Annotated in this window: 45 protein-coding genes and 2 pseudogenes (1 of these 47 running past the window's edge); 25 read left to right on the plus strand and 22 right to left on the minus strand. The window is 56.6% G+C overall.

All coding sequences use genetic code 11. The annotated features are described in order from the left end of the window. The 11 genes from ACTJJ1_RS17340 to hypA form a co-directional block, all read right to left on the minus strand. On the minus strand, window positions 1–920 hold a 920-nt coding region (locus tag ACTJJ1_RS17340), incomplete at its 3' end, for a DUF4214 domain-containing protein (protein ID WP_440834648.1). A gap of 145 nt (window positions 921–1,065) precedes the next feature. Continuing rightward, entirely contained in the window at window positions 1,066–1,641 is a 576-nt protein-coding gene (locus tag ACTJJ1_RS17345; protein ID WP_020453964.1) for a helix-turn-helix transcriptional regulator, read from the minus strand. A gap of 114 nt (window positions 1,642–1,755) precedes the next feature. Next, entirely contained in the window at window positions 1,756–2,139 is a 384-nt protein-coding gene (locus ACTJJ1_RS17350; protein WP_020453965.1) for a hypothetical protein, read from the minus strand. 917 nt (window positions 2,140–3,056) lie between these two features. Continuing rightward, window positions 3,057–4,469 (minus strand): pyridoxal phosphate-dependent decarboxylase family protein, encoded by a 1,413-nt coding sequence (locus ACTJJ1_RS17355; RefSeq protein WP_440834650.1) that lies wholly within the window; start codon window positions 4,467–4,469, stop codon window positions 3,057–3,059. Between the two features lie 127 nt (window positions 4,470–4,596). Next, complete coding sequence (locus ACTJJ1_RS17360) at window positions 4,597–5,538, minus strand: LysR family transcriptional regulator (RefSeq protein WP_440834652.1); 942 nt, start codon at window positions 5,536–5,538, stop codon at window positions 4,597–4,599. A 386-nt stretch (window positions 5,539–5,924) separates the two neighbouring features. After that, window positions 5,925–7,979 (minus strand): formate hydrogenlyase transcriptional activator FlhA, encoded by a 2,055-nt coding sequence (gene flhA, locus ACTJJ1_RS17365; protein WP_440834654.1) that lies wholly within the window; start codon window positions 7,977–7,979, stop codon window positions 5,925–5,927. A 113-nt stretch (window positions 7,980–8,092) separates the two neighbouring features. Next, window positions 8,093–9,109 carry a hydrogenase expression/formation protein HypE gene (gene hypE, locus ACTJJ1_RS17370; protein WP_004948110.1) on the minus strand — a complete coding sequence of 339 codons (1,017 nt, stop codon included), beginning with the start codon at window positions 9,107–9,109 and terminating at the stop codon, window positions 8,093–8,095. Then, a complete protein-coding gene (hypD, locus tag ACTJJ1_RS17375; RefSeq protein ID WP_440834827.1) occupies window positions 9,106–10,233 on the minus strand; it encodes a hydrogenase formation protein HypD in 1,128 nt (375 codons plus the stop codon). Before hypD ends, hypE begins: the two co-directional genes overlap by 4 nt. Beyond that, entirely contained in the window at window positions 10,220–10,516 is a 297-nt protein-coding gene (locus tag ACTJJ1_RS17380) for a HypC/HybG/HupF family hydrogenase formation chaperone (RefSeq protein WP_004948116.1), read from the minus strand. Before ACTJJ1_RS17380 ends, hypD begins: the two co-directional genes overlap by 14 nt. Next, a complete protein-coding gene (gene hypB / locus ACTJJ1_RS17385) occupies window positions 10,507–11,310 on the minus strand; it encodes a hydrogenase nickel incorporation protein HypB (RefSeq protein ID WP_006328061.1) in 804 nt (267 codons plus the stop codon). Before hypB ends, ACTJJ1_RS17380 begins: the two co-directional genes overlap by 10 nt. An 18-nt stretch (window positions 11,311–11,328) precedes the next feature. Then, the gene (hypA, locus tag ACTJJ1_RS17390) at window positions 11,329–11,673 is read right to left on the minus strand and encodes a hydrogenase maturation nickel metallochaperone HypA (RefSeq protein ID WP_004948123.1); all 345 of its coding nucleotides are present in this window, start codon (window positions 11,671–11,673) and stop codon (window positions 11,329–11,331) included. 252 nt (window positions 11,674–11,925) lie between these two features. Between hypA and hycA the strand changes: the two genes are divergently transcribed. The 19 genes from hycA to ACTJJ1_RS17485 all read left to right on the plus strand — a co-directional run bounded on the left by hycA (window position 11,926) and on the right by ACTJJ1_RS17485 (window position 31,817). Next, window positions 11,926–12,393, plus strand: a complete 468-nt coding sequence (gene hycA, locus ACTJJ1_RS17395) for a formate hydrogenlyase regulator HycA (protein ID WP_004948126.1) — start codon at window positions 11,926–11,928, stop codon at window positions 12,391–12,393. A gap of 89 nt (window positions 12,394–12,482) precedes the next feature. Next, entirely contained in the window at window positions 12,483–13,100 is a 618-nt protein-coding gene (locus ACTJJ1_RS17400) for a 4Fe-4S dicluster domain-containing protein (RefSeq protein WP_006328064.1), read from the plus strand. Beyond that, on the plus strand, window positions 13,097–14,971 hold the full coding sequence (locus ACTJJ1_RS17405) for a proton-conducting transporter transmembrane domain-containing protein (protein ID WP_440834658.1): 1,875 nt from the start codon (window positions 13,097–13,099) through the stop codon (window positions 14,969–14,971). Before ACTJJ1_RS17400 ends, ACTJJ1_RS17405 begins: the two co-directional genes overlap by 4 nt. Before the next feature lie 10 nt (window positions 14,972–14,981). Continuing rightward, window positions 14,982–15,917: a respiratory chain complex I subunit 1 family protein gene (locus ACTJJ1_RS17410; protein ID WP_440834660.1), complete on the plus strand. Its 936-nt coding sequence runs from the start codon at window positions 14,982–14,984 to the stop codon at window positions 15,915–15,917. Window positions 15,918–15,935: 18 nt separating this feature from the next. Continuing rightward, window positions 15,936–17,639: a hydrogenase large subunit gene (locus ACTJJ1_RS17415; RefSeq protein ID WP_440834662.1), complete on the plus strand. Its 1,704-nt coding sequence runs from the start codon at window positions 15,936–15,938 to the stop codon at window positions 17,637–17,639. Window positions 17,640–17,651: 12 nt separating this feature from the next. After that, entirely contained in the window at window positions 17,652–18,185 is a 534-nt protein-coding gene (locus ACTJJ1_RS17420; protein WP_004948142.1) for a formate hydrogenlyase complex iron-sulfur subunit, read from the plus strand. Continuing rightward, a complete protein-coding gene (locus ACTJJ1_RS17425; protein WP_004948145.1) occupies window positions 18,182–18,979 on the plus strand; it encodes an NADH-quinone oxidoreductase subunit B family protein in 798 nt (265 codons plus the stop codon). The genes ACTJJ1_RS17420 and ACTJJ1_RS17425 overlap by 4 nt, the downstream gene beginning before the upstream one ends. Continuing rightward, a complete protein-coding gene (locus tag ACTJJ1_RS17430) occupies window positions 18,976–19,389 on the plus strand; it encodes a formate hydrogenlyase maturation HycH family protein (protein WP_004948148.1) in 414 nt (137 codons plus the stop codon). Before ACTJJ1_RS17425 ends, ACTJJ1_RS17430 begins: the two co-directional genes overlap by 4 nt. Next, complete coding sequence (hycI, locus tag ACTJJ1_RS17435) at window positions 19,382–19,852, plus strand: hydrogenase maturation peptidase HycI (protein ID WP_440834665.1); 471 nt, start codon at window positions 19,382–19,384, stop codon at window positions 19,850–19,852. Before ACTJJ1_RS17430 ends, hycI begins: the two co-directional genes overlap by 8 nt. A 140-nt stretch (window positions 19,853–19,992) precedes the next feature. Next, window positions 19,993–20,535 carry an electron transport protein HydN gene (gene hydN, locus ACTJJ1_RS17440; protein WP_020439812.1) on the plus strand — a complete coding sequence of 181 codons (543 nt, stop codon included), beginning with the start codon at window positions 19,993–19,995 and terminating at the stop codon, window positions 20,533–20,535. Window positions 20,536–20,546: 11 nt separating this feature from the next. Beyond that, window positions 20,547–22,703 carry a formate dehydrogenase subunit alpha gene (gene fdhF, locus ACTJJ1_RS17445; protein WP_440834668.1) on the plus strand — a complete coding sequence of 719 codons (2,157 nt, stop codon included), beginning with the start codon at window positions 20,547–20,549 and terminating at the stop codon, window positions 22,701–22,703. A 54-nt stretch (window positions 22,704–22,757) separates the two neighbouring features. Beyond that, entirely contained in the window at window positions 22,758–25,076 is a 2,319-nt protein-coding gene (hypF, locus tag ACTJJ1_RS17450) for a carbamoyltransferase HypF (RefSeq protein WP_440834670.1), read from the plus strand. Beyond that, window positions 25,063–26,085, plus strand: coding sequence for a HoxN/HupN/NixA family nickel/cobalt transporter (locus tag ACTJJ1_RS17455; RefSeq protein WP_006328091.1), 1,023 nt, complete (start codon window positions 25,063–25,065; stop codon window positions 26,083–26,085). Before hypF ends, ACTJJ1_RS17455 begins: the two co-directional genes overlap by 14 nt. Window positions 26,086–26,930: 845 nt before the next feature. Continuing rightward, the gene (locus ACTJJ1_RS17460) at window positions 26,931–27,341 is read left to right on the plus strand and encodes a GNAT family N-acetyltransferase (protein WP_004948166.1); all 411 of its coding nucleotides are present in this window, start codon (window positions 26,931–26,933) and stop codon (window positions 27,339–27,341) included. A gap of 25 nt (window positions 27,342–27,366) precedes the next feature. Next, window positions 27,367–28,056, plus strand: a complete 690-nt coding sequence (locus tag ACTJJ1_RS17465; RefSeq protein ID WP_004948170.1) for a helix-turn-helix transcriptional regulator — start codon at window positions 27,367–27,369, stop codon at window positions 28,054–28,056. A 20-nt stretch (window positions 28,057–28,076) separates the two neighbouring features. Further along, window positions 28,077–29,378 (plus strand): cytosine permease, encoded by a 1,302-nt coding sequence (locus ACTJJ1_RS17470; RefSeq protein ID WP_004948173.1) that lies wholly within the window; start codon window positions 28,077–28,079, stop codon window positions 29,376–29,378. A gap of 59 nt (window positions 29,379–29,437) precedes the next feature. Further along, window positions 29,438–29,752: an NIPSNAP family protein gene (locus ACTJJ1_RS17475; protein ID WP_004948175.1), complete on the plus strand. Its 315-nt coding sequence runs from the start codon at window positions 29,438–29,440 to the stop codon at window positions 29,750–29,752. A gap of 568 nt (window positions 29,753–30,320) precedes the next feature. Further along, window positions 30,321–30,923: a helix-turn-helix domain-containing protein gene (locus ACTJJ1_RS17480; RefSeq protein ID WP_004948184.1), complete on the plus strand. Its 603-nt coding sequence runs from the start codon at window positions 30,321–30,323 to the stop codon at window positions 30,921–30,923. Beyond that, window positions 30,924–31,817, plus strand: coding sequence for a queuosine precursor transporter (locus ACTJJ1_RS17485; protein ID WP_004948187.1), 894 nt, complete (start codon window positions 30,924–30,926; stop codon window positions 31,815–31,817). 40 nt (window positions 31,818–31,857) lie between these two features. Here ACTJJ1_RS17485 and queC read toward each other — a convergent pair whose 3' ends face one another. After that, a complete protein-coding gene (gene queC / locus ACTJJ1_RS17490) occupies window positions 31,858–32,556 on the minus strand; it encodes a 7-cyano-7-deazaguanine synthase QueC (protein WP_004948190.1) in 699 nt (232 codons plus the stop codon). 148 nt (window positions 32,557–32,704) lie between these two features. Here queC and ACTJJ1_RS17495 point away from each other — a divergent pair, with 148 nt between their 5' ends. Further along, a complete protein-coding gene (locus tag ACTJJ1_RS17495; RefSeq protein WP_440834675.1) occupies window positions 32,705–34,852 on the plus strand; it encodes a phosphocholine-specific phospholipase C in 2,148 nt (715 codons plus the stop codon). Window positions 34,853–34,936: 84 nt separating this feature from the next. Here ACTJJ1_RS17495 and ACTJJ1_RS17500 read toward each other — a convergent pair. From ACTJJ1_RS17500 to ACTJJ1_RS17515, 4 genes and pseudogenes are all read right to left on the minus strand, one after another. Further along, window positions 34,937–35,512, minus strand: a pseudogene (locus tag ACTJJ1_RS17500) (Ail/Lom family outer membrane beta-barrel protein). Between the two features lie 183 nt (window positions 35,513–35,695). Then, entirely contained in the window at window positions 35,696–36,265 is a 570-nt protein-coding gene (locus tag ACTJJ1_RS17505; protein ID WP_020439817.1) for a hypothetical protein, read from the minus strand. A 119-nt stretch (window positions 36,266–36,384) separates the two neighbouring features. Beyond that, window positions 36,385–36,636, minus strand: coding sequence for a hypothetical protein (locus tag ACTJJ1_RS17510; RefSeq protein WP_020439818.1), 252 nt, complete (start codon window positions 36,634–36,636; stop codon window positions 36,385–36,387). Continuing rightward, a complete protein-coding gene (locus tag ACTJJ1_RS17515) occupies window positions 36,633–38,087 on the minus strand; it encodes a VENN motif pre-toxin domain-containing protein (protein WP_440834677.1) in 1,455 nt (484 codons plus the stop codon). Before ACTJJ1_RS17515 ends, ACTJJ1_RS17510 begins: the two co-directional genes overlap by 4 nt. Here ACTJJ1_RS17515 and ACTJJ1_RS17520 point away from each other — a divergent pair. Then, window positions 38,074–38,265, plus strand: a complete 192-nt coding sequence (locus ACTJJ1_RS17520) for a hypothetical protein (RefSeq protein WP_440834679.1) — start codon at window positions 38,074–38,076, stop codon at window positions 38,263–38,265. The two genes, ACTJJ1_RS17515 and ACTJJ1_RS17520, sit on opposite strands and share 14 nt — an antisense overlap. A gap of 40 nt (window positions 38,266–38,305) precedes the next feature. Here ACTJJ1_RS17520 and ACTJJ1_RS17525 read toward each other — a convergent pair whose 3' ends face one another. The 6 genes and pseudogenes from ACTJJ1_RS17525 to ACTJJ1_RS17550 all read right to left on the minus strand — a co-directional run bounded on the left by ACTJJ1_RS17525 (window position 38,306) and on the right by ACTJJ1_RS17550 (window position 52,719). Next, a complete protein-coding gene (locus tag ACTJJ1_RS17525) occupies window positions 38,306–38,674 on the minus strand; it encodes a DUF596 domain-containing protein (protein WP_440834681.1) in 369 nt (122 codons plus the stop codon). Then, window positions 38,671–40,488 (minus strand): annotated as a pseudogene (locus ACTJJ1_RS17530) (VENN motif pre-toxin domain-containing protein); the annotation flags it as partial. The pseudogene ACTJJ1_RS17530 and the gene ACTJJ1_RS17525, both read right to left, overlap by 4 nt. An 87-nt stretch (window positions 40,489–40,575) precedes the next feature. Then, window positions 40,576–40,848, minus strand: coding sequence for a hypothetical protein (locus tag ACTJJ1_RS17535; RefSeq protein WP_440834683.1), 273 nt, complete (start codon window positions 40,846–40,848; stop codon window positions 40,576–40,578). Continuing rightward, complete coding sequence (locus ACTJJ1_RS17540) at window positions 40,838–50,452, minus strand: hemagglutinin repeat-containing protein (protein WP_440834685.1); 9,615 nt, start codon at window positions 50,450–50,452, stop codon at window positions 40,838–40,840. The genes ACTJJ1_RS17535 and ACTJJ1_RS17540 overlap by 11 nt, the downstream gene beginning before the upstream one ends. Before the next feature lie 10 nt (window positions 50,453–50,462). Next, entirely contained in the window at window positions 50,463–50,993 is a 531-nt protein-coding gene (locus tag ACTJJ1_RS17545; protein WP_004948199.1) for a toxin-activating lysine-acyltransferase, read from the minus strand. Between the two features lie 10 nt (window positions 50,994–51,003). Continuing rightward, window positions 51,004–52,719, minus strand: a complete 1,716-nt coding sequence (locus tag ACTJJ1_RS17550; RefSeq protein WP_004948201.1) for a ShlB/FhaC/HecB family hemolysin secretion/activation protein — start codon at window positions 52,717–52,719, stop codon at window positions 51,004–51,006. Window positions 52,720–53,339: 620 nt separating this feature from the next. Here ACTJJ1_RS17550 and ACTJJ1_RS17555 point away from each other — a divergent pair. The 4 genes from ACTJJ1_RS17555 to ACTJJ1_RS17570 all read left to right on the plus strand — a co-directional run. Further along, complete coding sequence (locus tag ACTJJ1_RS17555) at window positions 53,340–54,269, plus strand: aminoimidazole riboside kinase (RefSeq protein ID WP_004948203.1); 930 nt, start codon at window positions 53,340–53,342, stop codon at window positions 54,267–54,269. Between the two features lie 190 nt (window positions 54,270–54,459). Continuing rightward, window positions 54,460–55,869, plus strand: coding sequence for a carbohydrate porin (locus tag ACTJJ1_RS17560; RefSeq protein WP_004948205.1), 1,410 nt, complete (start codon window positions 54,460–54,462; stop codon window positions 55,867–55,869). Between the two features lie 68 nt (window positions 55,870–55,937). Further along, on the plus strand, window positions 55,938–57,308 hold the full coding sequence (locus ACTJJ1_RS17565; RefSeq protein ID WP_004948206.1) for a sucrose-specific PTS transporter subunit IIBC: 1,371 nt from the start codon (window positions 55,938–55,940) through the stop codon (window positions 57,306–57,308). Then, window positions 57,308–57,671: the beginning of a sucrose-6-phosphate hydrolase gene (locus ACTJJ1_RS17570; RefSeq protein ID WP_037434022.1), read on the plus strand. Its footprint extends 1,046 nt past the window's final position; only the first 364 of its 1,410 coding nucleotides appear in the window; its start codon is at window positions 57,308–57,310; its stop codon lies off the right edge, out of view. The genes ACTJJ1_RS17565 and ACTJJ1_RS17570 overlap by 1 nt, the downstream gene beginning before the upstream one ends.

The following is a 57,671-nucleotide window of genomic DNA, read 5'->3' on the forward strand; positions in this document are numbered from 1 at the left end:
TTATAGGTGACGCCATAGGCTAACTGTTTGCTCCAGGTGTCCAGCCCCTGAGCATCAACGCCACGATCCGGCACCCCCAGATACAGGGCAGCGACCTGTTCCTGATAGGACAACGCAGGCAATTCACCGGAATTGTAAACATGGGTCGCATTAATAAACTGCGTCTGTGCAGCCGCATCGGTCGCAGTAACTACACCACGCAGCGTACTGATGATTTCCAGCAGAACATCGGCGCGGGTTGATGTGCCGGCAGCCAATTTGTTGACATAGTAGCTGGTTTCTACCGCCGAAGGGGCGCGCAGGTAAGCGTTGTTATACAGGAGAGAGACAAACTGTTGATCGTTGTACAGGGAGGCTGGCGCCTTCGCGTTGACGAAAGAGGTAGCCAACTGTACAAGAGTCTTGGTCCCGTTGGCGAGTTGCGTCCCGTAGGTGTTGATACTTGCAGCCACCTGAGTTGCGCCCACCACGTAGAATAAGGCTTCCACATCCGCAGCGTTCGCTTTTGCCGTTGATGACGCAGCAGAATACAATGCGGTATCGATTTGTGTTTCAAACGTCTGCTGTGCCGTGAGCGTGGCGCTATCGAACCCGCTGTAATACAACACGTCGGTGACCATTTTAGCCACGATGCTGTTAACGCTTGCGCCTGAACTCAACAACGACTGGATATAACTGGCGTCTGCTGTTGTTTTATAAATATTGCTGTAAACCTGGTTTAAGATAGCGGTATCTGTTTTTCCAGCATATTTCCCAGCCCCTTCGCTGCCGCTGAATAAAGCGGTGACAAAGGAATCTGCAGTGCGAGAGCCATTCTCGAGCTGTTTGCCAAAATACTCATAGCTAGTTTCATCCAGATTACGCCCTAAAACAGCATAAGCAAGCGCAACAGCTTCTTGTTGATAAATTAAACTGGCCATATAGATTACTTCCTTAATAAGGATATTGATATCAATGTATGTCAATGAACGCGCGAGTTCGAAGCTCACCCGTACCCGAACCCCGTTGCCATGGCAAAGGGGTTTAGATTTATTTGGTTATTAAAATTCGCGCTATTGCACGTTTTTAATAACTGAGCAGTTTGATGCTGTTATTGGCAATGTAGTTTTGATAGCCCACATAGGAAAAAGAACTGGCATGCCTTAACCCGATTTTGTTTAAAGAGTTACGACGGTGTGCATACACTGTTTTCAGTGAAATATTTAAGGCCTCTGATATCTGTTTAAAAGATTGACCTTTCATAATTGCCTCCATCACTTCTTTTTCACGTTGTGTCAATAGGTTGGTCTTATTTCCCTTGTGAAAACTCATGGTTTCAAAACTAGGCAACAGTAAGCTAATGGGGATTTTTTTTGACAGAAAACCACGCATCCAGCTCACTGAGGTATATTTTTTCACGGGTAGATCAATGAACAACATCACGTCCGCGCCGAGGTACGCAAGCCGCTCGAGAACCTTTTGCGTCCTAAGGTGCGAGCCCATGGTGACCAGGACAATATCGCCTTCATCGATTTCTTCACTTAATTCGGCAAGCCATGACCTTTCTGGCGGTATGTTATTTAATTTGTAGCCATTTATATGGAATATGGCTTCACATCCCAACGAAAAAAAACCGTCATCCGAGATAGAATGTATTTTCACTAGCCCGCCCTATGTTGAGAGTAAACGAGTTAGCCACAGGCAAATGGTATGTTAATAAAACAATAACCCGATGCACGGCGATAATTTGCCAAACCCTCAAAAAATCAACCTAATTTATTGTTTATTAAAATATAAAGGTTCAATAAGCTCCTCTCTTACCTTGTACGACTTACTGTCTTGGCGCACTATAAGATCACCAGGTACCCCAACAGAAATAAGGCGAGACTTTAATGCCTGCATGACCTGCCAAAGCCGCGGAGTTGAGGATTGAAGGCCATACTTATCCCAAACCTGAAACAGCAGATCATCCATGTCTATCGACACCTTCTCTCTATTATCAAGTAAGTACACTAGCAACCTATACATGGTCTCTCTTAAAACAATGCTATGCGCCCCAACCCCAGTCCGTTTTGCATTAATACTAACCAAACAGCCATTGTGCATATCAAACAAAATATCACCAGAAATTAAGTAACCAAAAATAATCTGACTCAACATGCAGTTCCTTCTAAAGCTCCTATTATAAAGTCCCTTTAACGCCTCCCTCCATCACAGGAATCATTCTGATGTTCTGATGAGCAACAGTGATTAACCGTCCTAATAGTAATGTATAAAATTCCTCCACAGATGGATATCAACTATAAAAACAAGATAAAACTCTACAATAAAAACAAAAAACAGTAATTAGTTTCAATTAATAACAAAAACAGAACACATAAAACCAATAAAAACAAAATTAACAACATAAATTAAAAATAAAAAAATAAAAATACAATAAACAAGTAAAACTGTTTATTTCATATTAATAGATTTAAATGCTGAATTTTAAATATATGGCGGAATTTTAATTTACTTTTGTAAAAAGATGATTTATATCAATGCATTGAGCACGCAAAAATCAGTAAACGCCCGGAGTTACAAGAGTTGCAATTTGTTACATGCATTGTCAATTTAAATGCACAAGATCTATTTTTTTAAATCAAATAATTAGAATAAAACACATGAAAAATATAATATCTTATATCTAAAAAAAATAATTATGGCCAACTTAAAATTTAGTTACCCATTCATTTACTTAAAAGAGAGGCTATCCATCCATGAAGAATTCCCGCTGTACCTAAGCGTAAGTTTCTTTTTCCATGAAGCAAGCTGAAGCCGACACACATGTAGGTGATCCGTGCCGAAAAAATGGGTGTCTCTGAAGTCACTTTTTTATAAATTTAAAAGGGCATTTTACAGGGTGAGTATAACGGCATTGCGGGAAGGATGTCCGAACATCCATTGGTTTCTGTCGATGGGGGATACTGAGGAAGAGTTAGAATGCCGGTGAGAAGAATATAACCATGCCAGAACACATTCATTTCTCGCCGTTGAAAAAATTGCCGGGTATCTTAGATATCCGGCAATAGGCTAAATCAAGAAATAACGGTTTGCTGCAATGCCTGCCATAGACTGGCGACATGCTCTTGTTCTGTCGGTATTGCACCAATGGAAACTCGCACCATCCAACGGTCATCCAGCGTTGCCGGTGTGACATACGCAAACCCAGAGCGATTTAATTTCTCAGCCCAAGCAAGCGTAAACGCATCGAGATCCGCAGCGTGCAAACCTGCGGGCTCGTATCTAATGCAAAGGGTTTGCAAGCTAACAGGGGCAAGTAATTTCCAGTTTGGCGCAGCCTTGATCGCCGTAGCTAACCACTGAGCATTATCCAGATCTCGCCTTAATCTTTTCTGGATTTTTTCTACGCCTTCGCTCCTCAATAGGAACCACAGTTTAAGAGCTCGGAATCTACGGCCCAATGGGATGCCCCAATCCCTCAGGTTTTTGACCTCGGAATCGACGCTAGTCTGCAAATACGTAGGATTGGTACTCATGACTCTGATCAGATGCTGCGCATCCTTGACATAATACAACGAACAATCGAACGCGACGCCAAGCCATTTATGCGCATTAATCACCAGTGAATCCGCCTGCTCAATACCCTCCCACATCCAACGATACTCAGGCAAAATCATTGCAGAGCCCGCCATAGCACAATCGACGTGCAACCAAAGACCGAATTTTTGTGTAATTTGGCTAATAGGCTTAATAGGGTCAATCGCTGTAGAAGTTGTAGTACCTACCGTTGCCACCACCGCACAGGGAGTAAAACCGCCGGCTTTGTCGGCGATGATCGCAGCCTCCAAAGCGGCCGGATCCAAACTGTAGTTCTTATCGGTTGGAACATAGCGAATATTATCTTTGCCAAAGCCGGCCAGAAGGGCTGCTTTATCGACACTGCTGTGGGCCTGAGCCGACGTATATACGATAAGCGGTGTCGCCTCAGCTTGAACCCCGCCCGCAGCCAGGGAATAGCGAGACGTTTTTTCACGCGCACTAATAAGCGATATCAGCGCGCTCGTAGACGCAGTATCCTGTATGACGCCGCTCCAACGGCTAGAAAGCCCCAAGAGTTCTCTCATCCAATCAACCGTCTTTTCTTCCAGCTCTGTGAGTGCAGGACTGGACTGCCAGGACAACCCCAAAACACCCAGCCCAGTACTGAGAAAATCCCCCAATATTGAAGGAAGAGCAGCGTTGGCGGGGAAATATCCATAAAAGCCAGGATGTTGCCAATGCGACAAACCGGGTAAGATCAAGGAATTAAAATCATCCATAATCCTTTCGAACGATTCTCCGCTGACTGGAGCATGAGCTGGAAGTTTCTTTAATACTTCTCCCGGCATAACTTGAGACATTACAGGTAGATCGGCAACTCCTGCGTGATAATCGGCAATAGTATCGATAAGCTGATGAGCACAGGCTCTAAACTCTTCTACGTTCATTCCGCTCTTCCTGTAAAAATCAAAGTTAGATCAAATAAAACATCTATCATTGAACATACGGGAAACATTATAACCTGTACATGCACCAACTATCATAGCTTCCATGTCAAAAATAAATACTCCAGTCTTACATATTACTCGAGTTATATTTCGTTATGCCAAAATTAGAGCCTGCCACTATTTCACGCACCACATTACGAAACCACTTATGTTCAGGCGCCATATGTGTTCTTTCATGCCAAATCATCCAATAACGATGACTTTCTTTAACAAAGTCAATCGAACACCACGTCACATTATATTTTCCAGCCATCATAATCGCGATGTGTTTTGGAATTGTCACCAATAAATTACTGCTCGAAACCACCTCCATAGCCGCACTAAAAAAAGGAACGGTGAGCGCGACCTGTCTATATATTCCATATTCTTTCAATTCACGATCAATAAAACTGTCTTTATCCCCCCCGCCTGAAACTCTTACATGCCGCCAAGATGCATAATCCTTAGCTTCCAGGGCCTTACCCGCTAGCACATGGTTCGCAGACATCACGCAAACAGGAACATCCTCACCGAGTATTCTTCCCCGCAATCCTGAGGGCGCTTCTTTTATCATGGTCGTTGCCAAGTCTAATTCGGCATTGGCTAAAAGCGGGTAATCATTTGGCTTCCAGGTAAAATACTCCACGGATACTTTTGGAGCGACTGTCTGCAAGTAATCAACCAGCTGTGGGAGCATATGCTCAGCAACATAATCAGAAGATGCAAATCTGAAGCAACGACTACACAGCAGCGGTTCAAACTCCGGTTTCTGTGATAACTCTTTTAATTCGTTTATTAATTTCTCCAATGGCAAAATGATCTCTTGGCCTCTCGGACTGAGAACATATTCCCGTCCATGCCTGACCAACAAAGGGTCACCGAAAGCCTCACGAAGTTGCGCTAACTGCCGGCTGACTTGCGGCTGGCTACTGTTAAGCTTTTCTGCAGCATGGCTGAGATTTCTGGTCGTCAGAACGGCATGTAAAACCTGCAACATATTAATACTGAGGGCTGCAAACTGAGTGCGCATTTCTTTATTCACCTTGAAATATATCATCAGTATAGCAATAAAAACCCCGGGTATTTCCAGCGTTCAGCGTCATTTAACCGCATTGGAAAAATCTGAATCAATCGCCACTGCAGCAATTGCTTACCTGCTCTATGACCTTTGGGGGGACGAGTAGGATCACCTACCGGGGTGGGGACTGTCCACAGTGTAGTGGATCATTGATCCACTACATTTGATGAGTGAAATTTAGGATTTTGTTATATAGACGGGAGCTATAAGCACATCCATTCTAATTATGGATATAAAAATAAAGACCAGAAGCCCCTTGGATTGCCTCATTAAAATTGGGGCTTTTTTTTGACGCTAATCGCAGGAACTGCAATATAAGTCATAGGGTTCGCGCAGACTCAAATACCCATTTTCTTCATCCGAGAAAGCAGAGTAGTACGTTTCAGCCCCAGCCGTTGCGCAGCGCCACGCGGCCCACCGACCACGCCGTTGGTTTCTTTCAACACCCGCACAATCCGTTGATATTCATCTTCACCCGCTCTTGCCGGCGGCGGCACTGCGATTGGCGCGATTGAAGGCTGCGCATATTGCAGCTCCGGCAGTTGCAGATTAAGCACCGTGCCCCGCGTCAGCAATATTGCCCGTTCAATGACGTTTTCCAGTTCGCGCACGTTGCCCGGCCACGGCATTTGGCTCAGCATGCGCAGCGTTTCGGCCGGAATGCTGTCGATGGTGCGTTTCATGCGCCGTGCAATCTTGTAGGTAAGAAATTTCACCAGTTGCGGAATGTCCTCAGGTCGCTCGCGCAGCGGCGGAATGAGTATCGGGAAGACATTGAGCCGGTAATAGAGGTCGCTGCGGAACTCGCGGTCGGCGACCATTTGCTGCAGATCGCGGTTGGTGGCGGCGATCAAACGCACGTCGACGGAAAGCAGCTTGTTGCCGCCAACCCGCTCAAACTCGCGCTCCTGAAGCACACGCAGCAATTTAGGCTGCGACTCGATCGGGATTTCCCCCACCTCGTCCAAAAACAGCGTGCCTTTGTCCGCCAGCTCGAAACGCCCCATACGCTGGGTGCTGGCACCGGTAAACGCGCCCTTTTCATGGCCGAACAGATCGCTTTCCAACAGCCCGGCCGGCATCACCGCGCAGTTCATCTTCACCATCCGCTGATCGCGGCGCTCGCTCAAATTGTGAATGGCGCGGGCAATCAACTCTTTTCCGGTGCCGGTTTCGCCGAGGATCAATACCGAACAGTCGCTTTTCGCTACCATTTCCACCTGTTGCAGCACCCTGGACATCACCGTACTGCGGCCCACGATCTCACTGAAATCCGGGTTGTTGTCATTAATCTGTTCGGTGAGATACAGATTTTCATGCACCAAACTCTCTTTCAAGCGGCTGATTTCCTGATAGGCCAACGCGTTATCGACCGCAATGGCGATACGCTCGGCGATCTGCTGCAACACCCGCAAGTTGGCGGCATTGAAGTTATCCGGCTGGCATTGCGCCAGCTTCAGCACGCCGAGGGTTTTCTGGCCGAAAATCAGCGGCAGCACGCACAGCGTCTGAATTTGCTCATGCCACAGATCAAACAGCTGCCGTTCATACTCGGCCAGCGGATCCGAGTGTTTCAGATTCAGCAGCAGCATTTCGCCGCTCTGCATCACCCTTTCCGACAGCGTGCCGGCCAGGGGTACGCTGTATTGCTGACGTTTAGCCACGTTATCTTTCAGATAATGGGTGGCGTAGATCGTCACGCGATCGTCGCGATCGCCCGGCAGCACAATGCTGATGGCATCGGTTTTGAAGAAGCGGTGGATCTCGCTGGAGATCTCGCCAATCAGATCGTCCAGATCCAGCTTGGACAGCACCGCATTGGTGACATCCACCAGCACGCGGAAATCATCGCGCTCATGGCGTAACTGGCTCTGCTGGCGCTCGGCGGTTTCGCGCAGTTGTACCTGCTCTACCGCCAGCGCCGTCAGCTCCATCAAGGGGATCAATGCGTCAAGCGCCGTATCGTCGAACGCGTTGCCGTCGTTACGCAACAATTCGCAACCGCCAAGCAGCTGCCCGCCGGTGCGCAGCGGCATCAGGCAATAATGGCTGAGCGGCGGATACAGCGCCAACATCGCCAACTGCGGGTAACGCTGGTGCAGATCGGCTCCGCACAGGCGCAACGGTTGCGCATTCTCGCGTAATAGCGCGATCGGCCCATTGGCCAGCAGCGTTTCATCCTGATAGTTCAGCGGCTGTCCGTGGCCATCGTGGCCGTGGAAGCCGACTCGCGCGCTGTTCGGGTGCGGCAACAGCAACGTCACATCGTCCGCCAACTGCCGGCGCCGAACGATCTGTTGCAGTTGGGTCAGCAAATCGCCATAGCCGCGCTGGCTGAACAACAAGCGGGCAATTTCCAACAGTTCCTGTTTTTCTATGCTTGCATTCGACATTGACCATCACTCTGCCGGTTAGGCATCCGGTTGCGGTAATTGAATTTTTTTATTTTTATGTGAGCTACGGCACAAAGTTTACTGCCGACCGGCGGCCGCTTCCCCCGATCGGATCAACAAATGCGAGGTAAAGGCTCGGCGTGCGGCAAATCGAGCAACCGGTTGATGCCATAAGCTCCGCGCAGCCGCACCTGCGTGGCGCCGTCGGTCACCCGGCCGATCACCGCCGCATCCGCGCCCAACGGGTGCCCCTGCAACGCAGCCAATACCGCAGGAACCGCCGCCTGCGCCACCGCCAGCACCAGCTTGCCTTCATTGGCGAAGTTAATCGCGTCCAGCCCCAGGAGTTCGCAAACGCCGCGCACCGCCGGTTTCACCGGCAGACGCTGCTCGTCGATGTCGATACCGAAACCGCAGGCAGCGGCGTATTCGTGCAGTATGGCGTTCACGCCGCCGCGGGTGGCGTCGCGCAATGCGTGTACGCCGTCAATCGCCCGCAATGGCGCAATCAACGGCGTTAGCACCGCACAATCGCTGGTGATGTCCATCGCCATACCAAGCTGTTCGCGCAGGTTGAGAATGGTGGCGCCGTGGTCGCCCAGGGTGCCGCTGACGATGATCGCGTCATCGGCTTGAATGCGCTGCGCCGACCACTCGATGTTCTGCGGGATCACGCCAATGCCGGCGGTGTTGATAAACAACTTGTCCGCCGCGCCGCGCTGCACCACTTTGGTATCGCCGGTCACGATCTGAATGCCGGCCTCGCGGGCGGTTGCCGCCATCGACTCCACCACCCGCGTCAATTCCGCTAGCGGCAGCCCTTCCTCCAGAATAAAGCCGCAGGACAGGTAGCGCGGCGTCGCCCCGCTGACCGCCAGATCGTTGGCGGTGCCGCATACCGCCAGCTTGCCGATATCGCCGCCGGGGAAAAACAGCGGATCTATGACGTAGCTGTCGGTGGTAAACGCCAACCGATCGCCCTGCCGCATTAACGACGCCAACGCGATGCGCGCCTGATCTTCACGCTGTTCCAACTGCGGGTTGGCGAAGGCAGGCAGGAAAAGCGATTCCAGCAGTTGCTGCATAGCTTTGCCGCCGCTGCCGTGTGCCAGGGTAATAACCGGATTCATGCCGCATTTTCCTCTGTTTCTCGACGATATTGATACCAGGCGGCGCAAGCGCCCTCGGAAGACACCATCAGCGCGCCAAAGGCGTTTTGCGGCGTGCAGACACCGCCGAACAGCGGGCAATCGCGCGGTTTGCAGCGGCCGGTCAGCACCGCGCCGCAGCAGGCACGCGGGTCATCTGCCGCCTGCTGAGGCTGGGGCTGAAAGCGGCGTTCGGCGTCAAAATCGGCATAGGCGGCGCTCAGGCCGATGCCGGAATCGGCAATGGTGCCCAATCCGCGCCATTCGCTGCTGCCGCCGATCGCAAACACCTCCGCCATCGCCTGCTGCGCCAGCAGGTTGCCGCTTTGCGGCACCACCCGGCGGTATTGGTTTTCGGTGCGGCTGCGCCCCTCGCAGAACTGGTCAATCAGCATCATTACGCCTTGCAGAATATCCAGCGGTTCAAAGCCGGTCACCACCAGGGGTTTATGGTGCTCGCCGCTGATAAAGCGGTAGGGTTCGGTGCCGATGATCATGCTGACATGGCCCGGCGCCAAGAAACCGTCAATGCGCACCTCCGGCTGTTGCAGCAGGCTGCGCAAGGTCGGGATCAGGCTGATGTGCTGGCAGAAGACGCTGAAATTCTGAATGCCTTCCAAACGCGCCTGTTGCAGCGTCACCGCAGTCACCGGCATGGTGGTTTCAAAACCGAGCGCGAAGAACACCACCTGCCGCTGCGGATTGGCGCGCGCCAGTTGCAGTGCGTCCAGCGGTGAATACACCACCCGCACATCGGCACCGCGTTCCCGCGCCTGCATCAATGAACCCTGCTTGCCCGGCACCCGCAGCGCGTCGCCAAAGGTGCAAAAAATCACCGAGGGGTTGGCGGCGATTTCATGGCAGGCGTCGATACGCTCCATCGGCAATACGCACACCGGGCAACCTGGCCCATGAATAAACTCCACCTGCGGCGGCAGCAGTTTATCCAGGCCAAAACGGAAAATGGCGTGCGTATGGCCGCCGCACACTTCCATCAGTTGCAATGGACGTTCGGCGCTGAACGGCAGCGTTGCCGCCCGCTGCGTAATGCGCTGCAGCAGGGATTTCACCAACTGCGGATCGCGGAATTCATCAACGTATTTCATCATCATTGCCTTCCCCCGCCATAAACAGCGCCACGTCGTTTTCCACTTCGCCCATCGCCTGTAACGCCGCCAGCATCTCAGCGGCTTCCCGTTCATCCAGCCGACTCAGGGCAAAACCGACGTGGATCAGCACCCAAGAGCCCAGCAGCGCCTCACGCGGCTGGCCGGCCTGGCACACCAACGCAATGTTGATTTCACGCCGGGCGCCGCACACCTCCGCCCACGCATGCTGCAAGTGCAGTGGGTCCAGCGCTACAACTCGCCCCGGAATGCCTATGCACATCGTTGCACCGCCAGCCAGTTCACCCACTGGTCCATGCCGTCGCCACGGGTGGCGGACAGCGTGATGATTTCAATCTGCGGGTTGACCCGCCGGGCATTGGCGATGCAGGCGTCGAGATCAAAATCCAGGTACGGCAGCAAATCGATCTTGTTCAGCAGCATCAGCCGCGCCGCCGCGAACATATGCGGATATTTCAGCGGCTTGTCCTCGCCTTCGGTCACCGACAACACCGCCACCTTGTGCCGTTCGCCGAGGTCAAACCCAGCCGGGCACACCAGGTTGCCGACGTTTTCGATAAACAGCAGGCTGTGGGGTTGCAGCGCCAGGCGGTGGGCTGCGTCATGCACCATCTGCGCGTCCAGATGGCACCCTTTGCCGGTATTGACCTGGATCGCCGCCACGCCGGTGGCGCGAATGCGTTCGGCGTCGTTGGTGGTTTGCTGATCGCCTTCTATCACCGCGCACGGCACGCTATCGCGCAGTCGCAGCAGGGTTTGCGTCAGCAAGGTGGTTTTGCCTGAGCCGGGGCTGGACACCAGATTCAGCGCCAGGATCTGTTGCGCGGCGAAATGTTCGCGATTGTGCGCCGCCAGGCGGTCATTCTTCGCCAGCACGTTGGTTTCGATTTCCAGCATGCGCCGCTGGCTGATGCCCGGCGCGTGGGTGCCGGCCGCGCCAAAGCCATAATGCAGATCGCCTTTCGGGTTCTGGCGCGGGCGGAACGGCACCCTGGTGGGCTGAACGTCACCTTCAATGGCCACTTCGCCCTCGGCGCAACCGCAAGTGCTACACATAAGCTTTCCCCTTTGTGGTTATTCAATTTCCAGGCGTTTTATTTGTATGCCGTCGTCGGCCTGCACCCGCAGGTTGTGGCCTTCGCAGTGCGGGCAGATACGCACCTGCGGCAACGGCAAGGCCACTTCACATTGGCAGTCATGGCACCAGCTCAGCGCCTGCTGTTGCTGTAAATGCAGCGTGCAACCTTCGGCCAGCGTGCCGCGGCACACCATGTCGAAACAGAAATGCAGCGCCTGTGCCTCGACGCAGGAATACGCACCCACCTCGAGCCACACGGCGGTAATTCGCCGCGCCTGCTGTTGCTGCGCATGCTGCTGCATAATCTCCAGCGCGTAATGGCAAAGCGTTATTTCGTGCATGCTGTCTCCGGTAACGGCAATAAAACGTCCAACTGAAAATACCTGTGCAAATACGGTGCCAGTCAGGCGCCGACACATTTGTCGAGTGTCGATGTCATCGACAGTAAAAGCCGTCATGCAGCGTTAACTCACGCGTCAAATAATTCACCGCGCCATTGAATTTAAAGTCATTAATTAAAACAAAACCAAGCTGGCACGATTTATGCCCTATTAGCGTTACCACAGGAAATGTCGACACAGCGGGTGACACAGATGAGCACAATAAATGAACTGACCAGCCAGGCCGATTATATCTCCGGCAAAAACAACCGGTTGATGACGCAATGGCAGCATTACCACAACACGCTGGTCAAAGCGGTAACCACCACAAAACAGAGTATTAATCATGAATTTATCTGCGGACAGGGTCAGGACATCCGCTTCACGCTGTTCAATCACTTCACCTTGCGCATTCAATTGAGCGACGGTTTTTACAGCCGCGATATCTGCTACAGCATTAATTTGGCCACGCCAAACGAAGAGGAAAATTTCGCCCCTTTCGCTCACGCCACGCTGGATGAAAGCGGCCTGATTGACGGCCAAATCAATAACCGTGACAAGCCCGCGGTGCTGGAGCATTACCTGAATAAAATCGCCGTTATTTACCAATGTTTATTTGATTCGTTGCATGGCGACTGCGCCATTCATGAAGAATTGAAAAAAATTATTCTGCCGGCCTGAATAACGCCGTTTTATTACTGACAGCGACTGTCGAAACGTCATTTTTACTGTCGATTTCGTCAAAAGTGACGAAACCGCAAGGAGTGTGCATGAACCGCTTTCTTATTGCGGATGCCAAATTATGCATGGGTTGCAATACCTGCATGGCCAGTTGCGCGACCGAACACCGCCTGGCCGGGTTGCAAGCCTTGCCGCGTTTACGGGTGATGCGCAATGCGCGCGATTCCGCGCCGGTGATGTGCCGCCAGTGCGAAGACGCGCCCTGCGCGCAGGTTTGCCCGGTGAACGCGATAACGCATCAGGATAACGCCATCGTGCTGAACGAAAGCCTGTGCGTCAGTTGCAAACTGTGCGGCATCGCCTGCCCCTTTGGCGCCATTGGTTTTGGCGGCAGCGTGCCGCTGGCCATTCCCGGCGATTGCCAGACCGCGCTGGCACCGCCGCCCCCCGCCTCCGCCCGCCCGGTCAGCGCGTTTCTCGATTGCCAACCGGGGGTCCGTGCGGTGGCGGTGAAATGCGATTTGTGCGCCTTCAGCCCTGACGGCCCGGCGTGCATTCGCACCTGCCCGACCAACGCTATCCGGCTGGTTGCCGATCACGACGTGCGACAGGCCAGCGAACGAAAACGCCGCAATGCAATGCAGGCGTTAGCCGCCGAGTTGCCGTTTGTCAGCCCTCCCGTCGCCCGCAAGGAGCCGAACCGATGATCACCGATTTTCTGCCCGACCCGCTGCTGTTGCTGACGCTGTCACTGAGCGGTTCTCTGCTGTTGGCCGCACTGTGCTGGCTGCTGGCGATATGGCCGCGTTTTTGCGCCGGCGTTTGCGGCATCGGCACGCTGCTGGTGTCGCTGGCCGCCACGGCGGCGGCCCTGCCCTGGCTGTTCACCACGCCTCATCCTGCCCGCCTGCCGTGGCTGCACTATGCGGTGGAGATCAGCGGCCTGAATGCGCTGTTGCTGCTGGTGACCGCGCTGAGCAACCTGTTCGTGGGGTTGTACCTTTGCCATTGGCTGACGACGCTCAACGATCATAACCGCACCCGGCAGGGCAGCCTGATGCTGTTGATGCCCGCGGCGCTGAGCGCGGCCGTGATGGCGGACAATGCGCTGGCGCTGGTGCTGCTGCTGGAGTTGGCGGCGCTGTGCGGTTACTTCCTGATTGTTCGGCGGCAAGACGCCAAGAGCCAGCAGGCCGGCCACAGCCAATTTCTGCTGATGCGCTTCGGTACGCTGCTGCTGGTCGCCGCTTTTGCGTTGATCTACAGCCAGACCCACAGTCTGCAATTCAGCACCCTGCGCGAGATAGCCTTGCCTTCGGCGCTGCGCAGCGGGGCATTTCTGCTGGCGCTGGCGGGGTTCGGCATTTACGCCGGCGTGATGCCGCTGCACGGCTGGGTGCCGCAAGCGCACAGTAGCGCGCCCGCCCCGGCGGCCTCGCTCTTTTCTTGCGCGCTGATGAAAGTCGGGCTGCTCGGCGTGATCAAAATCGGTATGGATCTGCTGGGCACACCGCCGCTGTGGTGGGGGTTGCTGGTGTTGCTGCTGGCGGCAGGCACCGCCTTTTTCGGCGGGCTGTATGCGCTGATGGAGCATGACCTGCGTCGGCTGCTGGCTTACCACACGCTGGAAAATATCGGCATCATCCTGCTCGGCATCGGCGGGGCAATGGTCGGCCTGGCGCTGCAATTGCCTGAACTGACCGCGCTGGCGCTGATGGGCGGCCTGTTTCATCTGTGCAATCACAGCCTGTTTAAATCGGCATTGCTGCTTGCCTCCGGCGCTGTCGAACAGCAAACCGGGCTGAAAGACATGGAAAAAATGGGCGGACTGGCGCGGCTGATGCCGTGGACCTGCATCGCATTGCTGATCGGGCTGGTGTCGATGGCGGCGCTGCCGCCGCTCAACGGTTTCGCCAGCGAGTGGTTGATTTATCAAGGCCTGTTCCAGTTCAGCGCCGCATCGGCCTTTGTCGGCCGGCTGCTTGGCCCGTTGCTGGCGGTGGCGTTGGCGATCACCGGCGCGTTGGCGGTGATGTGCGTCAGCAAAGTGTTTGGCGTGGTGTGCCTCAGTGCGCCGCGCTGTGAAGCCGCCGCCAACGCCCGGCCGGCGACGTGGCCGATGATGCTCAGCCATCTGCTGCCGGCCTTGCTGTGCCTGCTGTGCGGCATTGGCGCGCCGTGGCTGATCCCGCTGTTTGCCCGGCTGGCCGCCACCTTGACTCCGCAAGCGCCGCTCGGCGCACATCTGCTGGTTTCCCCGCCGCTGATCGCCATTTTGCTGTTGGCGATGCCGCTGCTGCCGTTGCTGATCGCTGCGGTTTATCGGGGGAAACGCCAGGCGCGCCGCACGGGCGGTGAAGCCTGGGCCTGCGGCTACGGTCACGAAGCCTCGATGGTGATCACCGCCACCGGCTTCGCTCAGCCGCTGCGGGTGATGTTCGCGCCGCTGTACGCCCTGCGCCATACCTTGCAACCGGCCGCATTACAGCGCTGGCTGCATCGCGCGCCCCTCAACGCATTTTGCCGTGGCGTCGCCGCCATCGAGCTGGCGGTGCTGCTGGTCGTGGCGCTGGCCTAAGGAGAACCTGATGACTTATCCCACTTTACTGATTGGCATCGTGCAGGCGTTGCTGCTGCTGGCCATCGCGCCGCTGTTTGCCGGCGTCAGCCGCCAGTTGCGCGCCCGCCTCCACAGCCGCCGCGGGCCGGGCGTGTTGCAGGAATACCGCGACATCGCCAAGTTGCTCAAACGCCAATCCCTCGCCCCCGTGGCAGCGGGAATCGCCTTCCGCGCCATGCCTTATCTGCTGACCGGCACACTGCTGGCCATTGCCTGCGCGCTGCCGATGCTGTTGCAGATCTCTGCGCTGCCGGCAATCGGCGATGTCATCACGCTGATTTATCTGTTCGCCGTGGTGCGCTTCGTGTTTGCCATCGCCGGGCTGGATACCGGCAGCCCCTTCACCGCCATTGGCGCCAGCCGCGAAGCGGTGCTGGGCATTCTGGTGGAGCCGATTCTGCTGCTTGGCCTGTGGGTGGCGGCGCTGGTCGCAGGCTCTACCCAGCTCAGCGCCATCAGCCAGTGCGTCGCGGATTGGCCGCTGTACGCCAGCGCGCCGCTGCTGTTGGCGTTGCTGGCCTGCGGTTTCGCCACCTTTATCGAAATGGGCAAATTGCCTTTCGACATGGCGGAAGCCGAACAGGAATTGCAGGAAGGCCCGTTGACCGAATACGCGGGCGCAGCGCTCGGCATGCTCAAGTGGGGCATCAACCTGAAGCAACTGGTGGTGCTGCAGCTGTTTATCGGCGTGTTCGTGCCCTGGGGCCAGGCCACGGCGTTGACCCTGCCCGCGCTGGCGGCGGCGCTGGCGTTATCGCTGTGCAAGCTGCTGCTGGCGGTGGTGGCCGTCGCCGTCGTGGAAAACAGCGTCGCACGGCTGCGCTTTTTAAAAACCGCTCGCACCACCTGGGCCGGCTTCGGCCTGGCATTTTTGGCGCTGGTTTCCTGGCTGGTCGTCAGCTAATTCACAAGTAGGAACATCATGATTACTGAACATCTGGGCCAAGATTATCTGACGGTGCTGCAACGACAATTCCCGGCAGCCGTGCTGGCGGCAGAATGGCAAACCGCCGATCAGCTCACGGTAACGGTGAAGCTGAATGCGCTGCCGGAGGTGGTGGAATGGCTGTATTACCAGCAGGGCGGCTGGCTTTCGGTGCTGTTCGGCAACGACGAACGCACGCTGTGCGGCAGCTATGCGCTGTATTACGTGCTGTCGATGGAGCAAGGGGTCAAATGCTGGATCACCGTGCGCGCCGAAGTCGACGCCCAAACGCTGGAGTTCCCGTCGGTAACGCCACGGGTGCCGGCGGCGGTGTGGGGCGAGCGCGAAGTGCGGGACATGTACGGTTTGCGCCCGGTGGGGTTGCCGGATGAACGGCGTCTGGTGCTGCCGGACGACTGGCCGGATGACCTTTACCCGCTGCGTAAAGACGCGATGGATTACCGCCAGCGGCCGGCGCCGACCACCGACGTCGAAACCTATCCCTTTGTCAGCGAAGCCGGCGCCAAGGCCAACGTGGTGCCGATTGGCCCGCTGCACATCACCTCGGATGAACCGGGCCATTTTCGCCTGTTCGTCGACGGTGAAGACATTATCGACGCCGATTACCGCCTGTTCTACGTCCATCGCGGTATGGAAAAGCTGGCGGAAACGCGCATGGGTTATAACGAAGTGACCTTCCTGTCCGACCGGGTTTGCGGCATCTGCGGCTTTACCCACAGCGTGGCGTACACCAGCTCGGTGGAGAACGCCATGGGCATTCAGGTGCCGGAACGGGCGCAAATGATCCGCTCGATCCTGCTGGAGGTGGAACGGCTGCACAGCCACCTGCTCAACCTCGGCCTGGCCTGCCACTTCGTCGGTTTCGACAGCGGCTTCATGCAGTTTTTCCGCGTGCGCGAGAAATCGATGAAGATGGCGGAAATTCTCACCGGCGCGCGCAAAACCTACGGCCTGAATCTGATCGGCGGCATTCGGCGCGACATATTGAAAGACGACATGCTGCAAACCCTGCGGCTGGCGGCAGAGATGCGCAGCGAGCTCAAGGATCTGGTGGATATTCTGCTCAGCACGCCGAATACCGAGCAGCGCAGCGTCGGCGTCGGCCGGCTTGATCCGCAGATCGCGCGCGATTACAGCAACGTCGGGCCGATGCTGCGCGGCAGCGGCCACCGCCGAGATACCCGTATCGATCATCCGTTCGCCGGTTACGCCAAGCTGCCGGTGGAACTGTGCGTCGAAACCGGCTGCGACGTGTATTCGCGCCTGAAGGTGCGCATTCACGAAGTGTTCAACTCGCTCGGCATCATCGAATTCGGCCTGCAAAGCCTGCCCGCCGGGCCGCTGGCGGTGGAAGGCTTTACCTATATGCCGCACAAGTTCGCGCTGGGCTTTGCCGAAGCGCCGCGCGGCGACGACATTCACTGGAGCATGACCGGCGACAATCAGAAACTGTTCCGCTGGCGCTGCCGCGCCGCCACCTACGCCAACTGGCCGACGCTGCGCTTTATGCTGCGCGGCAATACCGTTTCCGACGCCCCGCTGATCATCGGCAGCCTCGATCCCTGCTATTCCTGCACCGACCGCATGACCATCGTCGATATCCGCAAACGCAAGTCTATCGTGGTGCCGTACAAGGAAATTGAGCGCTACGGCATCGAGCGGAAAAACGCACCGTTTTAAGGGGACGACACCATGCTGAAACTGATTAAAAAAGTGCTGAAAACCGGCAACGCCACGGTGGCCTACCCGGCGCAGCCGCTGGCGGTGGACGCCAACTTTCGCGGCAAGCCGGAGTATAGCCCGCAGCAATGCATCGCCTGCGGCGCCTGCGCCAACGCCTGCCCGTCCAACGCGCTGACCATGGAAACCGATGTCGAAAACGGCGTCATTCGTTGGCAGTTCTTTTTGGGCCGCTGCATTTTCTGCGCCCGCTGCGAAGAAGTCTGCCCGACGACCGCCCTTCGCCTGTCGAACCAGTTCGAACTGGCGGTGTGGCGCAAAGAAGACCTGCTCGAAAGCGCCGATTTCGCCCTCTGCCACTGCCGCCAATGCGGCAAGGCTTATGCCCCGCAGAAGGAAATCGATTACGCCCTGGCGCTGCTCGAACTCGGCGAGCAGCGCCGCGAACAGTTCGAAACCTGCCCCGCCTGCAAGCAGCAACAAAGCCTGACCCAGGCCGACCGTATCGACGTCGGCCGCCATTTGACCCGGGAGGTCGCCCAATGAACCAGACGCTGATTGGCCCGCGTGACGCCAACGGGCAGCCGGTGCCGATAACTCTCGACGACAGCATCGCCCAGCTAAAAACCACCTTGCTGAAAGATATCCGCCGCTCCGCCTATGTCTATCGCGTTGACTGCGGCGGCTGCAACGGCTGCGAGATCGAGATTTTCGCTGCTATTTCGCCGCTGTTCGACGCCGAACGCTTCGGCATTAAAGTGGTGCCCTCGCCGCGCCATGCCGATATTTTGCTGTTCACCGGCGCGGTCACCCGTGCGATGCGCATCCCGGCGATCCGCGCCTGGCAGGCCTCACCGGATCCGAAAATCTGTATTTCCTACGGTGCCTGCGGCAACAGCGGCGGCATTTTCCACGACTTGTACTGCGTATGGGGCGGCACCGACCGCATCGTACCGGTTGACGTGTATATCCCCGGCTGCCCGCCGACGCCCGCCGCCACGATTTACGGCTTCGCCATGGCGCTCGGCCTGCTCGAACAGAAAATCCACCGCCAACAGCACGATGAAACCGAGGGCGAGGCCACCGCGCTGCTGCACCCGCAACTGCCGCAGCCGCTGCGCGTGGCGGTGGATCGCGAAGCGCGGCGCCTGGCCGGGTATCGCTACGGCCGGCAAATCGCCGATCACTTCCTGCAGCTGCTGGCCGCCACCGACGCGCAAACGGCAGAACAGCGCGTGGCGGCGTATTTGCAACGGCAAGACGACCCGCGCCTGACGGAGATCGTCGGTCATCTGTTGGCCCTTTATCAACGCGTACAGCACGGGGAGTTACGGCTATGAGCGCGGTCTGCCACGTGACGTTTTATTCCCTCAGCCGCAAGTTCGTGCAGGAAAAGAAAGCGCCGCCCAAGGCGCAGGAAGTGATCTATTACAGCCTGGCGATCGGCCATCACCTGGGGGTGATCGACTGTCTGGAGGCCAGGCTCGATTGCCCGCTGGCGGCATTTCGCGACTGGATTGCGCACCTGCCGGCCGAGGGTGCCGCCAGGCGCAAACTGGCCGGCGTCGAACGCTTTGGCGAAATCTGCATCGACAGCAGCCACACCCATTTGCTGGCCAGCGCGCTGAGCCGCGCCGCCGGGCAAATGACGCCGCAGCAACAAGACTGGAGCCAACGGTTAATCGCCCTGTTGCAGTCCATCGAAAACGAACCGGCGATTTATCTGATGGTCAGGAGGCACCATGGATAGCGTTTTGTTATGCGTCGGCAATTGCCTGATGGGCGACGACGGCGCCGGCCCGCTGCTGGCGGAACTGTGCCAGGCCGCCCCGCCCGCCGGCTGGACGGTGATCGACGGCGGCGCGGCACCGGAGAATGACATTCACGCCATTCGCCAACTGCGGCCGCAGCGGTTGGTGATCGTCGACGCCACCGACATGGGGCTGGCACCGGGCGAAATCCGGGTGATAGATCCGGCGGATATCGCCGACATGTTCATCATGACCACCCACAACATGCCGCTCAGCTTTCTGATCGACCAACTGCGCGCCGACATACCGGACATTACCTTCATCGGCATTCAACCGGAGGTGGTGGCATTTTACTACCCCATTGGCCCGGCGGTGCAGCAGGCGGTGAAAACCCTGCATCAGCGCCTGGGTCACTGGCAGGCCCACGGCGGCTATTCGACATTAACCGTGACGACGGCCTGACATCGTCATCGTCATTTTTGTCGGCTCGCTCGTCACAAAAAACATAACTTTTTGTTTTTATTGAAATTAGTGGATTGGCACGCTTTATGTATAGACCTTGTCATACCGCCACCGCCAACCCCGTAAACCAGGAGTTCCTGATGAACCGGTTCATCATCGCCGATCCGAAGAAATGTATCGGCTGCCGTACCTGCGAAATCGCCTGCGTCATGGCGCACAGCGCCACCCAGGACATTTCGGCGTTGACCGCCGCCACCTTCGCCCCACGGCTACACGTGATTAAAGGCGTTAACGTCAGTACCGCCGTGTTATGCCGCCAGTGTGAAGACGCGCCCTGCGCCAACGTCTGCCCCAACGGCGCCATCAGCCGCCAAAACGGCATGGTGCTGGTGATGCAGGAACGCTGCATCGGCTGCAAAACCTGCGTGGTGGCCTGCCCCTACGGCGCCATGGAGGTGATCACCCGCCCGGTGATCCGCCAGAACGGCGCGCAACTGACGGCCATCAGCGACAAAGCCGAAGCCCACAAATGCGATTTGTGCACCGGTCGCGCCGCCGGCCCGGCCTGTATGGAAACCTGCCCCACCAAAGCGCTGCACTGCGTTGACCGCAATTTGTTGCAGGAAATGAACGCCGAGAAACGCCGCCGTGCCGCGCTCGACAACCTGTCGTCTCTGTTTTAGGAGCTGAACCAATGAAAAAAATCACGACCGTCTGCCCTTACTGTGGCGCAGGCTGCAAAATGAAACTGGTGGTGGATAACGGTAAAATCCTTCGCGCAGAAGCCGCCGACGGCGCAACCAATCAGGGCGAACTGTGCCTGAAGGGCTACTACGGCTGGGACTTCCTCAACGATACCAAGTTGCTGACGCCGCGCCTGACGCAACCGCTGATCCGCCGTGAAAAAGGCGGCAAGTTTGAAGCGGTCAGTTGGGACGAAGCCATCCGCTACACCGCGCAGCGGCTGAAAGCCATCAAGCAGCAACACGGCGCACGCGCCATTATGCACACCGGCTCCTCACGCGGTACCGGCAACGAAACCAACTATGTGATGCAGAAGTTCGCCCGCGCGGTGATCGGCAACAATAACGTCGACTGCTGCGCCCGCGTCTGTCACGGCCCGTCGGTAGCCGGTTTGCAAGCCACGCTGGGCAACGGCGCGATGAGCAACTCGATCGGCGATATCGAAAACTCCAAATGTTTACTGATCATCGGCTACAACTGCGCCGACTCGCACCCGATCGTCGCCCGTCGGGTCCTGAAAGCCAAAGAGAAAGGCGCGCAAATCGTGGTCTGCGATCCGCGCCGTATTGAAACCGCGCGCATCGCCGATCAGCATCTGCAAATCAACAACGGCTGCAATATGGCGCTGGTTAACGCCTTCGGCCACGTGCTGATCGAAGAAAACCTGTATGACCGCGATTATGTGGCGAAATACACCGAAGGCTTCGACGCCTATCGCCAGCAAGTGGCCGATTACGCGCCGGAAACGGTGGAACAGCTGACCGGCGTCAGCGCCCAGCAAATCCGTCAGGCGATGCGCACCTACGCCAGCGCCCCTTCCGCCACCATCATGTGGGGCATGGGTGTCACCCAGTTCGGCCAGGCGGTGGATGTGGTCAAAGGGCTGGCCAGCCTGGCGCTGTTGACCGGCAACCTCGGGCGCGCCAACGTCGGCGTGGGCCCGGTGCGCGGCCAGAACAACGTCCAGGGCGCCTGCGACATGGGCGTGCTGCCAAACGAATTCCCCGGCTATCAATCCGTTACCGACCCCGCCGTCCGCGCCAAATTCGCCGCCGCCTGGGGCATTGACGCCGCCGGTATGGATCCGGATATCGGTTATCGCATCACCGAAGTGCCGCACCTGGTGCACGAAGGCAAAGTGAAAGCCTATTACATCATGGGGGAAGATCCGCTACAGACCGAAGCCGATCTCAGCCTGGTGCGCAGCGCGTTCGATGCGCTTGAGTTTATCGTGGTGCAAGACATCTTCATGACCAAAACCGCCGAACAAGCGGACGTGATCCTGCCATCCACCTCCTGGGGCGAGCACGGCGGCGTGTTCTCGTGCGCCGATCGCGGTTTCCAGCGTTTCGAAAAAGCCATCGAACCGCAGTACAACGTCAAGCGCGACTGGGAAATCATCAGCCTGCTGGCGACCGAACTGGGCTATCCGATGCATTACGAAGACAACCAGCAAATCTGGGATGAAATGCGCGAGCTGTGCCCGCTGTTTTACGGCGCGACCTACGAAAAAATGGGCGAACTCGGCCACGTCCAATGGCCCTGCACCACGCTCGACAGCCCAGGCACGCCGTATTTGTATCAGGGCAATCAATTCACCACCCCGTCCGGCAAGGGGCAGTTGTTCGCCACCACCTGGCGCGCCCCGGCCGAAGTGCCGGACGCCACTTATCCGCTGGTGCTGTGTACGGTGCGTGAGGTCGGCCACTACTCCTGCCGCTCGATGACCGGCAACTGCGCCGCCTTGCAAACCCTGGCGGACGAACCGGGCTTCGTGCAAATCAACCCGCAGGACGCCGCCGCCCTGGGCATTGGCGATCAGCAGCTGGTGTGGGTCGCCTCGCGGCGCGGCAAGGTGATCTCCCGCGCCAACTACAACGAACGCATTAACCTGGGCGCGGTGTACATGACCTATCAGTGGTGGATTGGCGCCTGCAATGAATTGACGCAGGAAAACCTCGATCCGATATCCAAAACGCCGGAAACCAAGTACTGCGCGGTCAAGCTCGAAGCGATTGGCGATCAAAACTGGGCGGAAAACTACGCCAGCCAAAGCTACAGCGACATGAAAGCCCGCCTGCGCAGGGCGGTGGAAGACGTGATGTGACCGTTAGCCAAACCGGGACGAACCTGTTCGTCCCCTACTTATTGGGTAGGTAAGATGTCCAAGTCACCGTCAGGATTATTGCTTCGCATCAGCGGCAAGGTGCAGGGGGTGGGATTCCGCCCCTTTGTCTGGCAACTGGCGCAGCGCCTCGGCCTGCGTGGCGAAGTCTGGAACGACAGCGCCGGGGTCGAAATTCGGCTGGTACAACCGGTGGATATCGATATATTCCTGCATATGCTGCAGCGCCAGGCGCCGGCGTTGGCCCAGATTGACAATATCGGCCTGCGCCCCTTCACCTGGTTGCAGCCGCCGCAGGACTTTGCCATTCGCCGCAGCCGGCAAAGCCAAATGGACACGCAAGTCATTCCCGACGCCGCAACCTGCCCCGACTGCCTGCGTGAAATGAACGATCCGCACGATCGCCGCTACCGCTATCCCTTCATTAACTGCACGCATTGCGGCCCGCGCTTCACCCTGATTCGCTATATGCCTTACGACCGCCCGGCGACCAGCATGGCGCCGTTCGCACTGTGCCCGCACTGCGCCTGGGAATACCACTCGCCACAGGACCGGCGCTTTCATGCCCAGCCGGTGGCCTGCAGCCAATGCGGGCCGCAGCTTTTCAGCTGCCACGCCGACGGCAAAGCCATCAACCTGGCGGATATGGCGCTGCAACAGGCGGCGGCGCTGTTATGCGCCGGCGAAATCGTCGCCATCAAGGGCATTGGCGGTTTCCATCTGGCCTGTGACGCCACCGATCAGCACGCGGTGATGCGCCTGCGCAACCGTAAACGGCGGCCGGGCAAACCCCTGGCGGTGATGTTGCCGGATGTCAGTTGGCTGGCGCGCTGCACCGGCAACCACTCGCTGGCGCAGCTGAGCGAAACGCTGCTTTCCCCGGCGGCGCCGATCGTCCTGGTACCGCAACGGCCCCACTCCGCGCTGTGCGATGCCGTTGCGCCGCATCTCGACGAAATCGGCGTAATGCTGCCGTCCAACCCCTTGCATCATCTCCTGATGCAAGCAGTGCGACGCCCGCTGGTGATGACCTCCGGCAACGCCGCCGGGCGCGCACCGGCGTTAACCAACGAACAGGCTCTGCAGGATCTGGCCGGCATTGCCGATCTGTGGCTGATGCATAACCGCGAGATCCTGCAACGTGCCGATGATTCGCTGTTGCGACAGCAACCGCAGGGCACCGAGATGCTACGCCGTTCTCGCGGTTACGCGCCGGATGCCCTGCCGCTGCCGCCCGGTTTCCCGGCTCAACCGCCGCTGCTGGCGGTCGGTGGCGACAATAAAAATACCTTCTGCCTGGTGCGCGGCGACAAAGCGATCCTCAGCCAGCATGTCGGCAATCTGGCGCAGGAAGACGTTCAACAACAGTGGCAACACGCTATCGCCCATTTCCTGACGCTGTATCACTGCCGGCCGCAGCGCATCGCCACCGATGCGCACCCGGGTTACGCCAGCCGCCGCTGGGCGCAATGTCAATCTGTGCCGTTGACCGAGGTGCTGCATCATCACGCGCATTTGGCGGCCTGCCTGGCGGAGCACCAGTGGCCGCTCGACGGCGGCGCGGTCATCGGGTTGGCTCTGGACGGCCTGGGATACGGCGAAAACGGCCAGCTGTGGGGCGGCGAATGCTTGCGGGTGGACTACCGCTACTGCCGCTCGCTCGGCGGTTTGCCGGCAGTGGCGCTGCCGGGCGGCGATCGCGCCGCGCAAGAGCCGTGGCGCAACCTGTTGGCGCACTGCGCGCGCTTTGTCGACGGTTGGCAACGGCTGCCGGAAACGCAGTTTTTGCTGCAACAACCGTGGCAACCGCTGCTGAAAGCGATCGACGCCGGCATCAACGCCCCGCCGGCGTCGTCGTGCGGTCGGTTGTTTGACGCCGCCGCCGCCGCGCTAGGCTGCGCGCCCTTGCAACTCAGTTGGGAAGGCGAAGCGGCCTGCCGGCTGGAGGCGCTGGCGCATCAGGCAACCCATTGCCGCCACCCGCTGCACCTGCCGCTCAAAGACAATGTGCTCGATCTCGCCGCCTTCTGGCCGCAATGGCTTGGCTGGCGCACACCGCCGGCCGAGCGCGCCTGGGCATTTCACGACGCGTTGGCGCAAGGGTTCGCCGCCCTGGCCCAGCGTTTCGCCGCGCAGTACGGCATCAAACAGGTGGCGCTGAGCGGCGGCGTGCTGCACAACCGCCTGCTGCGCCAACGGTTGATGCATCATCTGGCGCCGCTGCAGGTTCTGCTGCCACAACGCCTCCCCGCAGGCGACGGCGGGCTGGCATTCGGCCAGGCGATGGTCGCCTGTGCGCAACAATCCCCGCTTTCTTCTTCTCTTTCTGACAGGACGCAACATGAATTACCCTGAGTTCTTCCAAAAAAATACCCGCGCCTTCTGGCTGCTGTTGGCGTTGATCGCCGTTAACCTGCTGGCTTGGGCTGCGGCCTTTGCCGCATTTCATCAGCACCCGGCGCTGATGGCCGCCGCGCTGCTGGCTTACAGCTACGGCTTGCGCCACGCGGTGGATGCCGACCACATCGCCGCTATCGACAACGTGACGCGCAAATTGATGCAACAGGGCCAACGGCCGGTTTCCGTCGGCGCATTTTTCTCGCTCGGGCATTCGAGCATCGTGATTCTGGCCTGCGCGGCCATTGCCGCCACCTCTCTGGCGTTCGGCAGCCGCATCGGCTGGCTGCATGATTACGGCTCCACCCTCGGCACGCTGATTTCTTCGCTGTTCCTGCTGGCGATGGCGGTCCTCAACGGGCTGATTCTGCGCGATGTTTATCGCACCTTCCGCCGGGTGAAAAGGGGCGAAAAACTGACGGAGAGTGCCCTGGCGCACCAGCACGGTGGCCTGATGACGCGGCTGTTCCGCGTGACCTTCAATACCGTGAATAAAAGCTGGCATATGTATCTGGTGGGATTTTTGTTTGGGCTGGGGTTCGATACCGCCACCGAAGTTGGCCTGCTGGGCATTTCCGCCGCCGGGGCCGGCTCAGGCATGTCCGTCTGGTCGATCATGATCTTCCCGCTGCTGTTCGCCAGCGGTATGGCGTTGGTGGATTCGCTGGATAATTTCGTCATGATTGGCGCTTACGGCTGGGCGTTCAACCAACCGGTGCGCAAGCTGTATTACAACATGACCATCACCGCCACCAGCGTGGCGATTGCGGTGCTGATTGGCGGCCTGGAAGGATTGGGGCTGCTGGCTGAAAAACTGAACCTGCACGGCGCCCTTTGGGATGGCATCGCGCTGCTCAATGACAACATGGGCAGCGTCGGCTACGCCGCTATTGCGCTGTTTGTCTTGTTCTGGGTGCTGTCGGCGGTTAATTACCGGCGTAAAAACTATGACGCACTGGCGGTTTAATCACTGTTTATATCTTGATTGTCAGGCGTCTATTTTTGCGAATACAACGAGGTTATGCCCCAAATAATTGGAGTTGCATCTCGGCGACAAGGCCGTTCATCCCCGGGAGCTTAGTAAACTAAGTGACCGGGGTGCTCGTCTTCGCCTGTAAACTTGCCGGCAAAGCGAAAAAACCTCCTTTTTATCACGTCAAAGGAGGTGTTCCAGAGCAGAACCAATATCACGAAGCTTGCGATGACAAGCGGTGCACATCTTAATAAATAACCCCATATAATAAAAATGCAATATTGCGTTCTGATCATGCAGAAATTCACCTTTTAAAGAATACAATTATTTTTTAAAGATGATTTTCCGGGTATTTATATAAACGCAAATAATAAAAGTCATAAAGCGTATTGAAAGCGTAAGGAATGCGTAAATCTTATATTTATGGAAAATAATAAGGCCGATAAGCATAGGCGTGATTCTGTTGCGCGCCAACTGACGGCAGCAACGTCTGAACATTTAACGTTGAGCGGGATAATGTAAAACAACGGAAGATAGCGGCTCCCCTTTGGCAAGTTGGCTTGCTCTACCGGTGGAGCCTTGAACTGCAGATCGACGTTCCTGGTGAGGCCCTGGTGAGGCGCAATAGGAATAGGTTACTGAGGCAGGGCCTATCGCTATTTATGCGTGTATTACGCTATTGTTGGCCCTGTCACGTTCAATATAACCGCAGGTATGCCTAACGGGAACGGGTGAAAAGCACCCTTGTAATACATTATGAAAAATGATAGTTAAACTAGTTGGGCGGATTTCATTTAATTTCAACGCAAATTATTACTAAGGGAAAGTATATTACTGCCATGAATATCAATGTGACGGACCAGCCAAACCCACAGGACGAAGAGTACGTTATCGACAGCCTTTGGGCCCACAACGAAAATTATCAACCCGTAGACATCCACCCGCTGTTTCTGACCGTTACCGATGACGCCGGTAAAATCGTCGCCGGATTGGTGGCCAGAACCTGGTGGGGCGGCCTTGAAGTGCAATATCTCTGGGTCAGCGACGCTCATCGCAAAAGCGGTTATGGCCGCCAATTGATGGAAAAAGCGGAAGAAGAAGCCCGTAAACGAGGGTGCCACATGGCTTATGTCGATACGTTCGACTTCCAGGCCAGGGGCTTTTACGAAAAATTGGGTTATCAGGTCTACGGCAATTTAGGCGGCTATGCCAAAAAGCATACGCGTCATTACCTGGCGAAAGAAATTTAACCCAATTCTAATCGGTGAGGTCAGAATGGATTCGCCCGATAAAAATAATGAATTTTATTTGAAGGGTCTTATTGCCATGATGGAGCACTTGAGTGATCCCTGGGGCATTAAGGATCTGGAATCCCGTCATATCTATATGAACCATGCCGCCTACCTCTATACCAATACGCCGTTGAGTTTCGATATCGCCGGAAAACGGGACGACGAGTTTCCCGCCGACTGGGCCGACTGCGCAGACGACTTTATAGAACACGACAAGATGACAGAAATGTCGCGGGATCGGGTTGCCGTAATAGAAACGCATTATTGGTACGGAAAAGACAGCCTGACACCCTTTATCAGCGAAAAACTGCCCATTTACAATGATAAGAAACAGGTATTCGGGGTGATGTGGAATGCCAAACCGCTTAACACGCTATCCCCGCTAAAATACATCAACCAGCAAAAACCCAGCGTGCTGACCACGGAAGTGAACAGCAGTATATTCACCCAAGCCGAGCTCGACGTTATATTTTTAATGCTGCAAAGGCTGTCGGTGAAAGAGATCGCCAAAATATATAACATCAGCACTAAAACGATAGAAAATAGAATATATAACATCTATCAGAAATCTGACGTCCATACACAGCAGCAGTTCGAGGAGTTCTGCAAATATGCGCGTCTGGACAGCTATATTCCCGATCGCCTGATAGCAAAAGGCATCCAGTTTATCTGAACAGCAAGGAATACCTTATCGTGATCAAGATTGAAGACTACCCGTTAACGCGGGTACCGCAGGATAAAAGAGTCTCCTTTTTAAGCGTGGCCATCGTGCATATGGGCATGCTGACCGCGCTGGACCAGTTTATGCTTGGGGCGGTGCTCGGCCACTCCATGACGCTGTTCGATGCGTTCATCGCCATTTTCATCGGCAGCCTGATCTTTGGCGTAGTGACCTACGGCCTTGGGCTGGCGGGCATGCGCGAAGGGATCTCCGGCAGCCTGCTGGCCCGCTGGTGCGGTTTCGGTCGCTTGGGCTCGGTGTTGATCGGGGTGGTGGTGGCCATTAGCCTGCTGGGCTGGTTTGGCATACAAAACGCCATCTTCGCCAAATCGCTGGATTTCGCCCTGGGCAATAAACTGGGCTTTGGCCTGGCCGCCGGCCTGTCCGGCACCCTGTTGACGATTCTGGTGGCGTTTGGCTTCAAGGCATTGCGCATTGCCGCCCGAATTGCGGTGCCGATGTTCATCATGCTGGTGGCCTATATTTCCATCACCGTTCTCTCCGGCCATAACCTGCAGGAGATCATCCAGTTGGTGCCGCCGGGAGAGCCGCTGACCATCAGCGCCGGCATCACCATCGTGGTCGGCGGCGCCATCGTGGCGAGCCTGATGACCCCCGATCTGACCCGTTATTCCAAAAACGGCAAGCATGTGTTTGGCGTGACCATTTTCACCATCGTCGCCGGTGAGTTCGTGGTCAATGGCCTGGCGATCCTGATCGCCAAAACGCTCGGTACGGCGGATGTGGTGACCATCATGTCTCAGGCCGCCGGCGGTGCAGGCCTGCTGGTCGTGGTGTTCTCCACCTTGAGGGTTAACGATCTCAACCTGTATTCGTCCTCGCTCGGCATCGTCAACGCCGTCGAAGGCATGACCGGCAAAAGGCTCAAGTACACCGCCACCACGCTGGTGATCGGCGTGCTGGGCACCACGCTTTCCGTGCTGGGGATCCTGGACCGCTTCGTCGATTTCCTGACGGTGCTGGGTGTGGTGTTCCCGCCGATTATCGGCATCATGCTGGTGGATTATTATCTGCTGCGCACCCACCGCAAAATTCTGGATGAGAGCCGACAGGCAGGCAAATTGCCCGACCAAACGCCAACCATTGGCTGGGCGGCGATTATCGCCAGTATTGTGGGCGGCATCGTTGGGTTGGTTACCGAGTGGGGGGTGCCAACAATCAATTCACTGTTGGTCGCCAGTCTCTTATATTGGGTAGCCAAATTGGCGCTAGGCCGTTATCAGAAGCCGGTGCCCTCACAAAAACTGACGTAATCCGGTCTGCCCGAATCATACCAACACTCCCCGCTTGCGGGGAGTGAGGAGAACCCCGAATGATCACCTGTACCCTAAGATATGTTTTAGACCCGTATAAAATCGCCGAATTTGAGCAATACGCCCGTTTATGGATCCCCTTGGTCAATCGCATGGGCGGCACGCACCACGGCTATTTTTTGCCGTCGGAAGGCGCCAATAACATTGCGCTGGCGTTATTCAGTTTTCCCAGCCTGGCCGCCTACGAGGAATACCGCATAAAAATGGCCGCGGATGCAGAGTGTTGCGCTGCCTATGAGTTGGAAAAACGCAATCGCAGCATCATCAGTTATGAACGGAGCTTTATGCGTCCGGTTCTTTCTGGACAGGACTGAACGAAGAGAAAAATAAGGCGGGGTTCGGCTTTAATGGCCTGAGGCAATAAAATAGATATCGGTCGGCTGGGCAGCCGACTGGCATCTGGAGTTACGGTAGGTTTAAAACTGCGGTTTTAAAGCTGGAGACGAGATTGGAATTCCCTGGTGTCAGTTGCTAAAACATCCTTTACTACTCAGAAAACGGAAAACGCCTCCCCTCTGAGTTTTTTATTATAGAAGCCGTTAATGACCGTTTTTTAACTGTTTTGATCATCAAGAAACACTTCAGTATGGGCGAACATTAGCCCACCAAAACCACTCTGGTCAACATAAAAGTGGACATAAAAGTCACTTTTGTGTCCACTTTTATGAAAATTAAACATAACATATTGATTTTAATGTTATTACTTACATCTCCCATCTCGTTGTTCATGACAAAAAAATCAATAACGTGAATGTGTTAATGCCAAGCCATCTAATTTAAAAGAGTAATCAGGCGCTTAGCGCCGTAATGGATGCGCCCGTTGTAGACAATGTCGGTACTTACGATATAGTAATGCCCGCGACAATATTGTAAGGAATGCTTATGAAGACCACCAACGCTCAGCGCAAAATCAACATCATTAAAAATATTGAATATCTGATGCGTACCCGGGGCGAAACCAAGGCATCCTTCTCTAACCGCACCGGCCTGACGCGCACTACCCTTTATAAAATTTTGGACGGCCGGGTCAACAATGTGCAACAGGCCACCGTTAACCGGATCTCAGATTTCTTTGGCGTTTCCTGCGAAGAGATCGAGGACTATGATCTGGAAAAACTGGAGCGGCTCAACGAAACACTTTCCACCGAGGGGAATAAAAACCCTTCCGCTATCCCCGTCATTCCCCAGTCCCGATATTTATCGGTGGCGGCCTGGAAGGTCGGGCAGTTGGTCACAGCCTTCCCTTTGACTTATTTCTTCGGCGACGAGTCAAATATGGTAGCAATGAAAATAGAAACCGAAATAAAAGGTTCATTTATCCCAGGCGAGGTCATTATTATAAAACGCCCGCCGGTGCTGGTTTGCGATTCGCCTTTATTGTATCACTCGGGAAAAAATGGCTTCTTTGTGGTTAACGGCAAAGAAGATAACGGCATGGAGGATACCGTGCGATTTCTGGGTTATATCGTTGGAGAAAGGCTATAAATGGAATCTAATCAAAAATTCAAACTGCTGGGTTTTACCCATCACGGCACCATTGCCGCCAATGTTATGGTGCTGGCCACGGGCAAAACCATCACCCTCGGGCTGAAAGAGCTGGCGGACAGCGAAATCTCGGAGGATTTGAGCCGGCACGAGCTTCAGGCGCTTTACAGAAAGCTCTACAGCGATGACAAGGTTAAGACCGCTTACGAGCTGAGCGATCGCAACGAACGTTCATGGCAGGCTTATCTGCTGATCAGCGTTGCCCTCAGCGTGATCTACATCTTCTCGACCATCTGCGGCGTAAAACCCATTCATATTCCGGTGCTGGACATTATCACGCCGCCCGGCGTTTTCATTTATCCGCTCACCTTCTTGCTGGTAGATATTCTGAATGAGTTTTACGGCCTGCGTCTGGCACGCAGAACCATTGTCATCTCGTTTATCGCCAACCTGCTGTTCGTGCTTGGGCTATGGGGCACCGCGTTAATTCCGAACCTGCCAGGTTGGGAGTTCGGCGCCACCTATTCCGGCATGGTGAGCAGTATCGTTTCTGTCCTGCTGGCCTCTTCCCTGGCCTATTTTATTTCAGAAAATATCAACTCCTATCTGCTGTGCAAGATCAAGGCGCTGACCAATTCCAAATACCTGTTCCTGCGGGTCATTACCAGCACCGTGGTCGCCTCTGCCTTTGACAGTATTATTTTCTGCTCCATTGCCTTCTATGGCGTGCTGGGTTGGGACATTATCAAAGAGATGATTCTCGCGCAGTTCCTGATCAAGGTGGTCTATTCCATTATTGGCGTCGGCCCGATCTATCTGGCGAGAAGCATATTCCGCAACTATATTAACCGGCCTTCCAGCACACCGGTGGCCGTCAACGACGCGATGGTTTAAAACCACAAAATACTCAGGGAGCCTTTCGCTCCCTGTTTTTTTATGCCAGTTGGGTTTTACGCTTCATGCGGGCAGCCACACCCACCTTATCGTTCTGGTAAGCCGCCAGGCCTTCGGCGCGCAGATGGCAAGCCGTGCATTCGCCGCATCCCTCGCCTTTAACGCCGTTATAGCAGGTCAGCGTATCGCTGCGCACGCGCTCAAGCTGCCGATAATAATCGGCCAGCGCCCAGATCTCCGCCTTATCCAACCACATCAGCGGCGTTTCAAAACGAATATCCCTGGCCAGACCGAGCGCCACGCCGTGGTGCAGCGCTTTGACAAACTCGTCGCGGCAATCCGGGTAGCCGGAGAAGTCGGTTTCGCATACCCCGGTGATCACCGCTTGCGCCTCAACCTGATAGGCGTAAATAGACGCCAGCGTCAGGAACAGAATATTGCGCCCCGGCACGAAAGTGCTCGGCAAACCACCCGGCTGCGTGCCGTTAAACGCCGGAACCGGAATGTTGTCGCGCGTCAGGCTGCTGATCGCCAGTTCGTTCAGCATGGTAACGTCCAACACCTTGTGGCCCTTGACGCCAAGCGCCACCGCCAACTCGCGCGCCACCTCGATCTCCGCCCGATGTCGCTGACCATAATCGAAAGTAATGCAGTGCACTTCATCATACTGCTCTAACGCCTGAACCAGGCAAGTGGTGGAATCCTGACCACCGCTAAATACCACAACTGCTCTCTTCATTGCATATCCCTTATGCCCATACTTATTAGCGATCAAAAGCATAGACCAATCGACGCGAAAAGCCTCCTGTAATCTGCCGGTGATTTTTGGTCATTACACTCGTTAACCGCTATCTTCAAACCACACCGCTAAAGGGAGTTAACGACGCATGCCCCATTTTTCACGCAGACAGTTACTGCAGGCTGCCGCCATCGGATCGGCATTTTCACTGTTACCCGCCTCGATTCGCAAAGCGCTGGCCATACCGGCCAATAACCGCACCGGCACGATAAAGGATGTCGAGCATGTGGTGATCCTGATGCAGGAAAACCGCGCCTTCGACCACTACTTCGGCACCCTGCCCGGCGTGCGCGGCTTTAGCGATCGCATCACCATTCCTCTGCCGGAAGGCCGCCACGTCTGGCAACAGCAGGGTGCCGAGCGCTTGGTGTTGCCTTACCATCTGGACAGCAAACGCGGCAACGCCCAGCGCGTCGAGGGCACGCCGCATTCCTGGGTGGATGAGCAGTCGGCCTGGGACCATGGCCGGATGAATAACTGGCCCACTTATAAAACGCCGACCTCGATGGGCTATTACCGCCGTCACGAGCTGCCGTTCCAGTTTGCCCTGGCGGAAACCTTTACCCTGTGCGACGCCTATCATTGCTCAATCCACGCGGGCACCAATACCAACCGCCTGTTCCACTGGACCGGCACCAACGGCCCGTCGGCGGCCAACGTCGCCGTGGTGGTCAACGAGTGGGACAGCCCCGGCCCGGTCGACGTCGGCTATGACTGGAAAACCTATCCGGAACGGCTGGAGGAGAGCGGCGTCAGCTGGAAGGTTTACCAATTCCTGCCGGATAACTTCACCGATAACCCGCTGGCGGGCTTTCGCCAGTACCGCGCCGCCAGCGTTAAAGTGGGCAACCCGGCGCAACCGCCGAAAGACTTCACCGCCTTTGTGCCCTACCGCGACGAGTTGAACGACAGCGCGCCGTTGTACAAAGGCAACGGCAATACCCTGCCGGCCGCCGACGGCAACGATCTGGAAGCGATGCTGGCCGGTTTTCGCGCCGACGTGCAGCAAGGCAAACTGCCGCAGGTAAGCTGGATAATCGCCCCGGCGGCCTACTCGGAGCACCCCGGGCCTTCCAGCCCGGTTCAGGGTGGCTGGTTTACCCAGGAGATCCTGAATGCGCTGACCGACAACCCCGAGGTATGGAGCAAAACCGTGTTGCTGGTGAATTACGACGAAAACGACGGTTTCTTCGATCACATGCCTTCCCCTTCGGCGCCTTCGCTGCGGGAAGACGGCAGCTTCGCCGGCAAATCTACGGTGCCGTTCGAAACCGAGATATTCCAGCATGTCGCCCCGCCCGGCTCGCAGGAGCAACCGCCGCCGGATGGCCGCATCTATGGCCCCGGGCCACGCGTGCCGATGCTGATCCTGTCGCCCTGGAGCCGCGGCGGCTGGGTCAATTCTCAGGTATTCGACCACACCTCGGTACTGCAATTTCTGGAAAAACGTTTTCAGGTGCATGAACCTAACATCAGCGCCTGGCGCCGCACGGTATGCGGCGATCTCACCTCGGCATTCAACTTTGTCGATCCCAACGGGGAAACCTTGCCCAAGCTGCCGACCACCACCCGCCACGGCGCCGACCGTCTGCGCATGCGCCAGGAACAGCTGCCGCAGGTGCCGTTGCCGCCGCTTGGCAACCAGCAGTTACCGCATCAGCAGCGGCTGGCTCGCCCTTCCCGGGCGCTGCCTTACCAGTTGCATGTCGAAGCCAGCGCCTATCCCGAACAAAAACGGCTGACGCTCAATCTGTTGAATACCGGTGAGCAGGGCGCGGTGTTTCACGTTTACGACCAGCGGCATCTGGACCAGATCCCGCGTCGTTACACCGTCGAGGCCGGTAAGGCGGTCAGCGATGACTGGCAAACGGCGGACGAGTACCACCTCTGGCTGCTGGGGCCTAACGGCTTCCACCGCGAGCTGCGCGGCACCCTGCAACTGCCGCAGCCGGAAGTGCGTTTGGTTCCACATGACGGCAGCCTGGAACTGGCGCTCAATAACCCCGGCGACCAGGTAGTAACCATCACTATCGCCCGCTGCCCTTATACGCAAAACGGCCCGTGGCGCATTGAACTGCCGCCGGGCGAAAACCATCGGCAGACCTTCGATACCCTGTCCAGCGGTGGCTGGTACGATCTGGTGCTAGAGAGTGCACACGACTGGCAGCGGCGGCTGGCGGGCCGCCTGGAAAACGGCCGGGATAGCGTCAGCGATCCGCTGATGGGCAAAGCCTGAGATATTTGTGGCGGGCGGTTTATCGAAAATAGGGGTAACGGTTGTCGGCCTGCCGCAATGGGGAGGCCGACAGCGTTCAACTCATCAGAAACGATAACCAACGCCGATATTGAAGCCGTTGATCGAGAAGTTCCTGCCGTTGACATCCAATCTGGAGCCTTCGTAGCCGACATCAAACGCCAGATTCTCCATCGGGTTTACCTGGAAACCGACGCCGTACATAAAGGACGTTTTCTTCTGGCTGCCTCTCTCTTCGCCCATATACTCGTAAGTGTTGTAGGCGTAGTTATTCCAGGATGACGTGTAATCGACCTTATTATAATTCAAACCCAAAAGACCATAGACGCTGATATATTGGTTAATACGGTACGCCGGGCCAACCGACAAGGAGTAATATTTGACTTCCGCATGGTTATCGATCCTGTCGCGATATATGTAGTAAGATTCGCTCTTATCACCGCTCATATAAGTAAAGGAGCTGATCACGCTGATCGGTTAATCCCACTCGTAACGGTATTTGAGGTTAACGCCGTTGATATTTTTGAAATTCTGCACCTTGCTTTGCGCATAACCGGCGGTGAGGGTGCTTTGCCCGGCATGGGCCGCAGCGCTGAGGCCCAGAGTGGAAATAACCATGCTGGCGATAACTAACTTCTTCATCGAATCATCCTTAATAGTAAGTAGAACAAACGTAGTGCTAACTCATGTGTGCCCATGAGTTATTGATGGTATGAATATTTTATTGGAATTTATAAACCCAACAGCTAATAGACAAGAACAAATAATAACTGACTTGATATAAAAATAAATCAGTCGAACTCGTAAGTTGCGAACCATCACGCATTAATAGTAATTTCTGCCGCCCAGTAACCCGGTCTTGTAATGGCACTCTTTATCTTCTTTCCCCCAAAATCTTGTCGCATGGTTACCCGCGGTTAAATCAATAATGCTTACATACGCATTGACTGGGTAAATATCATAGTCGTGACCGACCTCAGGAATGAAGCTGGAGGAGCGGGTGGCGATAGTTTGATTGTATTGCGATCTAAACGTCTCTTCTTTATAGGTGATGCTGACATGTTGATTCGCTTTGATTTTATACTCTATCGCATCCATGCCCTGCATTTCAGGCGACGGCGGCAGCATACCCGGCAATTTTTTATTGTAGGTAGACTTTATACCGATAACGTTAACCCCGGCGGTTAACGTCCTGGCGTCGACAAGTTTGTAACACTCCCCTGATTTTTCATAAACCTCCAGCGTTAACGGCGGCAGGTAGTTTTTCACTCTGATCCTGGCGGAATCTGTACCCGCATAATCTTCCATAGATTTTGTTAAGCTCACTGAACAGCCAGAGACAGCGCCGACAGAGAGGGTAACAGTCAGTATTTTTATCAATCGTTTTACAAGCATGATTAATCTCAATATTTAAACTAAAAATTTATTTTAAGTTGGGCTGAATAAAATCACCATTCAAAACACGGCATTCAGCCCGACTAAGAATTAAAAAAACCAACACAACACCTTAATCATTATACCTTTTTGTCTTTACACGACCGATACCAATCTAAAAGCTTAAATAAAATAGCCGCCAACGATATTGCACTTCCGCCGACAAAGCCGAAAAACACAGCTCTTAAGACCTGATCAAAAGGAAATTTAAACTCCCCACTAGTGAAAAATGACACAGTTGAAATAACCGCACCAATTAATAGCAAGAAGGCAATGCAAAATACCCAACTATAGATAAATAGCTTGATGTATTTAATAAGCGATCCCATCATTTTTTACTCCCCTTTTCATCAACAGGCTTTGAAACATCCTTTATAAAGCCGCTAGTAAACTCGGACGACATACCGCCGATGAAATCATACACATACCCTGGAACCTTATCGTCCCCAAGGATCTTAGTAACGCCTACAGGCGCATACTTACCAAATCCACCCCCGACAAGAGCACCGCCTGCTGCAGCACCAACCGACACAGGATCAGCTCCATCAGTAAAGAGAGTGCCTCCCATTGCAATACCGATATTTGCTGGGATACCTCTTCCTGGAGCCAAACCTCCCGTTACTGCCGCCGCTGTAGTGCCCCAATAATCATAAGTTTTGTTTTCATTTCCCGGTTGATTCATGTCGTACCATTGATATGCTGCATTCGCTCCGCCGCTCAATATAGAGCTGACAGCTACCTTACCTATGGATGCCGCAGGTCCCAGATAAATAGCCCCTGCTATCAGCACACCATCTTTATAGCCATTAACAATCACTTTGGCGATATTCGCACCTTCAGGTAAATCTCCTTTCGCATACTTATTCAACGCAGAACTGATTTCTGCCGAGCTTTTACCCTCTTTCACCATTTGTTCTGCCAAAGTAGAGGCTCCCTGACCGTAGCTCATCATCCCTGGCGGCAAGCTAAACTGGTCATTGTTCTCGGAGGTATTCTTACCCGATTGCCCGCCAGCTACCGCCCCCGCCGTATCACCGCTAGCCAGACCGCCGGCCAAACCACCTGCAAGCGTAGCCAATGCAGAAACCGTCTGGCGCTGCTCTTCACTCATTTTGCTGAAGTCGCTGGTGCCGAACATGGCCTCGGCAATCGCTTTGGTACCCAATGCCGCAGTCGCCGCGCCCGCTGCTCCTGCCGCTACCGACTTGCCTTGCAACTCGGCCAGCGCGCCAGCCACCACCGCATGCGCGATAACACGGCTTTCCTCATTCGGTGCCAGAAGGTGTATTTGTTCCGCCAGATACGGTGCCGCCCCACCGGCAATCGCCGCTTTCAGGTCGCCACCGGCCAGCCCTTGCACCGCAGCGACCGCCGCCTGCATCCCCTGCTGCACCTTACCGCCCGTGCCATAACCCGACTCGCTAAACGCCTGGTTATACGCCGTCTGGTAAATCTGCGCGTTGATATCGTCCTCGGTGATGACCTTGCCCGGTTTCTCTTTCGCCAGTTTGGCCGCAGCAGTCTGGCGATCGGCGTCCGTGACATTATTCATCTTCTCTTTTGCGGCTTTGGTCGCGGCGATCGAACCCTCGGTCCGCGCTATGTCCATCGCCTGATTGCCGATCTCGCCGATCAGCTGCGCCTGTTGCAGCCGTTTCTGCTCTTTCTCCTTGTCGAAGATCGGGCTTAACGTCTGGTTGGCGTGCTCGACGTCGCGGCTCAGATCGCTGACGTTCTGCGTCTGTTTGTCCTGATCGCGAATGACGAGGGTGCCGTCGCTCACCACCGCTGGTCTGACAGAATTTCATTTCAGCAGACCATGCATCTATCTGCTTACTGCTCAGATAGTTATTCTCGACAACCGCAAGAAGGTGGCCCTGTGGCCGAAGGATTTTCCGGACCAGCTGAACGATATCGGCGATGCGCCGGTGTTCAAGCGCCGTGACGGATGGAGCTGGTAACGGCTGATAAAAGGATCCCGGCTCGGTAGCCGGGATTATTTCAAGTCCATAGCTCTCCACCATCAGGTGTTAGCCAAACGACCCCAACAGGTGCCTTAACTAAAAACCACATTCCATATTCATCTAAATCATCATCCTCATCTTCATATGGGTAAGCAGGCCAGGCCTCTTGCAACATTTTTATTTGTTGCTCAACAGGATCAGTCAAAAACACGCCATTCGTAGCTAGTTTAATTTTTTTATCATTCAATAAGTTACCCAAAATAACAAAAAATATTTTTTTCCTGAAAGAGTAGTTATCAGGCAACTCAGAACATTCAACACTGATATGTTGCCATATAGCCCCCAAAGACAATCCATAAGAACTTTCGGCAACAGATGTATATATCTCATTGATATTTTTAATCATTTAAATTTAATCTCCATCCTTCTTCCACCATTTATAGATGGAGTCATTAAATCTATGGTCCATTTAGCACCAGTTTGTTGTGCTGACGTTGAAAAGTCTCTCAATGTCAAAGTGCTACCAGCAGAAGGTCCTTCTGTGACTTTTATCGAATACACCGTACCTTTACCAGGAACCACCTTCGCTGATGGCATATTCTCTGCCCCCGAAAGTTGCTTAAAGTAAGTCATAACATCAGCGTCAGTAGCTCCTTTAAATACAGGAGCACCTAAACTTAACTGTGGATCTGCAACCATTGTTTTCCCATTAATATTTAACTGGAAGTCCTTCGGATGTACTGCCGGATTATTAAACTGAGTGGCAAGGTCATCAATTTTTTTCACTGCTTGCTGCTGTAATATCGCCCCAGATGGTTTTCCACTTAAATCAGAACTATTTTTCGCATTTTGCCCGATTCTTTCTAATGCTTCTTTTTCAGCTGATAATTTCCCAGCATTCATAGCTGCCGACTCAGCCTTACCCGCAACCTTAGCTGCAACCTTCTCCGTCAGTACCACACCGCCCTTGGCCAGCCCAGCACCACCGGCAGCCAAAGATGCAATATCAGTCAGTAGTTTACCACCCTCTACCCCTGCATTGAATGATCCGCTGGCTCCCGCCTTCTGATACTCAGCTGTCAGTTTATCTATTCTGTCTATATACGATTGTTTTACTGCGCCACTCACATTACTCAATACGCCATCACCGTCGAATAAGGCAGAGATTGAATGCCATGTGTCCACTGGACTTAAGCCCATTTTCACAATGCCTTCTACCGTTTCGTACAGTGAAGCAGGCACCCCAGCAACCATCCCCGCCGCAAAGCTACCATCTTGGCCCGCATCTATCGCAGTCCATTTAGCCTGAGTACCCGCTTTACAGACCAGCGTGCCACACTCTGCCAACTCTTTATCTTTTTGAATTTTTTGGGCATCACTCAGATAATTGTTCTCAACCGCGTTCTTGCCGCTTTGCGCCCCCGCTACCGCATCCCCGGTGCCATCACCCACCAGCCCGCCTGCCAGTCCTGCCGCCAGCGTCCCCAGCGCGCTAAGCGTCTGTTTTTGGTCTTCCGTCAGGTTTTCAGGTTTCACATCCGGGTAAAGCTCACCCGCAATGTAGCGCGCCATCAGTTCTCCGCTGGCCGCACCGGCGGCTCCCGCCAGGGCGCTGTTACCGCTGGCTTTGGCCGCTACCGCACCCCACACCGCATGCGCCATCGCGTTCGCAGCAACGTTGGTACTGCCATCCGCGTTGGTCGTCATCGCCTTGATGACCCCAGCCGCATAAGGGCTCAGCCCCCCGGCCATCGCCTGCGCAAGATTGTTGCCCGCCAACCCCTGAATCGCCGCCGTGGCCGCCTGCATGCCCTGCTGGACGCTGCTGCCGGTGCCCCACTGCTTCTGCGTCGCTTTGTAGCTGTCTGTCGCGTGCAGCTTCTCGTTGTAGGCTTTCCACTGCTCTTTCGTGGCATCCTTACCCGGCTCTTTGATCCCGTTTTTCTCAAGCTCTGCCTTGCCTGCATTGATGGAGCGGATATCCCCCTCGGTCCGCGCTATGTCCATCGCCTGATTGCCGATCTCGCCGATCAGCTGCGCCTGTTGCAGCCGTTTCTGCTCTTTCTCCTTGTCGAAGATCGGGCTTAACGTCTGGTTGGCGTGCTCGACGTCGCGGCTCAGATCGCTGACGTTCTGCGTCTGTTTGCCCTGATCGCGAATAACAATGGTGCCGTCGCTCACCGCAGCGTGGGTGGTGGAGCTGTCGTGCCCGCTGTTGTTAGTTAAAATATGGATTCAACAAAAACATCTTAAGCATCCTTCTCAAGATGATATGCTCTTCCTTGTGTCATTACGTCTATTTATTTCTTAAGATTCCGGAGGCTCATCAGAGGATGATTTTTTATTGGCGTCATGCTCATCTATCTTAGCAAAAATCCATGAACCAACACCGACAGCAACGCCGACAATACCACTAACTACCAGAGAATCTTTCAAAGATTGCTGAGTAAAACGCAACTCACCAAACTTTAATAAACTAATCCCCCCTTTCACCAGTAAAATAAATACAAAAAAACACAAAAAGCAATAAATTACGCCAATAAATAATGTCTTTACTTTAACCTTGGTTTTATTTTCCATTTTTATCACCATCCCCATTTATCGTTTTTTTCAACTCATTGCTAATAACTTCACCACCCATGGTGCCGAAGATATCGCTAACCATACCGGCTGATGGCCCTAATACAGGTTTAAGCACCGTCGGAGCATAAGTTCCGATGGCACCACCGAACGCAGAGCCAGCAGCACTGCCCGATAAAGCGCCAGGATCAACCCCATCAGTAAAGATCGTTCCACCAATTGCAATACCGATATTGGCTGGGATACCTCTTCCTGGAGCCAAACCTCCCGTTACTGCCGCCGCTGTAGTGCCCCAATAATCATAAGTTTTGTTTTCATTTCCCGGTTGATTCATGTCGTACCATTGATATGCTGCATTCGCTCCGCCGCTCAATATAGAGCTGACAGCTACCTTACCTATGGATGCCGCAGGTCCCAGATAAATAGCCCCTGCTATCAGCACACCATCTTTATAGCCATTAACAATCACTTTGGCGATATTCGCACCTTCAGGTAAATCTCCTTTCGCATACTTATTCAACGCAGAACTGATTTCTGCCGAGCTTTTACCTTCTTTCACCATTTGTTCTGCCAAAGTAGAGGCTCCCTGACCGTAGCTCATCATCCCTGGCGGCAAGCTAAACTGGTCATTGTTCTCGGAGGTATTCTTACCCGATTGCCCGCCAGCTACCGCGCCGGCCGTATCACCGCTCACCAGACCGCCGGCCAAACCACCTGCAAGCGTAGCCAATGCAGAAACCGTCTGGCGCTGCTCTTCACTCATTTTGCTGAAATCACTGGTGCCGAACATGACCTCGGCAATCGCTTTGGTACCCAATGCCGCAGTCGCCGCGCCCGCTGCTCCTGCCGCTGCCGACTTGCCTTGCAACTCGGCCAGTGCGCCAGCCACCACCGCATGCGCGATAACACGGCTTTCCTCATTCGGTGCCAGAAGGTGTATTTGTTCCGCCAGATACGGTGCCGCCCCACCGGCAATCGCCGCTTTCAGGTCGCCACCGGCCAGCCCTTGCACCGCAGCGACCGCCGCCTGCATCCCCTGCTGCACCTTACCGCCCGTGCCATAACCCGACTCGCTAAACGCCTGGTTATACGCCGTCTGGTAAATCTGCGCGTTGATATCGTCCTCGGTGATGACCTTGCCCGGTTTCTCTTTCGCCAGTTTGGCCGCAGCAGCCTGGCGATCGGCGTCCGTGACGTTATTCATCTTCTCTTTCGCGGCTTTGGTCGCGGCGATCGAACCCTCGGTCCGCGCTATGTCCATCGCCTGATTGCCGATCTCGCCGATCAGCTGCGCCTGTTGCAGCCGTTTCTGCTCTTTCTCCTTGTCGAAGATCGGGCTTAACGTCTGGTTGGCGTGCTCGACGTCGCGGCTCAGATCGCTGACGTTCTGCGTCTGTTTGGCCTGATCGCGAATGACGATAGTGCCGTCGCTCACCGCAGCGTGGGTGGTGGAGCTGTCGTGCCCGCTGTTGTTGGCCCCCACCAGCAGGCCGTTGGCCATATTACCGGCGAACTGGCTGCCGATGCTGCCGCCGGAGCTGATACCCACGCTCTGGTGTTCTACCTCGAAGTCCGCCTGATTGTGGATGTCCTTGAAGCCCAGCGTGCCGGTGTCGAGTTTGTTTTTATCCGCCGTGGCGGTGCTGCCAATCACCGCGCCGTTAAGCTGGGTGTGCTCGCCCACCGTCACGTCAAAACCGCCCTTGCCGGCAAAGATGCCCGTCTGCTCCTGCACGCTGTCGTAGTTGCTGTGCATTTTGTCTTTGCTCAGGCTGATGCTGCCCGAGCCGGTCATGGAGCCAAAGGTAAAGCTGCCGCCCGCGCTGGCGTTCTGCTGTTTGGAATCGTAACGGTCGCTGTCCTGCTGGCTCTCCAGCAACAGGTTGCGGCCCACGTCGGCTTTGACCGATTCGCCGGTGACCTGCGCACCGATCAGATTGGTGTCGCGCCCGCTGGTGATGTTGACCTGATTACCGGCATTGACCGTGGTTTCGGTGTAGCTGGTGCCGTTGCCTTTCTCGTTACCCTTGCCTTTGTTGACGCTGGCCGAAACGCTCAGCCCGATACCGCCGGAGCCGACGCCGATGCCTACGCCCAACGTGCCGCCCTGGCTCTCGTTCTTGCCGTCCAGATACTGGGTATTTTTGGCGGAAAGCAGGTTCACGTCGCGGTTGGCGTTCAGGGTGACATCCTTGCCCGCCTGCAACTGGCTGCCCTGCACCAGAATGTCGCCGTCCTGGCCCTTCACGCCGTTCCCGCTGGCGGTAATGCTCAGGTTGTTGCCCGCCGTCAGGCTGCTGCCCTGGGCGGTGCTCTGCCCGCTGTTCTGGGTAGAGGTGGAAGACTGGGTGCCGTAGGAAATGCTGATCCCCACCATGTTGTTATTGGCCGGGTCGGCGCCCTGCGCCTGCGCCAACCGTGCCGCCTGTACCGCCTGCACGCCGCTCAGCGCCGCTTTGGTGCCCTGCAAGGCTGCCAGGCGGCTGTCGTCGGTGGATTTTGCCTGTTGCGAGGTTTCCACGGCGGTGTTCAGCGCGCTGCCGACGGTGCCGGAAAGCGCCAGCGTCAGCCCGGATTTTTTCTGCTCGACCTTGTGGGTCTGGCTGTTTTCATCCTGCGCCTGCGTCACTGACACATTCTTGCCGCTCAGCGCCATGTCCTTGCCGGCCACCAGCTCGGAGCCGGTCACTGCCAGATTGTTGCCCGCACCCAGCGTGACGTTGCCGTTCACGCTGCCGACGGTGCTGCCCTGGTTGGTCACCCCCTGCGAGGTGTCGGTGGTTTTCAGGCTTTCGGTGCCGTAGCTGATGCCGATGCCGCCGCTGCTCATCAGGCCGGATTTTTTCTCCTGCTTGAGGTGCAGCTCGCTGTTGCGCTCGGTGGCGCCGGTAACGGTCAGATCATGGCCCGCCAGCAGCTTCACGTCCTGGGTGCCAGCCACGCTGCTGCCCTGCACGCGCAGATCGTTGCCCGCCAGCACCTTGATGCTGTCGCCGCTCAGGGTGCTGCTCTGCAGGGTCTGGCGATCCAGGGTATCGCGGGTGGTGGTGGTGGTTTTCGACATCAGGCCGTTGCCGCCGGTCACCTTGTGGCGCTCGTCCAGATCCTGGGTGTTTTCGCCGTTGAGGATGTTGACGTCATGGCCGGCATTCAGGTTCAGCGCCTCGCCGGCGGAAATCGTCGCCGCATGCGCAGTGATATCGTTGCCCGCATTGAGGGTCACCGCGCCTTTGCCGACCACTTCGCTACCCACCTGCTGGCTGTTGCCCTGTTTCAGACTGTTGTCGCCGTTCCAGATCAGGTTGTCGCGGCTGGCGGTGGTCACCGCGTTCAGGTTGAGATCGCGCCCGGCGCTCAGCAGCGTTTGGCCGTTCTCACCGCTGTTGACCACCTGCGCCGCATCCAGTTTGATGTCGCGCCCGGCCTGCAGCATCAGCTTGCCGTCGGCGCCCTGCACGTACATGCCCGCCACGCTGTCGATATTGGTGCGCTCGAAGCTGTTGGCACCGTTCACGCTTTGCGCCGCCCGGGTGGTGCTGATGGCGTTGATGTCGCGCCCGGCGCTGGCCAGCAGCGAGTTGTTGCCCTGGATCACGCCGCCGATATTATTGATATCGGTGCGAGCGGTCAGGCCGACGTCGGCCCCCTGAATGCTGCCCGCCATATTGGTGATGTTGGCGGCGCTCAGCTTCACCACTTCGCGCCCGGCGATATGGCCGCTGTTAAACAGGCTGTCGCCGAGGTTGAGGTTAAGATTGCGCCCGGCGATCAGCGCGCCGGAGCCGTCCAGATCGCCCGGTTGCATGCGGGCATACACCTGCGGCACCAGTACGTTTTGCTGGCTGCCGTCCGGCAGCGTGACCTTGGCATTCACCAGCCAGACGATGTCTTTGGTCAACAGCCCCATTTGTTCCGGCGTCAGCGCCACGCCGACCTTCAGGTTATATTGCCGGCTGAAGGCCAGCCCCTGATCCATCAGCGCCTTGAACTGCTCTTCGTCGTTGTTGTACCCGTCCAGATAACGCTGGCCGGTCAGGTTGATCACCTGCTCGCGGATCAGCCGCTGCTCGTAGTAGCCATCCCCCAGGCGTTTCAGCACGTTGTCCTGGTTGTTGGTGGCTTTCGCGATCATGTAATCCGAGCCCAGCCAGGATTTTTGGTTGGTGAAGCGCGGATCGGTTTCCACCAGATACTGGCCGCCCGGCGCCGGATTGGTTTTGAACAGGCTGTTGTCCGGCAGGCGGGTGTCCGGCCCGACGATGCGCACTACGCTGCTCGCCGCGTCGCCCTGCAGGGCGTTCACTTTGTTGGCCACTTCAAACTGCTGGCCCGGTTGCAGGGCCGCCGCCTGAATCACCGGCAGTTCACCGCCGCCGATGGTCTGCATCCCGGCAGAAATATCGCTGCCGGTGACCCCTGCATTCACCCCGCCGGCCTGGCCGATGGTGGCGTCTGTGCCTTGCGGCGTCAGCGGTGCAATGGCTATCGGGTTACCCGCCACCTGCCCGTGGTCGATCAGCTGGCTCGGTTTCAACGCGATGGTCTGGATGGTGGTCGGCGGCGTATAGGCCGTGGTGTTATGCCCCTGTTTGTCAGTGCCTTTTTTCTTGATGCGGTAGTAGCTGGTCACGTCCCCGACGTCGGTGGTCAGCCGCTGGCCCGCCACCGCCACGTTATCCACGCTACCGGCGTTAATCGCCAGCGTGCCGCCGGCCACCACCTGGCTCTTGTCGTTCAGCAAATGCCCTGCGTTGATCGCCATATCGCCACCGGCGATGATTTTGGCCGGATCGCTTTCCTTAATCTGGGTTTCCTGCACCGTCCGGTCATAGTCGTACTGATTAAATCTGTCGTTGCCGTGCCCGGTTTTACCTGGGGTGTTCAGGTTCAGCAGCGAGTCTGACGAATTGCGGTCAACGAAGACGCCTTGTTCCCCCGCCTTCCAGCGCACCGGATCGCCGGACTGCTGATACTCGGTGACTTTTTCGTTGGAAACGGTGACCAACTCGGTACTGAAACGATCGTTGATGTTGTTGATCAGCGCGGCGGACAGCGCCATGTTGCCCGCAGACTCAATGGTCGAACTGTGGTTGTTAAGGGTGCCTGCCTGGCCGCTTGCCAGGTGGTTGCCGTCAAGCTGGCCGCCAATCGCCATATCGCCACCGCTGTAAATCAGCCCGTGATCGTAGTTGTTCAGCGTCTGGGTGCCGATATCCACCCGCTCGCGCCCGGCCAGCGTAGCGGCGGTGCCGTTCTCCGCCAGGTTGTTGAAGGTCGCGGTCTGCACGCCGATGGCGTCGCCATAAATACGGCCGGTGCCGATGTTGTTCAGCGTGTTGGCCGTCAGCAGGGTGTGCTTGCCGTCGATCAGGCCGTAGTTGGTCAGGGTGCCGTTCACCGTCAGCCAATCCTGCCCGGCATTGATCTCGCCGCTGGCGGCGTTAAACAGGTTATTGGCGTGCAGATCCAGCTTCGCTCCCGCCAGCAGCTTGCCGCTGTTGGTGACATCGCCCGGCGTGGTGAAGTTGAAATTGCCGTTGGCGATCATCTCGCCGCTGTTATTGATGCCCTGAGCGCTGACCAGATTGATATCGCCCAGCGACAACAGCTGCCCGTCACCGCCGATCGCATTGGCGTTAATCTCCAGCAGCTTGCCGGCTTTGAGCGTGCCGCCGGTGTTCAGCAGGTTGAGCGCCGAGCCCTTCAATTGCAGGTTGTCGGCCGCAGCCAACTGGCCGCCGCTGTTATCCAGGGTGCCATCGTTGGTGATGGCCAACTGCCGGTCAGCCAAAATGCTGCCGCCACGATTGCTCAGCGTGCCGGTGTTCAGAGTCACCGTCTGGCCTTCCAGCCCTTTATTGTCCGCCAGCGTGGCGTCATTGGTGAACTGCAGGGCGTTGAGCGTCACGGTAGCGCCGCTGCGGATCAGCCCCAGGGTGTTATCGATAATCCCCTGCGCGCTGCCCAGCAACAGATTGCCGACCGCCTGAATCTGCCCGTTGCGGTTATCCAGCCCGGTGTTGTTCAGCGTTACCGCCTGCTCGCCGATGATCCGCCCGCCGTTGCTGTTGTCCAATTTGAGCGCCGCCAGCATGAAATCGCCCTTGGCCCCCAGCGTACCGCCCTGGTTATTGATATCGCCGCCGTTGAGTTGCAGCTGGCCCAGGCTGTGGAGAGTGCCGTTTTGGTTATCCAGTTGCTGGCCGCGGGTATCCAGCAGCATGTCGCCGCCGGCCTGCACCAGCCCGCTTTGATTGTTCAGGCCGCCCGCACCGGTGGTGGTGAGCGTCAACGCCTGCTGCGCCACCAGCTTGCCGCCACCGTTCAGCAGCGAATCGGCATCAAGTTGCAGATTTTTGCCGGCAATCACCACACCCTGGCCGTTATCGAACAGGCCGGTAGACAGGTTCATCGCACCCTGGCTGGTGATGCCGCCTTTCTCGCCGCCGTTGGCGTTGGTCAGCCGATCGACCGCCAGATCCAAACGATCGCCGCTCTGGATCAACCCGCCGTCGTTGTTATTGAGGCTACTGCCGTGCAGCTCCAGCGCCGTTTGGGCCGCCAGTTGGCCGCCCCGGTTTTCCAGCATACCAAAGTTGATCTTCGCCGCATCGGCGCTGACCAGCGTCCCCTGATTATTCAGCACAGACCCGCTATCAAGCTGCAGTTTTTTGCCTGCGCCTATCACCCCCAGATTGCTGTTATCCAGCAGTTCTTTGGCGTTCAGCGCCATGTCCTGGCCGGATTTGATCGCCCCGCCCTGGTTATTGATCACCCCGGCGGTCGCCGACAGCTGTTTTTCGGAAGCCAGCGTGCCGTGGCGGTTATCCAGTTGGCTGCCATTCAGTTGCAGATCGCCCGAGCTGGCGATAAAGCCGCTTTGGTTATCCACCTCGCCGCCGGCGATGTTCAATTTGCCCAGGCTGCTGATGCCGCCATTTTTGCCGCTGTCGCGGTTGGTCAATGCCTGGCCGTGGGTATCTATTGTCGCGTCGCCGCCGGCCTGCAACAGGCCGCCGTCGTTGGTCAATGCCAGGCTGTCGATGTTCAACCGTTGCTTGCCAACCAGCGTGCCTTTGCCGTTATCCAGCCGGCCGGTGAAGAGTTCGGTGGCACCGCCCCCCACCAGCATGCCCTGGCTATTGTCCAGCGCACCGCTGTGGATCGACAGCGCCCCCTGGCTGAGAATGCCGCCGGTTTCGCCGCTCAGGCGGTTGCTCAACGCGGCGCCCTGGGTGTCGAGGCTCATGTCGCCGGCGGATTGCAGCAGGCCGCCGTCATTGGTCAGCGCCCCGCCGTTCAGGCGCAAATCGCCCGCAGCGGCGATAGCGCCCTGTTGGTTGTTCAACGCGCCCTTGCCGAGCGCCAGAGAAATGGCACCGCCAACCACTTGCCCACCCTGGTTTTCCAACCCGGGGCCGCTCAGTTGCAGCCCTTGTTTGGCTTCGATACGGCCGCTGCGGTTATCCAGCGCCTGACGGGTCGCCACCTCACCGTTGCCGGTAGCGGCGGAAACCAGGCCCTTGCGGTTATCCAGTTTATCCGCCTGCAATCGCGTATTGGCGCTCGCGGCCAGTTGGCCCTGCTGGTTGTCGAGGGTGCCGCCAATCTGCGCATTCAGGCTGCCGTCCTGCGCGGCGATCACTTTGCCGTTTTGGTTGTTCAGCTGTGCGGCGTTCAAGGCCACATTGCCGTTGGCCGCCAGTTGGCCGCCCTGATTGTCGATACCCTTACGGGTGCTGAGGCGCATGTCGCCGTTGCCGCTCTGCACCAATTGGCCGCTGCGGTTGGACAGGCTGCCGGCCTCCATAGCAATCTGCTGCGCCGACGTAGTGCCGCCATCCAGCACGTAGTCGCCGCCCTGCATCGAGAGCTGCCCGTTGGACAACAGCTTGCCGTTATCCCCTTGCAGCCGGCCGGTATTCACCGCCAGCCTGCCCTTGCCGGCATGGATAATCTGCCCGCTCTGGTTGTCGATCGCCCCGGCGTTCAGCGTCAGGTTGTTGCCGTTGTTGGCAATGCGGCCGCCGCCGTTGTCCAGTTTGCCCTGCTGATTCAGGGCCAGATCGTCTTCGCCGAGCTGGGCGATCTCGCCCTTGCGGTTGGATATGTCATGCGCGCTCAGCGCCAGTTTGTTCGCCGTCAGCGTGCCGCCGTCGTTGTTCAGCCGTTTGCCGGTGTCGGCAACCAGTTGCTGCGCCGCTTCAACCTGCGCATTGGCCGTGGTTAAGTCGCCCTGCCCGGCGTTCAGCGTTACATTGGCGCCGGCGGTGCGGCTGCCGCCGATGTCCATGCCTTGCCCGCCGGCACGCAGGTTGCCCGCCGCCAGGTTCTGACCCTGCGCGGTCAGTTTGCCGCTGGTGGTCAACGCCAGTTCGCCGCTGCCGCCCAGTTTGCCGTCCTGCTGCACGCCTGCCGCCAGGGTGCTGCCTTTGCTGCTGTTCAGGCTGGCGGCCTGAATCTGCACATTGTTGCGCGCGGCGATGGAACCACTGTTTTGCACCTCGCCCTCGCTGGTAACGGCGGCATTGCCCGCAGCGAACAGCGAACCGCTGTTGCTGATGCCCTGTTTCGAAGCCACCGCCATATCGCCGCCGCCGCTGATGGCGCCGCTGTTTTCGATGCGGCCATCGGCGGTCACCACCACGCTGCCGGCCTGCGCGCCGATATTACCGGCGTTGCGCACCCCGACGCCGGTTTCGGTGCCGATCATGCGGATCTTGCCGGCATACATGCCGCCCAGCTTGGCCACATCCACCGCCAGCTGCGGACGAGTGGCCGGATCGTCGCTCTGTTTTTCGATCTGCTGATGCGCCGCATCCACCTTGTTGCGCCCGGTGGTGACTTTCAAATCGTTGGCCCACAGCCCGGCATTGATCTTCGTCGAACGGGCAATGATCTCGGTATAATCCTGACGTGAACTGTCCATGCCGGCGCCTTCCACCACCACTTCGCCGCGCTCGACGTTAAACCCGGTCAGATTGCCGTTGTTCATCTGCGCCTGGCCGGTGGTCAGCGTAGCGCGGTTGGCGTTGATAAAGCCGCAGCCGTTACAGGTAATGCCGGATGGGTTGGCGATCACCACCTGCGCACGCTGGCCGGCGACCTCGATATACCCGTTCAGGCGGCTGGGATCGCGGGAGTTGACCTCGTTGAGGATCACCTTGGCTTCGCCTTTCGCCAGCCACGGGTTGCCATCGACCCAACCGCCCTGCTGGGTCTGGGTCATTTTGTGCGAGTTGTTGAGGATCGCGCCTTGTTTGTCGACGTCGAACTGGCTGTAGGTGTTGCGGGAAACCCCACCGGCGCTTGGGGTCTGAATATTGACCTGCGGCGTACCGTTGGCGCTGTTGACGATGGTCGGCTGCTGGCCGCCCGGCGCATTGTGATCGGCGACAATGGCCGCCTGCACCGGCTGGATAGCGCCCAATGCCAATAACAGGCTGAAGCTGACGGCGCTCATCTTGCCGATACACTGGCTCAGGGTATGGCCCAGGCCAGGCGAACGCGCGGAACCGGCACGGCCGGAGCGGGCGATATCCGCCACCACCATCAGCATGCCACGCGCTTTGTTGAAAACGATACGGTACAGGTTCTTGTTCATGGCAATGTCCTTATTGAATGTCCGACGGCTCGACGGCTAACGGGTGGTTCGCCCACCATTGCTGCGCTTGCTGGTGGCTGACCTGCGCGCCTTTAAAGTTCACGACGCGTTTGCCGCGCTGCGCCCCACGGTGGTACAGCGCCCGTACGCAGAACTGCGGGAAAATATCCCGGGCGATCAGATTGCGCATTTCCCGCGTGTGGCCGAACGGGGCGATCCAGTCGCAGAACCACAGGCGATCGCCGCTGTTCCAGTCGTTTTCCTGCATATTTATCGCCGGTTGCGTTAGATAACGTGCTTCGGCCTCTTGACTCATCCCGGCCCAACTGAGGAAAAACACCGGCTGATTTTGGTACGACGCCAGCACATATTGCTGCCGCTTGATGATCGGCAGCAGCAGCGTCGGCAGGGTGTGCAACGGCGCATCGCGGTGCATCGGCGAATGCATCCACAGCCATACCGCCGCGCCAAAGGCTTCCGCCTCGCTGTCATCACCGCCGAGGATCAGCGGTGCCCGGATATCGTAGTCACCTATGCGCATCGTCGTTCCCTCAGTAGTTCCAGCTCAGATTAAAGCCCAGCGTTACCGGGCTGGTGCTGAAGCCGTCCGGTTTGGAGAACGGCACGCCGGCGAACAGGTCGTAACCCACCTTGAAGGCGTAACCGCGCAGACCGACCACCCCACCCGCCAGATGTTGCCCGACCAGGTAATCGGTGCCGTAACCGCCCACTTCGCCATAGTCGGCCCCCAGGTACAGTTCTTGCCCCGGCAGCGGCGTGCGCCAGGCCAGATCGTTGCGCACGAACCAGCCGTGGTTGGCGTTCAGGGTGCGTTCACCGTCAAAGCCGCGTACCGTCCAGCGGTTGCCGATAGCAAACTGATCCTGCGGCGTCAGTGGGGTATCGCTGATCTGACGCTGGTACTGCACGTTGTATCTGAAGTTCTGGTTGAACAGGCTGAACGGCACGTCAAGCTGGGCGTTGAGCTGCACAATTTTGCTGAGCGCCGTGGCCTCGCCAAAGGTCTCTTCCGGCGCAGGCAATGCGCCGAACCAGCGAGTGCCGCGCTGATAGCTAACGCCGGCATCCAGCGTGGCCTGCTGGATGTAATGACGGTGCTGCAAGCCCAGCCGCCAGCCGGAGGTGCGGCGGCGCTGCACTTCCACTTCGGTATCGTTGATGTAGTTGCTGGATTCGCGCGCCAGCACGTCATAGGTCAGCGTGGTTTTCTGGCTGCCGTTACGGTGCAGCACCCGGCTGAGCTGGAAATCCAGGTTCTTGCTCTTGCCGCTGTAGCGGTAATCCTGATTCTGCCCGGCGATGGTCTGGTGATAGTCATAACTGTTGGCGGTCACCCCGGCCATCCAGTAGCCGAACGGCACCGAATAATGGCCGGTGATGTTTTTGGTGCCTCTGCCGCCCTGGTTTTGCAGGTCGGTGGAGCCGGAGATGTAGAACAGATCGCTGAGCGAGAACGGGTTATCCAGCGACAGCGTCAGGCCGCCCTGATAGCGGCCGGTGCTCTTGGTGCCGGAGTCATCCAGCGAAGCGCCAACGCGCCACATGCGTTCTTGCTTCCAGCTCAGGGCGATATCGCTTTCGCCGGGCTGCTCGCCGGGAATGATTTCCATATTGGCCTGCACCGTCGGCAGGCGCTGCAGGTTTTCCAGCCCCTGCTCGATATCACGCAGATCCAGCAGGTTGCCGGCATGGGCCGGGAAACTGCTGTAGGGCTGAATATAGCGGCCGCTGTCCGGCGTCAGTTTCACCTGGCGCACATAGCCGGGCACCACCACCAGCCGCAGCTTGCCGCTTTTCAGATCCTGCGTCGGCGCCAGCACCCGCGTGGTGATATAGCCGCTATCCACCAGCCGGTTTTGCAGGGTACTCATCAACAGGTTGATGCCCTGCCCGCCCAGGCACTGGCCCTGCGCCTGGTTGGCAATGCGCTGCAACGGCAACCAATGCGGGAGTTTGTCCTGGCCGGTCAAAATGACCTGTTCGATAGGGAAGCAGGGTTTTTCCTGCGGGAAAGCAATGCGGCCAAAACCGGATGAAGGTGGCGACAGCCGCACATCCGGCGTCGGAGGGGTTAGCTGCTGCTCCAGCGCTTTTTGCCGCTGCTGCTGTATGATCAGCTGATCGCCATTTGGCGCTGCCGCCAGAACCGGTTGATTGAATATAAACAGCGGCAAAACAACGGAGCCAAATGGAATACAGCCCTTGCGCACAGCAAGGCTGAGCGAAGAATAAGCAGAGACGCGCATGACTTTTTCCCTGTCGAAGGACAAATAAAAGATAAGAATTGTAAGTAAACGCGAACATTATGCGCGCGAATAGCGCGGGATCAACCCTATTTTGGCTAATAATGAGCGCCGGATAACAAATACGTGATATGAATAATCCGAGAGGTTAGTTCTCTTGCCCTGCCACTCCATGTAGTGACAATGCAACTCACTGTTTATATTGAAAATAATAATACAGCCAAAATATCAACCCAAAAGAGTTAGGAATAATCGCATTCCAATAATGCAATTATTCATCATAACCAATTATTGCCAAACACCGCAAAAATTTAAGACATTTCCTATTTAAAGAACATTTAATCATGAATTAATCACCGTACTGAATGATATTATTATTAATCCCGCCTCCAATTTTTAATTATATCCATCCTATTTCTAGCTGTAGCCTTGCTGGCCGTAACTTAAGGCTCACAGGACGGCGTTATTAACCTGCCCCCCTTATTCCAGGAGAGGGTAACCGGCCCTCTATCCTTTCTTCCGGCACCCGGATTTAGGGCCTTTGCGGATTCTTTCATTGCATTGCTAAACCGGTTCTTCTATTTTAGCTCGCCATCTGACACAGGTTAAAACAGAGGTTGATCATGGGAAATCGCGTATGGGTGCTGGGTGACGCTGTAGTCGATCTGGTTCCTGAAAATTCAAACAGTTATCTCAAATGCCCCGGCGGTGCGCCTGCCAACGTAGCGGTCGGCATCGCCCGTCTGGGCGGCGATAGCGCCTTTATCGGCCGGGTCGGCAAAGATGGTTTCGGCGCGTTCTTGCAGCAGGTGCTGAGCGAAGAGCAAGTGGATATCCGCCACATGACGCAGGATGACAAGCATCACACCTCCACCGTGGTGGTGGATCTCGATCTGCTCGGCGAACGCACCTTCACTTTCATGGTCACCCCCAGCGCCGATCTGTTCCTGCAACCTGAAGATCTGCCGGAGTTCAAAGCGGACGAGTGGTTGCACGTTTGCTCTATCGCCCTGTCGCAAGAACCCAGCCGCAGCACCACCTTCACCGCGATGGAGAACATCAGGGCGGCCGGTGGCTGGGTGAGTTTTGATCCTAATATTCGTGAAGATGTCTGGCGCCAACCGGAAGCGCTGCGCCCCTGCCTGCAAAAGGCGCTGCTGCTGGCGCACGTAGTCAAAATCTCGCAGGAAGAATTGAGTTTTATCAGCAATATCGGTGAGCTGGAGAGCGCCATCGACTGGATGATGCAGCGTTATCCGCTGCGTTTGCTGCTGGTCACGCTGGGCGGCGATGGCGTATGCGTGCATGACGGCAAACGGATCCGCCATTTCCGCGCCCCCTTGATCGTCCCGATCGACACCACCGGCGCAGGCGACGCTTTTGTCGCCGGTCTGCTGGCTGCGCTGGCGCAACTCGGCGCGCTGCCGGAGGATGAACAGTGGCCAGAGGTGATCGCCCAGGCCCAAGCCTGCGGTGCGTTGGCCACCACCGCCAAAGGCGCCATGACTGCGTTACCCACCGCCGACGAATTGCAGACTTTCCTCCAACGCTAATCTCATCACGGTGGGCCAGGCTCACCGTTTTTCCGCTGCCGGGCCGAATTTGCGCACTCGATCACAATAGCTGAATCGGGTTAGCAAACTTGGTTGCCAGCCGCCTTTCAACTCTCTATCTTTCCCCATGAAAAACCGGTTTAGCAATTTAGCACAAAACAAAAACAACTTACCCGGATGATAGAGAACCATGAAAAAACTTAGCTATTTGGCTGTAACTACAGGGCTCCTCATTTCCACCTCTGCAGCGGCGGCTGGCGCCGACAGCAGTATCGAAGCACGCCTGAATGCGCTGGAACAACGGCTGCAACAGGCTGAACAACGTGCCACCCAGGCCGAAACACGCGCCACGGCGGCAGAACGTCACGCACAACAGTTGGAACAACGCACCGCCAACACCGAGCGGCAAACCGTACAGGTTGCGCAGCGTACCGCAACGCTGGAAACCAAGGCTGCGCCGACTTCCAGCCTGAAGTTGAACGGGTTTAACGATCTGAAACTGTATGGCGACGTCGAGTTCAACCTCGACGGTGCCAGCCGCAGCGGCCAGCTCACCTCGTTGAAAACCAGCAACAACAAGGACTGGAAGCCCGGCAACAAAGAGCGTTGGGATATCAACGGTCGTATTCTGGTCGGCGTGGACGGTTACCGTCGCAACCAGGACGGCAACTTCTCCGGTTTCAGCGTACAACCGCTGGCCGACATGACCGGTAAAATGAACCTTGATGATGCCGCCTTCTTCTTCGGCAACGAAAAGAACTGGCAGACCAAAATCGGGCGCTTTGAAGCCTACGATATGTTCCCGCTCAATCAGGACACCTTCATCCAGTATTCCGGCAATACCGCCAACGATCTGTATGCCGATGGCTTTGGCTATATCTACATGATGAAAGAAGGCCGCGGCCGCAGCAGCAGCGGCGGCAACCTGATGCTGAGCAAATACGCCGGCGACTTCTACTTCGAGCTCAATACGCTGGTGGAAGACGGTTCCTCACTGTTCCAGGACAAGGCCTACCACGGCAACAGCCTGGATAATAAGAAAAACGTCGCCTATCTGCGGCCGGTGCTCGCCTGGAAGAAAGACCAGTTCAGCGCGGCGGTGGCGATGGAAAGCAACGTGGTCAACAATGCCTATGGTTATCAGGACAATCAGGGAAAATTCGTCGACCAGTCCAAACGTAACGGCTATGGCATGACCATGACCTGGAATAACACCGCCGCCAATCCGGACAACGGTGTGGTCGCCAACCTGAGTACCGCCTATCTGGACGCGTCGGGCGAAAAAGACTTAACCGCCGGCATCAACGTGCTGTGGCGTCGTTTCGAAGTGGGATATATCTACGCCCACAACGACATCAAAGAGTTTAATACTGCCGGCATGGCGGCCGACATCAATAACCCGCTCAGTGAACCGGGCAAGTATGACATTCACACCATCCATACTTCGTATCAGATACCTAATATCATGAATATGAAGAACTTCAATTTGTACCTCGGGGCCTACGTCTCGATGCTTGAAGCCAACGCCGATAACAAAATAGCCAACGCCAATAACGATCAGCGCTACGGCGTGCGCGCCAGATTCAAGTACTTCTTCTGACGCAGGCTGGCAACGAATTTCCGCCGCGGAAAGCCGCGGCGGTGTTTTGATTTATTAAGGGAGAAAACATGGACATTACCGCAACCGCTAACGCGCTTTTGCCGCTGCTCGGCGGCAAAGAGAACATCGCCAGCGCCGCCCACTGCGCCACCCGTCTGCGGCTGGTGCTGGTAGATGACAGCAAGGTGGATAAAGCTGCAATCGGCAAACTTGACGGGGTGAAGGGCTGCTTCAGCAACGCCGGGCAGATCCAGGTGATTTTCGGCACCGGGCTGGTCAACAAGGTGCATGCGGAATTTATCAAGGCGGCGGGCGTCAGCGAATCCAGCAAGTCTGAAGCCGCCGACATCGCGGCGAAAAAACTCAACCCGCTGCAACGTATCGCCCGCCTGCTGTCGAACATCTTTGTGCCGATCATTCCGGCTATCGTCGCCTCCGGTTTGCTGATGGGCCTGCTCGGCATGGTGAAAACCTACGGCTGGGCCGACGCCAACAGCGCGCTGTTCGTGATGCTGGACATGTTCAGCTCGGCGGCGTTTATCATCTTGCCGATCCTGATCGGCTTCACCGCCGCACGCGAATTTGGCGGTAACCCTTATCTGGGCGCCACGCTGGGCGGCATTCTGACCCACCCGGCGCTGACCAACGCCTGGGGCGTCGCCGGCGGTTTCCACACCATGAATTTCTTCGGACTCGAGATCGCCATGATCGGCTATCAGGGGACGGTGTTCCCGGTGCTGCTGACGGTGTGGTTTATGAGCGTGCTGGAAAAACAGCTGCGCAGAGTGATCCCCAACGCGCTGGACCTGATCCTGACGCCATTCCTGACGGTGGTCATCTCCGGCTTCGTCGCCATGCTGTTTATCGGCCCCGCCGGGCGCGCGCTGGGTGACGGCATCTCCTTCGTGCTCAGCACGCTGATTGCTCACGCCGGTTGGTTCGCCGGATTCCTGTTCGGCGGCCTGTATTCCGCCATCGTCATCACCGGCATTCACCACAGCTTCCACGCCGTAGAGGCCGGGCTGCTTGGCAACCCGAAAATCGGCGTTAACTTCCTGCTGCCGATCTGGTCGATGGCCAATATCGCCCAGGGCGGCGCTTGCCTGGCGGTGTATTTCAAAACCCGCGACGCCAAGATTAAAGCCATTGCGGTGCCTTCGGCATTTTCCGCCATGCTCGGCATTACCGAGGCGGCGCTGTTCGGCATCAACCTGCGCTTTGTGAAGCCCTTCCTGGCGGCGCTGGCAGGCGGTGCGCTCGGCGGCGCCTGGGTGGTGGCCAATCACGTCGGCATGAACGCCGTCGGGCTGACGGCGATCCCTGGGTTGGCGATCGTGCAGGCCAGCTCGCTGCTGAGCTATATCATTGGTCTGGTTATCGCCTTCGGCAGCGCCTTTACGCTCTCGCTGCTGCTGAAATACAAAACGGACAGTGAATGATGGAAGAACTGAATTTGATGAAACAGGCCGTTCAGGCGCTGATGACGGGTATGCCGCTGGCGCTGCGCGATCCTCATCGCCCGGTATGGCATCTGGCCCCCAGCGTCGGCCTGCTGAACGACCCCAACGGGTTTATTCAGCATAATGGGGTTTATCATCTGTTCTATCAGTGGAACCCGCTGGGCTGCGATCACCGCAACAAATGCTGGGGCCATTGGCAATCGACGGATCTGCTCAACTGGCAGCATCAGCCGGTGGCGCTGGTGCCCGGCGCTTGTTACGACAGCCACGGCTGTTACTCAGGCTCGGCGGTGGTGGCAGACGGCAAAATCATGCTGGCGTATACCGGCAACGTAAAATACC

It is taken from the genome of Serratia sp. 22264 (genome assembly GCF_052045345.1).
Lineage (GTDB): Bacteria > Pseudomonadota > Gammaproteobacteria > Enterobacterales > Enterobacteriaceae > Serratia > Serratia plymuthica.

Coding starts and splice junctions, on each gene's coding strand:
- flhA (WP_440834654.1), bottom strand. CDS start 7,979: ATGTCGAATGCAAGCATAGAAAAACAGGAACTGTTGGAAATTGCCCGC.
- ACTJJ1_RS17465 (WP_004948170.1), top strand. CDS start 27,367: ATGGATTCGCCCGATAAAAATAATGAATTTTATTTGAAGGGTCTTATT.
- ACTJJ1_RS17540 (WP_440834685.1), bottom strand. CDS start 50,452: ATGAACAAGAACCTGTACCGTATCGTTTTCAACAAAGCGCGTGGCATG.
- ACTJJ1_RS17475 (WP_004948175.1), top strand. CDS start 29,438: ATGATCACCTGTACCCTAAGATATGTTTTAGACCCGTATAAAATCGCC.
- ACTJJ1_RS17360 (WP_440834652.1), bottom strand. CDS start 5,538: ATGCGCACTCAGTTTGCAGCCCTCAGTATTAATATGTTGCAGGTTTTA.
- ACTJJ1_RS17545 (WP_004948199.1), bottom strand. CDS start 50,993: ATGCGCATAGGTGACTACGATATCCGGGCACCGCTGATCCTCGGCGGT.
- hypB (WP_006328061.1), bottom strand. CDS start 11,310: ATGTGTAGCACTTGCGGTTGCGCCGAGGGCGAAGTGGCCATTGAAGGT.
- ACTJJ1_RS17400 (WP_006328064.1), top strand. CDS start 12,483: ATGAACCGCTTTCTTATTGCGGATGCCAAATTATGCATGGGTTGCAAT.
- ACTJJ1_RS17525 (WP_440834681.1), bottom strand. CDS start 38,674: ATGATTAAAAATATCAATGAGATATATACATCTGTTGCCGAAAGTTCT.
- fdhF (WP_440834668.1), top strand. CDS start 20,547: ATGAAAAAAATCACGACCGTCTGCCCTTACTGTGGCGCAGGCTGCAAA.
- hypA (WP_004948123.1), bottom strand. CDS start 11,673: ATGCACGAAATAACGCTTTGCCATTACGCGCTGGAGATTATGCAGCAG.
- hycA (WP_004948126.1), top strand. CDS start 11,926: ATGAGCACAATAAATGAACTGACCAGCCAGGCCGATTATATCTCCGGC.
- ACTJJ1_RS17550 (WP_004948201.1), bottom strand. CDS start 52,719: ATGCGCGTCTCTGCTTATTCTTCGCTCAGCCTTGCTGTGCGCAAGGGC.
- ACTJJ1_RS17505 (WP_020439817.1), bottom strand. CDS start 36,265: ATGCTTGTAAAACGATTGATAAAAATACTGACTGTTACCCTCTCTGTC.
- ACTJJ1_RS17560 (WP_004948205.1), top strand. CDS start 54,460: ATGAAAAAACTTAGCTATTTGGCTGTAACTACAGGGCTCCTCATTTCC.
- ACTJJ1_RS17555 (WP_004948203.1), top strand. CDS start 53,340: ATGGGAAATCGCGTATGGGTGCTGGGTGACGCTGTAGTCGATCTGGTT.
- ACTJJ1_RS17420 (WP_004948142.1), top strand. CDS start 17,652: ATGCTGAAACTGATTAAAAAAGTGCTGAAAACCGGCAACGCCACGGTG.
- ACTJJ1_RS17410 (WP_440834660.1), top strand. CDS start 14,982: ATGACTTATCCCACTTTACTGATTGGCATCGTGCAGGCGTTGCTGCTG.
- hypF (WP_440834670.1), top strand. CDS start 22,758: ATGTCCAAGTCACCGTCAGGATTATTGCTTCGCATCAGCGGCAAGGTG.
- hypE (WP_004948110.1), bottom strand. CDS start 9,109: ATGAATCCGGTTATTACCCTGGCACACGGCAGCGGCGGCAAAGCTATG.
- ACTJJ1_RS17405 (WP_440834658.1), top strand. CDS start 13,097: ATGATCACCGATTTTCTGCCCGACCCGCTGCTGTTGCTGACGCTGTCA.
- hypD (WP_440834827.1), bottom strand. CDS start 10,233: ATGAAATACGTTGATGAATTCCGCGATCCGCAGTTGGTGAAATCCCTG.
- ACTJJ1_RS17510 (WP_020439818.1), bottom strand. CDS start 36,636: ATGATGGGATCGCTTATTAAATACATCAAGCTATTTATCTATAGTTGG.
- ACTJJ1_RS17415 (WP_440834662.1), top strand. CDS start 15,936: ATGATTACTGAACATCTGGGCCAAGATTATCTGACGGTGCTGCAACGA.
- ACTJJ1_RS17425 (WP_004948145.1), top strand. CDS start 18,182: ATGAACCAGACGCTGATTGGCCCGCGTGACGCCAACGGGCAGCCGGTG.
- ACTJJ1_RS17495 (WP_440834675.1), top strand. CDS start 32,705: ATGCCCCATTTTTCACGCAGACAGTTACTGCAGGCTGCCGCCATCGGA.
- hycI (WP_440834665.1), top strand. CDS start 19,382: ATGGATAGCGTTTTGTTATGCGTCGGCAATTGCCTGATGGGCGACGAC.
- ACTJJ1_RS17460 (WP_004948166.1), top strand. CDS start 26,931: ATGAATATCAATGTGACGGACCAGCCAAACCCACAGGACGAAGAGTAC.
- ACTJJ1_RS17455 (WP_006328091.1), top strand. CDS start 25,063: ATGAATTACCCTGAGTTCTTCCAAAAAAATACCCGCGCCTTCTGGCTG.
- ACTJJ1_RS17565 (WP_004948206.1), top strand. CDS start 55,938: ATGGACATTACCGCAACCGCTAACGCGCTTTTGCCGCTGCTCGGCGGC.
- ACTJJ1_RS17380 (WP_004948116.1), bottom strand. CDS start 10,516: ATGTGCATAGGCATTCCGGGGCGAGTTGTAGCGCTGGACCCACTGCAC.
- hydN (WP_020439812.1), top strand. CDS start 19,993: ATGAACCGGTTCATCATCGCCGATCCGAAGAAATGTATCGGCTGCCGT.
- ACTJJ1_RS17350 (WP_020453965.1), bottom strand. CDS start 2,139: ATGTTGAGTCAGATTATTTTTGGTTACTTAATTTCTGGTGATATTTTG.
- ACTJJ1_RS17480 (WP_004948184.1), top strand. CDS start 30,321: ATGAAGACCACCAACGCTCAGCGCAAAATCAACATCATTAAAAATATT.
- queC (WP_004948190.1), bottom strand. CDS start 32,556: ATGAAGAGAGCAGTTGTGGTATTTAGCGGTGGTCAGGATTCCACCACT.
- ACTJJ1_RS17535 (WP_440834683.1), bottom strand. CDS start 40,848: ATGGAAAATAAAACCAAGGTTAAAGTAAAGACATTATTTATTGGCGTA.
- ACTJJ1_RS17485 (WP_004948187.1), top strand. CDS start 30,924: ATGGAATCTAATCAAAAATTCAAACTGCTGGGTTTTACCCATCACGGC.
- ACTJJ1_RS17430 (WP_004948148.1), top strand. CDS start 18,976: ATGAGCGCGGTCTGCCACGTGACGTTTTATTCCCTCAGCCGCAAGTTC.
- ACTJJ1_RS17355 (WP_440834650.1), bottom strand. CDS start 4,469: ATGAACGTAGAAGAGTTTAGAGCCTGTGCTCATCAGCTTATCGATACT.